51 protein-coding genes and 1 tRNA gene (1 of these 52 cut by a window edge) are annotated in these 56,473 nt (G+C 60.0%); 24 read left to right on the top strand and 28 right to left on the bottom strand.

The window, feature by feature from the left end; genetic code table 11:
- The 6 genes in view from AAF555_03280 to AAF555_03255 are tightly spaced (at most 16 nt apart) and all read right to left on the bottom strand, a layout consistent with a single transcriptional unit that may run on beyond the window.
- Positions 1-396, bottom strand: partial view of a BatD family protein gene (locus AAF555_03280; protein ID MEM6910583.1) — the 5' end (the start) only. It extends 1,239 nt beyond the left edge of the window; only the first 396 of its 1,635 coding nucleotides appear in the window; its start codon is at positions 394-396; its stop codon lies beyond the left edge, outside the window.
- A complete protein-coding gene (locus tag AAF555_03275) occupies positions 396-2,327 on the bottom strand; it encodes a VWA domain-containing protein (GenBank protein ID MEM6910582.1) in 1,932 nt (643 codons plus the stop codon). The genes AAF555_03280 and AAF555_03275 overlap by 1 nt, the downstream gene beginning before the upstream one ends.
- Positions 2,324-3,328, bottom strand: a complete 1,005-nt coding sequence (locus tag AAF555_03270) for a VWA domain-containing protein (protein MEM6910581.1) — start codon at positions 3,326-3,328, stop codon at positions 2,324-2,326. The genes AAF555_03275 and AAF555_03270 overlap by 4 nt, the downstream gene beginning before the upstream one ends.
- Positions 3,329-3,344: 16 nt before the next feature.
- Positions 3,345-3,839: a hypothetical protein gene (locus AAF555_03265; protein ID MEM6910580.1), complete on the bottom strand. Its 495-nt coding sequence runs from the start codon at positions 3,837-3,839 to the stop codon at positions 3,345-3,347.
- Positions 3,832-4,749 carry a DUF58 domain-containing protein gene (locus AAF555_03260; GenBank protein ID MEM6910579.1) on the bottom strand — a complete coding sequence of 306 codons (918 nt, stop codon included), beginning with the start codon at positions 4,747-4,749 and terminating at the stop codon, positions 3,832-3,834. The genes AAF555_03265 and AAF555_03260 overlap by 8 nt, the downstream gene beginning before the upstream one ends.
- 1 nt (position 4,750) lies before the next feature.
- Positions 4,751-5,734: a MoxR family ATPase gene (locus AAF555_03255; protein ID MEM6910578.1), complete on the bottom strand. Its 984-nt coding sequence runs from the start codon at positions 5,732-5,734 to the stop codon at positions 4,751-4,753.
- Between the two features lie 164 nt (positions 5,735-5,898).
- Here AAF555_03255 and AAF555_03250 point away from each other — a divergent pair, with 164 nt between their 5' ends.
- Positions 5,899-7,242, top strand: a complete 1,344-nt coding sequence (locus AAF555_03250; GenBank protein MEM6910577.1) for a sugar porter family MFS transporter — start codon at positions 5,899-5,901, stop codon at positions 7,240-7,242.
- Positions 7,243-7,511: 269 nt separating this feature from the next.
- Here AAF555_03250 and pheT read toward each other — a convergent pair whose 3' ends face one another.
- From pheT to rpmI, 4 genes are all read right to left on the bottom strand, one after another.
- Entirely contained in the window at positions 7,512-9,881 is a 2,370-nt protein-coding gene (gene pheT / locus AAF555_03245; GenBank protein ID MEM6910576.1) for a phenylalanine--tRNA ligase subunit beta, read from the bottom strand.
- Positions 9,882-10,041: 160 nt separating this feature from the next.
- A complete protein-coding gene (gene pheS / locus AAF555_03240) occupies positions 10,042-11,058 on the bottom strand; it encodes a phenylalanine--tRNA ligase subunit alpha (GenBank protein MEM6910575.1) in 1,017 nt (338 codons plus the stop codon).
- 108 nt (positions 11,059-11,166) lie between these two features.
- A complete protein-coding gene (gene rplT, locus AAF555_03235) occupies positions 11,167-11,547 on the bottom strand; it encodes a 50S ribosomal protein L20 (protein MEM6910574.1) in 381 nt (126 codons plus the stop codon).
- 131 nt (positions 11,548-11,678) lie between these two features.
- On the bottom strand, positions 11,679-11,888 hold the full coding sequence (gene rpmI / locus AAF555_03230; GenBank protein MEM6910573.1) for a 50S ribosomal protein L35: 210 nt from the start codon (positions 11,886-11,888) through the stop codon (positions 11,679-11,681).
- Positions 11,889-12,120: 232 nt separating this feature from the next.
- Between rpmI and AAF555_03225 the strand changes: the two genes are divergently transcribed.
- Positions 12,121-13,764 (top strand): ATP-binding protein, encoded by a 1,644-nt coding sequence (locus AAF555_03225; protein ID MEM6910572.1) that lies wholly within the window; start codon positions 12,121-12,123, stop codon positions 13,762-13,764.
- Here the strand turns inward: AAF555_03225 and AAF555_03220 are convergent.
- Positions 13,754-16,270, bottom strand: coding sequence for an AsmA-like C-terminal region-containing protein (locus tag AAF555_03220; protein MEM6910571.1), 2,517 nt, complete (start codon positions 16,268-16,270; stop codon positions 13,754-13,756). The two genes, AAF555_03225 and AAF555_03220, sit on opposite strands and share 11 nt — an antisense overlap.
- Positions 16,271-16,377: 107 nt before the next feature.
- Here AAF555_03220 and AAF555_03215 point away from each other — a divergent pair, with 107 nt between their 5' ends.
- The 4 genes from AAF555_03215 (at position 16,378) to rpsP (ending at position 20,184) form a co-directional block, all read left to right on the top strand.
- Positions 16,378-17,211 (top strand): MBL fold metallo-hydrolase, encoded by an 834-nt coding sequence (locus tag AAF555_03215; GenBank protein MEM6910570.1) that lies wholly within the window; start codon positions 16,378-16,380, stop codon positions 17,209-17,211.
- 16 nt (positions 17,212-17,227) lie between these two features.
- Positions 17,228-18,397, top strand: a complete 1,170-nt coding sequence (locus tag AAF555_03210; protein ID MEM6910569.1) for a polysaccharide deacetylase family protein — start codon at positions 17,228-17,230, stop codon at positions 18,395-18,397.
- 39 nt (positions 18,398-18,436) lie between these two features.
- Positions 18,437-19,816 carry a signal recognition particle protein gene (gene ffh / locus AAF555_03205; protein ID MEM6910568.1) on the top strand — a complete coding sequence of 460 codons (1,380 nt, stop codon included), beginning with the start codon at positions 18,437-18,439 and terminating at the stop codon, positions 19,814-19,816.
- Positions 19,817-19,911: 95 nt separating this feature from the next.
- The gene (rpsP, locus tag AAF555_03200; GenBank protein MEM6910567.1) at positions 19,912-20,184 is read left to right on the top strand and encodes a 30S ribosomal protein S16; all 273 of its coding nucleotides are present in this window, start codon (positions 19,912-19,914) and stop codon (positions 20,182-20,184) included.
- A 107-nt stretch (positions 20,185-20,291) separates the two neighbouring features.
- Here rpsP and thiS read toward each other — a convergent pair whose 3' ends face one another.
- Both thiS and thiH read right to left on the bottom strand, forming a co-directional pair.
- The gene (gene thiS / locus AAF555_03195; GenBank protein MEM6910566.1) at positions 20,292-20,492 is read right to left on the bottom strand and encodes a sulfur carrier protein ThiS; all 201 of its coding nucleotides are present in this window, start codon (positions 20,490-20,492) and stop codon (positions 20,292-20,294) included.
- Between the two features lie 3 nt (positions 20,493-20,495).
- Positions 20,496-21,638: a 2-iminoacetate synthase ThiH gene (gene thiH, locus AAF555_03190; protein ID MEM6910565.1), complete on the bottom strand. Its 1,143-nt coding sequence runs from the start codon at positions 21,636-21,638 to the stop codon at positions 20,496-20,498.
- A gap of 123 nt (positions 21,639-21,761) precedes the next feature.
- On the opposite strand from thiH, the gene AAF555_03185 reads away from it, so the two are divergent.
- The 10 genes from AAF555_03185 to AAF555_03140 all read left to right on the top strand — a co-directional run bounded on the left by AAF555_03185 (position 21,762) and on the right by AAF555_03140 (position 32,666).
- Positions 21,762-22,466: a hypothetical protein gene (locus AAF555_03185; protein MEM6910564.1), complete on the top strand. Its 705-nt coding sequence runs from the start codon at positions 21,762-21,764 to the stop codon at positions 22,464-22,466.
- A gap of 100 nt (positions 22,467-22,566) precedes the next feature.
- The gene (locus AAF555_03180; GenBank protein ID MEM6910563.1) at positions 22,567-22,815 is read left to right on the top strand and encodes an acyl carrier protein; all 249 of its coding nucleotides are present in this window, start codon (positions 22,567-22,569) and stop codon (positions 22,813-22,815) included.
- Positions 22,816-22,919: 104 nt separating this feature from the next.
- Positions 22,920-23,444 carry a hypothetical protein gene (locus AAF555_03175; protein MEM6910562.1) on the top strand — a complete coding sequence of 175 codons (525 nt, stop codon included), beginning with the start codon at positions 22,920-22,922 and terminating at the stop codon, positions 23,442-23,444.
- Positions 23,445-23,476: 32 nt separating this feature from the next.
- Positions 23,477-24,316: a LysM domain-containing protein gene (locus AAF555_03170; GenBank protein MEM6910561.1), complete on the top strand. Its 840-nt coding sequence runs from the start codon at positions 23,477-23,479 to the stop codon at positions 24,314-24,316.
- A gap of 38 nt (positions 24,317-24,354) precedes the next feature.
- The gene (locus tag AAF555_03165) at positions 24,355-25,311 is read left to right on the top strand and encodes an acetyl-CoA carboxylase carboxyltransferase subunit alpha (protein ID MEM6910560.1); all 957 of its coding nucleotides are present in this window, start codon (positions 24,355-24,357) and stop codon (positions 25,309-25,311) included.
- A 101-nt stretch (positions 25,312-25,412) separates the two neighbouring features.
- A complete protein-coding gene (gene hrpB, locus AAF555_03160) occupies positions 25,413-27,908 on the top strand; it encodes an ATP-dependent helicase HrpB (GenBank protein MEM6910559.1) in 2,496 nt (831 codons plus the stop codon).
- A 38-nt stretch (positions 27,909-27,946) separates the two neighbouring features.
- Complete coding sequence (locus AAF555_03155; GenBank protein ID MEM6910558.1) at positions 27,947-28,633, top strand: zinc metallopeptidase; 687 nt, start codon at positions 27,947-27,949, stop codon at positions 28,631-28,633.
- 64 nt (positions 28,634-28,697) lie between these two features.
- Positions 28,698-29,696 carry a calcium/sodium antiporter gene (locus AAF555_03150; GenBank protein ID MEM6910557.1) on the top strand — a complete coding sequence of 333 codons (999 nt, stop codon included), beginning with the start codon at positions 28,698-28,700 and terminating at the stop codon, positions 29,694-29,696.
- Positions 29,697-29,718: 22 nt separating this feature from the next.
- Entirely contained in the window at positions 29,719-30,720 is a 1,002-nt protein-coding gene (gene rfaD, locus AAF555_03145; GenBank protein MEM6910556.1) for an ADP-glyceromanno-heptose 6-epimerase, read from the top strand.
- Complete coding sequence (locus AAF555_03140) at positions 30,717-32,666, top strand: ATP-dependent DNA helicase RecQ (protein ID MEM6910555.1); 1,950 nt, start codon at positions 30,717-30,719, stop codon at positions 32,664-32,666. The genes rfaD and AAF555_03140 overlap by 4 nt, the downstream gene beginning before the upstream one ends.
- Positions 32,667-32,728: 62 nt before the next feature.
- On the opposite strand, the gene AAF555_03135 is transcribed toward AAF555_03140, so the two are convergent.
- The 9 genes from AAF555_03135 to AAF555_03095 form a co-directional block, all read right to left on the bottom strand.
- Positions 32,729-33,103 (bottom strand): type II secretion system protein, encoded by a 375-nt coding sequence (locus AAF555_03135; GenBank protein ID MEM6910554.1) that lies wholly within the window; start codon positions 33,101-33,103, stop codon positions 32,729-32,731.
- Between the two features lie 87 nt (positions 33,104-33,190).
- On the bottom strand, positions 33,191-33,535 hold the full coding sequence (locus AAF555_03130) for a histidine triad nucleotide-binding protein (GenBank protein MEM6910553.1): 345 nt from the start codon (positions 33,533-33,535) through the stop codon (positions 33,191-33,193).
- A 39-nt stretch (positions 33,536-33,574) separates the two neighbouring features.
- A complete protein-coding gene (locus AAF555_03125) occupies positions 33,575-35,536 on the bottom strand; it encodes a S9 family peptidase (protein MEM6910552.1) in 1,962 nt (653 codons plus the stop codon).
- Between the two features lie 111 nt (positions 35,537-35,647).
- Complete coding sequence (locus tag AAF555_03120) at positions 35,648-36,214, bottom strand: hypothetical protein (protein MEM6910551.1); 567 nt, start codon at positions 36,212-36,214, stop codon at positions 35,648-35,650.
- The gene (gene nrdR / locus AAF555_03115) at positions 36,211-36,729 is read right to left on the bottom strand and encodes a transcriptional regulator NrdR (protein MEM6910550.1); all 519 of its coding nucleotides are present in this window, start codon (positions 36,727-36,729) and stop codon (positions 36,211-36,213) included. Before nrdR ends, AAF555_03120 begins: the two co-directional genes overlap by 4 nt.
- Before the next feature lie 558 nt (positions 36,730-37,287).
- The gene (gene dnaB / locus AAF555_03110) at positions 37,288-38,751 is read right to left on the bottom strand and encodes a replicative DNA helicase (protein MEM6910549.1); all 1,464 of its coding nucleotides are present in this window, start codon (positions 38,749-38,751) and stop codon (positions 37,288-37,290) included.
- A 126-nt stretch (positions 38,752-38,877) separates the two neighbouring features.
- Complete coding sequence (gene rplI, locus AAF555_03105; protein ID MEM6910548.1) at positions 38,878-39,366, bottom strand: 50S ribosomal protein L9; 489 nt, start codon at positions 39,364-39,366, stop codon at positions 38,878-38,880.
- Positions 39,367-39,630: 264 nt separating this feature from the next.
- Positions 39,631-40,527 carry a histone deacetylase gene (locus tag AAF555_03100; GenBank protein MEM6910547.1) on the bottom strand — a complete coding sequence of 299 codons (897 nt, stop codon included), beginning with the start codon at positions 40,525-40,527 and terminating at the stop codon, positions 39,631-39,633.
- Positions 40,528-40,590: 63 nt separating this feature from the next.
- Positions 40,591-40,974, bottom strand: a complete 384-nt coding sequence (locus AAF555_03095; GenBank protein MEM6910546.1) for a hypothetical protein — start codon at positions 40,972-40,974, stop codon at positions 40,591-40,593.
- A gap of 100 nt (positions 40,975-41,074) precedes the next feature.
- Between AAF555_03095 and AAF555_03090 the strand changes: the two genes are divergently transcribed.
- Positions 41,075-42,211: a hemolysin family protein gene (locus tag AAF555_03090; GenBank protein ID MEM6910545.1), complete on the top strand. Its 1,137-nt coding sequence runs from the start codon at positions 41,075-41,077 to the stop codon at positions 42,209-42,211.
- A 201-nt stretch (positions 42,212-42,412) separates the two neighbouring features.
- Here the strand turns inward: AAF555_03090 and AAF555_03085 are convergent.
- Positions 42,413-42,500 (bottom strand) — tRNA-Ser (locus AAF555_03085).
- Between the two features lie 111 nt (positions 42,501-42,611).
- On the opposite strand from AAF555_03085, the gene AAF555_03080 reads away from it, so the two are divergent.
- The 3 genes from AAF555_03080 to AAF555_03070 are packed head-to-tail and all read left to right on the top strand — an operon-like array spanning position 42,612 to position 45,912.
- Positions 42,612-43,850, top strand: coding sequence for a serine protease (locus tag AAF555_03080; protein MEM6910544.1), 1,239 nt, complete (start codon positions 42,612-42,614; stop codon positions 43,848-43,850).
- Positions 43,822-44,970 (top strand): glycerate kinase, encoded by a 1,149-nt coding sequence (locus tag AAF555_03075; protein ID MEM6910543.1) that lies wholly within the window; start codon positions 43,822-43,824, stop codon positions 44,968-44,970. The genes AAF555_03080 and AAF555_03075 overlap by 29 nt, the downstream gene beginning before the upstream one ends.
- 9 nt (positions 44,971-44,979) lie before the next feature.
- Entirely contained in the window at positions 44,980-45,912 is a 933-nt protein-coding gene (locus AAF555_03070; GenBank protein MEM6910542.1) for an ACP S-malonyltransferase, read from the top strand.
- A 401-nt stretch (positions 45,913-46,313) separates the two neighbouring features.
- Here the strand turns inward: AAF555_03070 and pdxH are convergent, their stop codons facing one another.
- Positions 46,314-46,949, bottom strand: a complete 636-nt coding sequence (gene pdxH / locus AAF555_03065) for a pyridoxamine 5'-phosphate oxidase (protein MEM6910541.1) — start codon at positions 46,947-46,949, stop codon at positions 46,314-46,316.
- 1 nt (position 46,950) lies between these two features.
- Positions 46,951-47,244, bottom strand: a complete 294-nt coding sequence (locus AAF555_03060) for a Dabb family protein (protein ID MEM6910540.1) — start codon at positions 47,242-47,244, stop codon at positions 46,951-46,953.
- A gap of 84 nt (positions 47,245-47,328) precedes the next feature.
- Here AAF555_03060 and hpt point away from each other — a divergent pair, with 84 nt between their 5' ends.
- Complete coding sequence (gene hpt, locus AAF555_03055; protein MEM6910539.1) at positions 47,329-47,865, top strand: hypoxanthine phosphoribosyltransferase; 537 nt, start codon at positions 47,329-47,331, stop codon at positions 47,863-47,865.
- Between the two features lie 31 nt (positions 47,866-47,896).
- Here the strand turns inward: hpt and glgP are convergent, their stop codons facing one another.
- Positions 47,897-50,467, bottom strand: coding sequence for an alpha-glucan family phosphorylase (gene glgP, locus AAF555_03050; GenBank protein MEM6910538.1), 2,571 nt, complete (start codon positions 50,465-50,467; stop codon positions 47,897-47,899).
- 112 nt (positions 50,468-50,579) lie between these two features.
- Here glgP and AAF555_03045 point away from each other — a divergent pair, with 112 nt between their 5' ends.
- The 3 genes from AAF555_03045 to AAF555_03035 all read left to right on the top strand — a co-directional run bounded on the left by AAF555_03045 (position 50,580) and on the right by AAF555_03035 (position 54,606).
- Entirely contained in the window at positions 50,580-51,923 is a 1,344-nt protein-coding gene (locus tag AAF555_03045; protein ID MEM6910537.1) for a dipeptidase, read from the top strand.
- Positions 51,924-51,961: 38 nt separating this feature from the next.
- Positions 51,962-53,302, top strand: a complete 1,341-nt coding sequence (gene gdhA, locus AAF555_03040) for an NADP-specific glutamate dehydrogenase (GenBank protein ID MEM6910536.1) — start codon at positions 51,962-51,964, stop codon at positions 53,300-53,302.
- 173 nt (positions 53,303-53,475) lie between these two features.
- Entirely contained in the window at positions 53,476-54,606 is a 1,131-nt protein-coding gene (locus AAF555_03035) for an AI-2E family transporter (protein ID MEM6910535.1), read from the top strand.
- Between the two features lie 79 nt (positions 54,607-54,685).
- Here the strand turns inward: AAF555_03035 and purB are convergent, their stop codons facing one another.
- Entirely contained in the window at positions 54,686-56,104 is a 1,419-nt protein-coding gene (gene purB / locus AAF555_03030) for an adenylosuccinate lyase (protein MEM6910534.1), read from the bottom strand.
- 189 nt (positions 56,105-56,293) lie between these two features.
- Positions 56,294-56,473 (bottom strand): hypothetical protein (locus AAF555_03025; GenBank protein MEM6910533.1); only part of this gene is annotated, 180 nt, incomplete at its 5' end.

Genomic DNA, 56,473 nt, shown 5'->3' with positions numbered 1-56,473 from the left:
GACCGTTTCGCCGGTTTGCAGGGAAGCCCGGGGCACCCGCCGAGGGTCTTCCACCCAAAAGGAGAGGGGGCGAGTCTGGTAAAGGCCGCGACTGCTTTCCACTTCCAAGGAGGGCAACTCCCAGCGACCGGGCTTTTCTGCCACCATCTCGTAGGTGAAGCGCGTTTGGCTGACACCGTTGTAGTATTCCATTCGGCGACCATCGAAACGAAGCCGCAGCCCCTCGATTTCGGGAAGCTCAGGGGGTTGCCCGAGGCGGGCCTCGGTGGCCAAGATTTGTAGGGTGCCGGTCTGCCCCACAATCAAATGCTGAGGACTGGCCCGCACTTCGACTTCAGCGCGGGCCCACTGGCTCAGGAGGAGAACGAGAAACAGCTGGGAAAGGCTCTGTCTCATCACCAGTTTTTTTCTGGACGTTGGAAGCGTTGCATCCGCTGGGGCAGGATCACTCGATTGTCTTCATCGGCGTAGCGCTCCAGCATTTCCGCAATTTCCTCGAGTGACTTTCCTGCGAGCTTTTCTTGGAGGTTGCGGCGAGCTTGGAGGTCGCGCGGTTCCTGGCCCTGGGAGGAGTCACCGGAGGGTCCTGGGTCGGTGGCGCTGTCTTGGCTAGGCGATTCTTCTCCCGATGGCTGGGTGCGGTTTTCCTCTTCTTGGGTGCCGTCCGGGGAAGCTTCGGAGGCGCCTTCCTCTTCGGGTGGAGCGGAAGGAGCGTCGCCCGACTGGGTTTCCTGATTTTGATTCTCCTGAGAAGAGGTGTCCTGCCCTGGCTGCTCCGAGGGGCTCTCTTCGGAGGAGTCGTCTTGCGATTCCTTTTCTTCCGGGGATTCTTGCGAGGCCTGGCTGGGCTCTTCTGGTTGCTGTTTGAGCTGGTCGAGTTTGCGCTGCACGTAGTCGCGATTGAACTGAGCGTCTTCGTTCTCTGGGTCGAGGGCGAGGGCTTGGTCGTAGTGCGCGATGGCGTCTTCCCAGTCCCGGATGGTATCGCGCAGCTGGCCGGGACGGGGAGGGGTGCCGTCTTGGGCGGGGGCCAGCGTCCGCTGGCCGAGTTGGTAGAGCGTGTTCCCGAGGTTGTAGTGGGCGGTTTCCTGAATGGCGGGCCGCGGGGAGCGGAGGGCCTTGCCAAAGGCATTGAGGGCGCTGGCGTACTCGCTCACTCCATAGGCCGCGGCACCCAGGCCGAGCTGGCTGCGGTCTCCCTGGAGGGCGGTCTGGGGTAGGCTGGTCAGTTCTTCCCAAGCTTCTTCTGGCCTGCCTTCTCGTAGGTTTTCCCAGGCTTGGTCCTGACCAAGGAGGGGGAGGGAAATCCCCAAGAGGAGGAGCAGGCTGAGGCTCGGGCGGAGTCGCACGGGGACGAGGAGGGAACTCGCCAGAAGAAGCAGTCCCGCCAAGACGAAAGGCTGGAAAGACTCTTCTTTTCTCACGACCTCGCGCGTCCCAAAGCGTTCTTCTTCCACGAGCGAAATGGCCTCCATGATGGTTTGCTCCAGCGGGGTGTCCCCCAGGAGCGGTTGATATAAGCCATTGGGGGAAAGGCTGGCAAGCTGAACCAGGCTTTCGGTCTCCAGGCGGCTGAGCACGGGGTGGCCTCCTTGATCCCGGAGAAATTGGCCGCTCTGTGCGGGGTCGGGAACGATGCCTCCTTCGCGGGTGCCCACGCCGACCGTGATGATGACGAGTTCCTCTTGGCGGAGCCGCTCCGAGTAGTCGGTGATCTCGCCCTCGTGAGCCTCGCCATCGCTCAAGATAATAAGGATGTCTTGGCTGCGACTGGTTTTTTCAGCACTTTCGAGCGCGAGGTCCAAGAGCGCCCCGAAATGGGTGCCTCCTTGGGGGATGTTATCGGTTTCGATCTGATCGATGGTGGAGCGCACGGCCCGGTGGTCGATCGTGAAAGGAGCCTCCAGAAAAGCGGTTCCAGCAAAGGTGATCAAACCCACTCGATCCCCCGGGAGAGCATCCAGCAGGTCATTGGCTGCCAGCTTGGCCCGGACGAGGCGATTGGGAGAGAGGTCCTCCACCAGCATGCTGTTGGAACAATCAATGGCCAGGAGGACGTTGCGGCCTGCCTGATAGACGGTTTCGCGGGATTCCCCAAACTGCGGCCTGGCCAGGGCAATCAAGATCGAGGCCAGGCCAACTGCGACCAGGCTAGGAGCGAGCCAACGCCGGCCTGGAGAGAGGCGGAGCAGGCGATGGCGGAGGCGGGGGGCGACCACTCGATCGAGGGCCCGATGAGGGGGGCGGCGGCGGAGCTGCCCCCACAGCAGTGCCGGGAGCAAGAGCAAGAGCCAGAGTAGCTGGGGATGGGCAAAGGGCAGATTCATGGAAGGGTTTTTCGCAGAAGAGCGGGGAGCCCGTCTGTCAGTAGCCAGCACAAGAGGCCGGCCGCCAGGACCCACGGGAACCACTCCCGGGCTTCTTTCACGGTGCGAACCTGGAGCTCGGATTTTTCCAATTCATCGATATCGCGAAAGGTGCGGGCCAGGCTGTCTGTGCTGTCAGCCCGAAAATAGGTGCCGCCGGTGAGGTCGGCAATTTCTTGAAGGGTTTCTTCATCGAAGGATTCCATGCGTGCGGTCATGCCATTGGGCATGCGGAGAAGCTGCTCTCCGGGGCTGCCCACGCCGATGGTGTAGACGCGGATGCCGAGCTTGGCGGCCAGCCCGGCGGCCGTCAGCGGGCCCAATTCATCCACGGTGTTGCTGCCGTCGGTGATAAGGACCACGATTTTGCTTTTGGCAGTCTCCCGCTGGAGGCGATTGGCGGCCGAGGCGATGGCCAGTCCGATGGCGGTGCCGTCTTCCACCAACCCGATTTCGACCCGCCGGAGATTCCGCTTCAGCCAGTCGTGCTGCAAGGTAATGGGGCTGACCGGGTAGGGGCGACCGGCAAAGGCGATGAGGCCGATGCGGTCGTTCGGACGGAGGTCGAGAAAGTCCGCCGTGACGGCCTTGGCCGCGGTCAAGCGATCGACCAAGCGGCCGTAGAGCCGAAAGTCCCGCGCCGTCATAGAGCGGGAGACATCGAGCGCGATGGAGATTTCGATCCCGCTGGCTTCCGAAAAGCCGGTTTCCGAAATGGTTTGCGGTCGCGCCAAGGCCGCGATGAAACAGGCCAGCGCCACCAGGAGGCCGAGCCAGCGGGGGGAAAGCCAACGATTCCGGGTGGGCTGGGCGAGGCGACGCAAGAGAGCCAAGCTCGAGAACACGACGGCCTCGCTTTGGCCGGCCCGGCCTTTTAGCCAGAGCAAAAGGGGCAGGGCGAAGAGCAAGAGCAGCCAAGCGGGGTCGGCGAATTGGAAGTGGCTGGTGAAGGTGGTCTGCAGAGGCTACAAAAGAGGTTCAGGGTTCGGCTTGCAGGAGAGACTCGGCCGCGTCCAAGAGGGCCTGGGCCTCTTTGGGGCTTTGAGGGCGGTAGCGGAGTTGGCTGCACTGCTTCATCCATGTGGCCCAGGGCTCGCGGAGACTTTCTGGAAGGGAGGGGGAGGTCCGGGCGCGCTCTACAAATTCGTGAGGGGATTCGAAGAAGGCGGGGTCTTGGTATTGCTGGCTGAGAAATCGACGCACAATCCAGGAGGCCTGCCGGGCCACTTCGAGGGAGGACAATCCTTCGGCTTCCGCTGTCAAGAGGCCGAAGGCCGCCTTGGCCTGGCTGGCAGGGGTGGGCGTGGGGAGGCTCTGGCGAAGGCGATGGATCTGCCAGGCGAGGGCCGCGAGGCAGAGGAGGGCGAGGGCGATGCCAGAGCCGAGCCAGAGGGCGGTGTAATCGGGAGGGGGCTCCGGGAGGACGAGGGGCCGGAGTTCTTCGGGAGCCGGGGCGGTGGGGTCGTCAGTCATGACGGCGACGGCGAGTTCGGAAAAATTGATGCAAGGGGCCGAGGTAGTGGAGGCCCTGTTGGCGCTCGTTTTGATCGAGCGGGGCCCGCAGCACCAGGTGATCGACCCCGCTGCCTTGGAAGACGGAGGCGACGAGGGCTTCCCAGCGGCGGCGCTCTTGGAGGTAGGCTTGGCGCACGGCTGGATCGGAGGTGCGGACGCGGACTTGCTCGCCCGTTTCCGCATCCTCGAAGAGGACCGTTCCCACTTTCGGGAGGGCGGTTTCGGCTTCGTCTTCGAGGCGAAGGGCTACCACGTCGTGCTGGCGGGCGAGGGGCTTGAGCGCCTTGGAGAAGTCGGGCGCTTGGAAATCGCTCAAGAGGAAGACCAGGCTATGGCGACGAAGACTTCGGGAGAGGCTTTCCAGGGGGGGCGTGAGGTCGGTTCTTTGTCCCTTCGCTCGCGTCAAAAGCACTTCTCGCACGCAACGCAGGCAGTGGGAGTAGCCTTTTTTGGGAGGGAGGAAGAGTTCGGTTTGGTCGCTGAAGAGGAGGAGGCCGATTTTGTCCCCATTTTGCTGGGCACTGAAGGCCAGGAGAGCAGCAATCTCAGCAGCGAATTCCCGTCGGCTGATGAGGGTGCTGCCATACTCGCCTGAGCGGCTGATATCGACGGCCAAGAGGACGCTCAGCTCTCTCTCTTCCACGAATTGCCGGATGTGGGGTGTGTCCATGCGAGCGGTCACCCGCCAATCAATGGCCCGGACGTCATCGCCATGTTGGTATTCCCGAAAGTCTTCGAAATCGATCCCTTCGCCTTTAAAGGAGCTATGGTATTCTCCGCCCAGGCTTTCGCGCACGAGCCCACTGGTTCGCATTTCGATGCGGCGCACTCGTTTCAGGATCTCCTCCAGCTCTCCTTCCTCAGCCATGTCAGGGAACGGGCACCTTGGAGAGAAGGGTCTGAACGATTTCTTGGCTGTCCTTTTCCTCGGCCTGCGCTTCGTAGGTTAGGAGCACGCGGTGTCGAAGGACATCCACCGCCAGGTCTTTGATGTCTTCGGGGATGACGAACTCCCGCCCGGCGAGAAAGGCCTGGGCCCGAGCACTGAGCGCCAAAGCGAGGGTGCCCCGAGGCGAGGCGCCGCAGCGAATGAGAGGAGCCAACTCCGGGGCGAAACGGGAGGGATCCCGGGTGGTCTGGATCAGCTCCACGATGTAGTCCCGGAGGCTGCCATCGAGGTAGATCTGGTTTACGAGCGCGCGACTTTCCCGCAGCTTGGCCGGATCGAGACAGGCCGTGGTTTCGGGAGGCTTGGCCGAGGTCGCCATGAGATCGAGAATCTCCCGCTCTTCCTCCCGCTTGGGGTAATCGACGACCACTTTGACGAGAAAGCGGTCGAGCTGGGCTTCCGGCAAGGGGTAGGTGCCCTCTTGATCGATGGGGTTTTGGGTAGCCATGACCAGGAAAGGGTCAGGGAGCGCGTAGCTGGTTTCGCCGAGGGTGACCTGGCGCTCTTGCATGGCTTCGAGAAGGGCCGATTGCACCTTGGCCGGGGCGCGGTTGATTTCGTCCGCCAGGATGAGGTTCGAGAAAATCGGTCCTCGTTTGGTAGTGAACTCGGCCTGCTGGGGATTGTAGATCATGGTGCCGAGGAGGTCGGCGGGGAGAAGATCGGGAGTGAATTGGAGCCGCTGGAATTCGACGTCCAAGCAGCCGGCCAGGGCGCGGACCGAGAGGGTTTTGGCCAGACCGGGAACCCCCTCTAGGAGGACGTGACCATTGCTCAAGAGGGCGAGAAGCAAGCGATCCATGAGGGCCTCCTGCCCTACGAGAACCCGATGCATCTCCGTGCGAACTTCCGAGGTCCACTGGCTGGCTTGAGCGATCTTTTCTTGCAAGGCTGACGCTTCCATAAGGCGAGAAACGTGTGGAGGGCGTCGGTGGAGGTGTCAATTGTTTCGGGACTCTCCCGTGAGCGGCTGGCTCGGCGGGGTGGCCGTCTGGTGTGTCCTTTTGCTTTTGGCCCCGGGGCGTCTAAGGGTGGGTTTTTCGCTTCACCCCCTTTCCGCTCTCCCCTATGCATTCCCGACTTTTCTTTTGGTCGCTCACGTCGGCTCTTTCCGGCTTTCTCTTCGGCTTTGATATGGTGGTCATCTCGGGGGCGGAGCAGGCCATTCAGAAGCTGTGGGATCTGAGCGCGGGACAACATGGTTGGCTCATGAGTTCGGCGCTTTGGGGCACGGTGGTGGGAGGGCTGCTGGGAAGCTGGCCGGCGGATCGGTTTGGTCGCAGGAAGACGCTCTTGGCCATTGGGATCGCTTATTTCATTTCGGCTCTCGGATCGGCCATCGCGCCGGATCCCGTCACGCTCATGATGGCTCGCTTTCTCGGTGGAATCGGGATCGGGGTCTCCACGGTGGCGGCGCCTCTTTTCATCGCCGAGCTTTCCCCAGCCTCGCAACGGGGACGGCTCGCGGGGCTCTATCAGTTCAATATCGTCTTCGCCATTTTGGTGGCCTTCGCCTCGAACGCGCTCATCCGCATTCTCTTCACGGGCCTGGGGGAGGAGGCGTGGCGGGTCATGTTGGGCGTCGAGGCCCTGCCAGCGCTCCTCTACACCCTGCTCTGTCTGCGCCTGCCAGAAAGCCCGAGGTGGCTGGTGCTGTCCCGGGGAGACCGGGAGGGCGCGCGCGAGGTCTTGCGACAGGTCAATCCCGATCAATCCGAAGAGGAACTGGAGGAGAGGATCGCGGAGATTGCCCACTCGGCCGGGGAGAGCAAAGGGCGGGAGCGCCTTTTCCGCGCGACCTTGCTCAAGCCCCTTCTCTTGGTGTTCGCCCTTTCCGCGTTCAACCAACTTTCTGGCATCAATGCGGTCCTTTTCTACGCGCCCCGCATCTTCGAGATGGGGGGCTTTGAGGGGAACGCGGCCTTGCTCAATTCGATTGGCATCGGTGTCACCAATCTCGTCTTCACCTTTCTGGGCTTGTGGCTGATTGATCGAGTGGGAAGGCGAATGTTGATCCTGATGGGCGGGGTCGGCTATGTGGTCACCCTCAGCTTGATTGCCTGGTGTTTCGCGAGCGAGACCTTTGCGCTCATGCCTTATTTTGTCTTCGCGTTCATTGCAGCGCATGCCATCGGGCAGGGAACGGTCATTTGGGTTTACATTTCTGAAATCTTTCCGGCGAAACAGCGGGCGGCAGGGACTTCCTTCGGGGTTTCGGTTCACTGGATCTTCGCGGCCGTCATTGCGCAGGTCTTTCCCACGCTGATTGGCGGCGTGGAGACGGAGTGGGTTTTCGGAGCCTTCGCGGGCTTGATGGCGCTGGCCTTTTTCTGGGCCCTTTTCTTCATGGTGGAGAGCAAGGGGCGGTCCTTGGAGGAGATGGAGGAGGCTCTCGGGATCAAGACCTCGTGAAACAAAAAAACCCATCGCGAGCGAGTCGCGATGGGTTTGGGATTTCCCGCCTGTGCCGTCCTGTGACGCTGGGTCTCAATCCCTGACTTGGTCAGGTGGGGACCGCTCCAAGACCTTCGACTTCCAGTCAAGGCCTGACGGTAGCGTCAGAGCTTCTCGCCCCCGTTTCTGTAACATCGGGTGAGGCCCGTGTCGGCCACATGAGTAACGAGCACTGTAGGAAAAATTCGGTTTTGAGAAAGAGCTTGAGAGGAGGAGGAGAGATTAGTTCAGCGGATCTCAACGGGCAATTTGCTTTTGAGTTTTTCGAGGACGCGAGCGTGGGCGGCGTCGACCTCTTCGGAGGTGAGCGTTTTGCTCGCGTCTCGATACGTCAGCGAGTAAGCGACGGATTTGCGGTCGGGGGCGAGCTTCTCGCCACTGGGGTCGGTGAAGACGTCGAAAGGCTCGGCTGCCACCAGGAGAGGTTCGTGGAGGCCCTTGAAAAAGCCCGCCAAATCGCGGTTGGGGAGCTCGAAGGGAACTTCCATGGCGACATCCCGTGAGATGACCGGGAATTTAGGAGGCTCTTGGTAGGAGTGGTTTGGGCGGAGCGCGAGGGTCGTCCACTTGCTCAAGTCCACCTCGGCAAAACTGATTTCGCCTTGGTAGCCGAGGTCTCGGGCGAGAGCGGGGGGGAGGAGGCCGAGGCGGCCGAGCTTGTTCTTCCCGACCCGAATTTCCACCGCCAGGGCGGCCTGGGGCAGGTCGAGCGGGACCCATTTGAAGGCCGCCGCCGGCAGGAGAGATTCCAAGAGGCCTTTGAGATCGAAGACCTGGGAGTCTTCCGGTTTGGGATCGACCCAGGAGCGGCCGGTGCGTGGTCCCGCTAAGAGGAGGCCGAGGGTGCTCTGCTCGGCAGTGGTTTCGGCCCCTTGGCTGAAGGTGGTGCCCATTTCAAAGAAGGCCAGGGATTCGGCTCCAAAGCGGAGATTTCGCTCCAGAACTTCCAAGAGCCCGGGAACGAGGCTGCCGCGGAGTTGGGAGTAGTCTTCGCTCAAGGGGTTTTTGATCGAGACAGGGGAGAGGCTCGGCCAGGGGGCGCCCGCGTTGGCGGCGGGAGAGGTCAATTTGATGGTCCGGGCTTCCTGGTAGCCGCGTGCGGCCAAGGTGCTGCGGAGTCGATTGGCGTAGTCCCGAGCGAGGTCGGCGGGAGAGCTTTCCGCCGGAGCGCTCGTGGTGGTGGTGGGGACGTCATCGAGCCCCGCCACGCGGGCGATTTCCTCGACCAGGTCGATGTGCCGGGGAAGGTCCAAGCGCCAAGTGGGTGGTTGCCAGAGGTTGGGTTCGGTCTCGCTCAAGCCGAGTTTTCGAAGGATCTCCCTTCCGGAGCCTTCGGGGAGGTGGCCTCCGAGGTAGTGATGGGCTCGCTCGGGATGGAAGGGGACGGCGGGGGGAGCGGCGGGAAGTTGGCCTTGGCATGCGAGGGGCTCCTGGGCCTGCCCCCCGGCCAGTTCGAGAATCCATTTGGTGGCCAGTTCGCTGGCTCCCAGAATCTGTTGGGGATCGACTCCGCGTTCGAAGCGGTAGCTGGAGTCGCTATGGAGGTGATGCCGGTGGCTGGTGCGTCGCACGCGGGAGGGGGTGAAGTAGGCCGCTTCCAGGAGGAGGTCGGTCGTGGTGGCGGAAACGCCGCTTTCCAAGCCTCCCATGACGCCGGCTAGGGCGACTGGTTTTTGCGCGTCGGCGATGACCAAGTCGGCCTCGCTCAGGGCATAGGTTTCCCCATCGAGGGCCTGAAAGGGCTCGCCCGCGGTCGCGCCACGCACTTGGAGCGGGCCTGCCAGCTTCGCGAGGTCGAAGACGTGCAGCGGTTGCCCCATTTCCATGAGGACGAAGTTGGTGATATCGACCAAGTTGTTAATGGGGCGGAGCCCAATGGCGGTCAGCTTGTCTTGCAGCCAAGCTGGGCTTTCCTTGACCTGGACACCCCGAATGATGCGCGCGCTGTAGAAGGGGCAACCTGCGGGATCGTGGAGCGTGAGTTCGCTTTCCGAGCTGGTCTGCGCGGGGATCGCAGAAAGGGCGGGAGGCGATTTCAGTTCGCGCCCGGTGAGGGCAGCCAGCTCGCGTGCCAAGCCCAGATGGCTGAGGAGGTCGGGGCGGTTGGGCGTGATTTCGAGTTCCAGGATGGTGTCGGGAGGAACGATTTCCTGAAAAGGTTTTCCGAGGGGGAGGGCGGGATCGAGGAGGAGGAGCCCCGCGTGGTCGTCTCCCACGCCCAGTTCTTTTCCACTGCACAGCATGCCGTGGGAGCTGACGCCCCGGAGCTTGCTTTCTTTGATTTTGAAATCACCCGGGAGAACGGCCCCGATCAGGGCCAGGGGGACTTTGTCGCCCAGTTGATAGTTGGTGGCTCCGCAGACGATCTGGAGATCTTGGCCCGTTCCGGCATCGACTCGGCAAACCTTGAGGCGGTCGGCGTCGGGATGCGGTTCGGCGGCTTTGATCTGGGCGACCACGACTTGCTCGCTTTCGAGGCCGATCGTTTCCAAGCCCTCCACTTCGATACCGGCGAAGGTCAGTAAGCGATCGAGCTCTTCCAGACTCAGTCCTGTGAGGTCGAGGTGGTCTTGGAGCCAATTTAGGGAATACTTCATGTTTCGGAAAAGGGACGGGAGAGGAGGATTCTTGCGGGTTCTGATCAGTCGACGGTGCCTAGTTTTGCTCGGCTTGTTGGAAAGGCTCAGCGAGTGAGCGGCTAGGGTGGGGGGGCGGTTTCATCGACCGAGGAGCAAGCCGCTCGCAGGCTGTCTTCACTCAGGCAAACTGCTGCAAAAACCGCAAATCATTCTCGATGAAGGCGCGGATGTCGGGAACTCCCCAGCGGATCATGGCGAGACGCTCGATGCCCATACCGAAGGCGAATCCGGTCACCTTTTCGGGATGGTAAAGGGTGTCCCCGCGACTTTCGCAAAGCGCCTCAAAGACGGCCGGATCGACCAGGCCGCAGCCAGCGATTTCGATCCACTTGGCTTCTTTGCCTGTAGCTTGGAGCTTGATGTCGATCTCAAAACTGGGCTCGGTGAAGGGGAAAAAATGAGGGCGGAAGCGCAGCTCGGTTCGGGAGCCAAACATTTCACGGAAGAAGTATTCGAGAGTGCCTTTGAGGTCGGGGAGAGTGACGTCTTGATTGACGTAGAGGCCTTCCAACTGGGTGAAGGCACTCAGGTGAGTGGCGTCGATCTCATCGCGACGAAAGGCGCTCCCCGGGGCCATGACCCGGACGGGCGGAGGCTGGGCTTCCATGGTGCGAATTTGGACGCTGGAGGTGTGGGTCCGAAGGAGGCGCCCATCTCCAAAGTAGAAGGTATCCGATTCGTTGCGGGCAGGGTGGTCTTCAGGCGTGTTGAGCGCATCGAAGCAGTGCCACTCGCTTTCGATCTCCGGACCCTCGGCGAGGGCGAAGCCCAGGCGTCGAAGAACCGAGATCGCTTGGTTCTCGATTTGGGTCAGCGGATGATCATTTCCCTGGAAGAATTTCCGACCGGGCAGGGTCAGGTCGATCCCTGTGAAGGCCGTCGCATCCTGCTCGGCCACCAAGGCAGCCTTTTTCTCTTCCAGGGCGCTCGTGATGGCGCTGCGGGTGGTGTTGAGAAGAGCGCCCATTTTGGGCTTGTCTTCTTTGGCAAGATTCCGCAGGCCCGCGCTGGCGGCCGTCAGGCGCCCTTTTTTTCCGAGAAAAGCGATGCGGGCCTCGTCGAGAGCGGTTTCGCTGCGCGCCTCCGCGATGGCCGCGAGGGCTTCGTCCTGAATGGCTTGGATGTCAGATTCCATGGGCGGGAATGCCTAGTTTGCGTGCGGTCCGATTTCAAAAAGAAAACAGGCTGGTTCCGGGTAGGAGCCAGCCTGTGGATCAAAAGAGGAGGGAAAATCGATCAATCGTTAGGCGGCCGCTTCGGCTTGCTTCTTTTCGAGGGCCTCTTTGGCTTGTTCGACGAGGGCGGCAAAGCTTTCGGCGTCCTGAATCGCCATGTCCGAGAGGACCTTGCGGTCGAGCTCGATCCCGGCAGCGGCCAAACCTTCCATAAAGCGGCTGTAGCTGAGTCCCGCTTCGCGAGTCGCGGCATTGATGCGCTGAATCCAGAGATTGCGGAAGTTGCGTTTGCGCACTTTGCGGTCGCGCGTGGCCCAGGTTTGGGCCTTCATGACGGCGTCTTTGGCGTAGCGGAAGTTTTTCGAGCGGAATCCGCGGAATCCTTTGGCTTTCAGCAGCGTACGCTTGCGGCGCTTGCGGCTGGCGGGCGAGTTGGTGGCTCGTGGCATGACTTTTTCAGTGGCTGGAACGAATGGTTTCCTAGTGGTTCGGACTGGCCTGTCTCATTCGTTCGGGGAGTCACGGAAGGCGACTCCAGACGGTCAGTCGGTGGTCTCGTGGGAGACCGTTGGCGCTGCGATCAGGCGAATGGCATGTTCTCCTTCACATGAACGACGTGCGCTTCGCTCAAGACCCCGACCTTGCCGAGGTTGCGCTTGCGTTTGCGGTTCTTGTTCTGGAGCAGGTGCCTTCGGCCCGCCTTCCGATGCAGGACTTTGCCTGAACCGGTGACTTTGAATCGCTTGGACACGGCTTTCCGCGTCTTGGCTGCTCCTGCTTTTCCTGGCATAGGGCGCGGAGTCTAGCGATTTCCACGCTTCCAGCAAGGAGATTTTCGCAGTGATTTTGCTCTCTCAGACTCTCGTTCGGACCAATTTGCGACAGAATGAGGCCGATTCGTCATTTCTTAGTCGCAAATGAGCGAAAAAGTTGAGAAAGTCGTTTTCGATTCTCCCGAAGTAGCTTATTCTTTAAGCGATCTTAACTAACTTGCCTCCCGCCTTCTTCGACCTCTCTCCTCAGTGCCCGACTACGCAGAGCTCAAAGCCATCAATCAACACCTTCGTCTAGCAATCGATTTGGTGGGCGAAGGAGTGATCATTTTGGCCGCCCCGCCTTGGAGCGACTCGGGTCCCCGGATCGTCTTCGCCAACGAGGGCTTTCTCACCTTGAGTGGTCGCTCGCGAGAGGAGGTGGAGGGCCAAGGCTTGGCCGCGATTCTGGAAGCCGATGCGCTGCCTCGCTTTTTGGCCAAGCTTTCGACGAGCCAGCGGGATGGGCAGCAGACTCAGGCCGTTTTTGAGGTCATTTCGGGGGGAGGCGATTCCGTGCGATTGGAATGGAATGTCACTCCGGTCCACAACCCGCGCGGTGAGGTGGTCAATTTCACGGTGACCGTCCGCCCCTCCCGCAGGGAGTTGGCCGATCCGATGGACCGCTTGCGAGCCAGCAAGATGGATTCCCTGGCCTTGGTTTCGAGTGGCGTGGCCCACGATTTCAACAATATTCTGACGACCATCAGCGCCAATCTGACCCTCGCGTCGATGGAGGGGCAGTCGGCGGTCGACATTCGAGAGGCCCTTTCCCAGGCCAGTTTTGCCGTCGAGGGGGCCCAGCAGTTGACGCATCAGTTATTGAATTTCGCTCGCGGAGGAACGTCGCGGCGCAAGGTTTGCGCCTTCGATCAGCTTTTGGAAGAGGCCATCCGTCTCTCGACCTATGGTTCCAATATCCGCTGCGAGACCACTCTCCCGCGCGATCTCTGGGCGGTCGAGGTGGATAGCACCCAGGTGATCCAGGTTTTCAGCAATTTGGTGATCAATGCGCGGCAGGCCATGCAGTCGGGGGGGGTGGTCCAGATTGAAGCTTCCAATTTGCAGGTGCCCGAAAACGAGGAGGCCACGGTGGAGGCGGGAGACTACCTCGCCGTGGAGGTCCGGGATCGAGGCTGTGGGATTTCCGAAGAGGACCAGCGCAAAATCTTCAGCCCCTTTTTCACCACGAAAAAAGGAGGGAGCGGTCTCGGCTTGGCTACCGCCAGCACTATCATCCAGCGGCATGGAGGAACGATCGAGGTCAACTCCAAGCCGAATGCGGGAACGACTTTCCGGGTGCTCCTGCCGGCCCGCCCCCACAAGCGACCCGCTGTGCAACCGACCTTGGTTCATCGGGGCGAAGTGCCAAAAGGGCGAGGTCGCGTCCTGGTGGTGGACGATGATCCCAATATTCGTCAGGTCTCGGGATCTCTCTTGGCGAAGCTAGGCTACCAGGCGGAGCTTTTTGAGTGCGGCGAAGACGCGGTCCAGGAGTATGCGCAATCCGTTCGTGATCGGCGGGAGATCAGCGCGGTCCTGATGGATATGACTTTGCCAGGCGGGATGAGTGGGGACGAGGCGGCGGCCGAGATCCGGCGCTTGGATTCACGGGCCAAGCTGATTGCTTTCAGTGGCTACTTCAGCGGTAGCGGAGTGGATGAGGTGCTTCGCCGCGGGTATGCCGCCGCCATCCCCAAGCCCTTCAGCTTGGAAAAACTGGCCCAGGTTTTGCACGAGGTGATCCATCGAGCAGAGCTTTCGGCCACTCCTCCGCGGCGTTTGGCGCCCTTGGTAGCGGCTTCGGCTGGCCCGCAGCGGGTCGATGCCGAGGCGGAGCGGTTCACCGCTTAGCGGTGGGCGGCTTGAGGACGCGGGAGGGAAGGTTTTTGGTCCGTTCGCGGGAGGGTTCGGCACTCTCGCGACCAAACATGGGCCCGATGATGGGGAGCTTTTCGAGCGGTTCGAGGGCCAGGGGTCTCCATTGTTGGTTTTTGAGGGTGCCCTTTCCTCGATAACGAAGCAGTTCGCTTACGAGATAGGTGCCGGTGCCGATCATGCCGCGGGCGTTGGCGCGCATGTTGAAGTCAATTTCCTGGGTTTCCAGGTCGACGGTGCCTTCTCCCTCGATTTTCAGCATGTTGGTGAGTGCTCGAAAGTCCTGCGTGGCGAGGCGCCCTTTGGCGATGGTGAAGTCGCTGGTGGCTTCCCGGACCTCCGAATTCGCCATTTCTTCCAACGGGGGCAGCACGGTGCTGATGACGCGGGAGAGGGGACCCAGGAGCGGAATGGTGAAGAGATTGCCTCGGCGCACTGCCACCTGGCCTTGCCCGAGGAGACTGTCGAGGCTTTCGCCCCGAGTCCAGCGGAAGTTCCCATCGAGAGTGCCGCTGGTTTCTGCGCCGAATTCGTAGGTCCGGGCGATGTCTCCGTAGGCGGCTTGGCTCAAGCGAAAGTCGCCCTTTTGCTGGGAGCGCTCGTCGGGTCGGCCGGTCCGCTGGAAGCTCCCTCGAAGTTCCCCCTGAAAGATCTTGGCGGCCAACTTTTCCGCGCGCACGGCTTCCCCTTGGATCGTGATCCGGCCACGGGGCTCATCGAGAGGGAGTGTTTTGCCGAGGAATTGGTAGCGAAGAGTGGTCCGGGGGGCTTGGAAATCGATCTCGAGGGCGGTCTCGGAAGGAGACTGAGGGGCGATGGCACCCGAGAACTGGACTTGGGGCGGGGAATCGAAGGGAAAGTCTTCCAAGGCATCCAAGCCCTTGGTGTAGAAGGTGGTGACCAAGTGCTGCGGTTGCACCCGGCCCCGGGCGCCTCGGATGGTGGTTTTGGACGCTCGCGAGTCATATTCGATGGAGTCGGCGGTGAGAGACTGCCGAGGTTGGCTGCGGGTTTCTGTGTAGTCCAAGCTGACCTCCTCGAGGGTGAGGAGACGGTCGGCGTCGGTGAAGGAGGCGGTGAAGGAGTCGAGGGCTTTTTGATTGAAGCCAAAGTTCCGGAAGTCGATGGTGCCTTCCCGCAGCCAACTATCCGGGTGGAGACTCGGTCCGGTGGCCGAGAGGGTGAAATGGGCGGTGGAGGCGGGGTTGAATTCCCACCGGCGGATAAATCGCTTGGTGCTTTCGAGCCGGAAAAGGGGGAGGAAGCGATCGAGGGGGAGGGTGGATTCGGCTTGCAGGCGAAGCTGCTCGCCATCCCAGCGGGCCTTGCCCTGGAGGGAGCCCGCTGAGTCGATGAGGGAGAAATCGCTCACAAAAAATCGCTCGTCTGTCCGGGAAAAGGTGGTGCGGAGACTCTGAAAGTCTTGTTCATCCAAGCGAAACGCACCCAAGTGGACCTCGGCCGTGAGCTGCAGGGAGGGGTGGGGGCCCCAAACCTGGGTGCCATCGAGCGCGAGCTTGGGAACGTCCAGGAAGGCCAGGCGCTGGAGAGAGTCGGGCCAAGGGAGATCCAGGGCCTGGAAGAGTGTCACGAGGTCCGCGCTGCTGGAGCCAGTGTAGACGAGCCGTTTTTCCGGAAGATGATAGCGGCCCTGAAGGAGACATTGGCCCACCTGATCGGTGAAGCTGACTTCGGGAAGACGCAGAAGACCCGATTCCAGCCGGGCCAGGGCGCGGAGGGATTGGATCTCATGGCCCGCGAGGGTGAAAGGCCCACTTTGGAGGTCGGCTCGCGCTTGCCACTTTTCGGGCGAGCTGGGGTGGCCCCGAAGGACGAGGTGGAGTTGTGGTGGGCTGTCTTCGGGGAAGGAAGAGGAGGCCAGGGTGCTGTCCAAGGCCCGCAGGGCGTGCAGGAGGGAATCGGGGTCCTGCTGGTCTTGCTGATCGCTCGGGCGACCATCGACGGGGCGGGTGTCCAAACGACCTTCCACCAGCAGGTTGATTCCGCGATAGTTCCCGCGGAGGAAAGCGAGGTCGGCATGCTCCGCTTGCAGATGAACCCGTCCGGCGATGTCGGTGATTTTCAGGCGGGGAGTGGCCGGGGAAAGCGGCTCCTCGTTTTCCGAAGCGAGGGCCAGCGGGAAGGTGAGGGAGCCCTCTTCTAGCTCGAGGGTTTCCAACTGGAAGGTGCCAGAGAGGAGAGCCCCTAGGTCCACGGCCGCGAAGAGCGAGTCACAGCGGGCTACGAGCTGCTGGCGTTCGGGGCCACGGTAGATCCGGAGGTCCCGGAAGCGGACGCCACGCCGCCAGTCCAGTTCGAGGGAGCGCAAGGAAACATGAAGGCCCCGGTCTCCCAATTCCTGAACGAGGCGCGCCTTCCAATCGGCACTGCGACTGGAAGCGAAGCTGTAGAGCGCCAGCCAAGCGGCTCCCAGGAGCAGGAAGACGCCGGTGAAAATCACCAAAAGCCGGGCGATGCGCATGGTCACAGTGTATCTGTCGAATCCGCGACAACAATCATTCATCTACGGAATAGTTTGAGAAACTTAACCAAACCTTGCGCCCGGCCAGGAGCCGACTATCCTGTCGGATGCTGGAAGTGGCGGTGCTCGGAAGTGGAAGCCAGGGGAATGCTCTCCTGATCCGAGCGGGAGCGACGGTCGTCTTGGTGGATGCCGGGCTTTCTGCAAAACAGCTTTGCTTGCGGATGGCGGGCTTGGGGGTGGCGCCCGACTCGTTGGCCGGGATCCTTCTCACGCATGAGCACGGGGACCACACCCGAGGCTTGCGAGTTCTTTGTGGCAAACGGGATCTCCCCGTCTTTTGCAATCGCGAGACGAGAGAGGCGCTGGTGGAGGCGCGTTCGGATTGGCAGGCCCTGGATTGGCGACTTTTCGAGTCGGGGAACGCCTTTGTGCTGGGTGGTCTGGAGGTGCGAAGTTTTCTCATCCCGCACGACGCGGCCGAGCCACTTGGCTTTTGTCTGCGGAAAGGAGAGGCCCGCTTTGGGGTGTTGAGCGATGTGGGCCATGTGACGCATCTGGCCCGGGAGGGTCTCCGCGGCGCCCAGGGGCTTTTCTTGGAGGCCAATTACGATGAACAACTTTTGGAAGAGGACCTGAAGCGGCCGTGGTCGACCAAGCAGCGGATCGCCTCGCGCCACGGACACCTTTCCAATGAGCAGGCCACCGAACTGGTGGCGGAGCTTGCCGAGACCGGCTTGGAAACGGTGGTTTTTGGTCACTTGAGTCGCGATTGCAATCAAGCAGAGCGTCTTCTCCGCCGAGCGCGCGAGCGCTGTGGGGAGAAGGAGCCGCAGATGCACGTCGCGGAGCAAGAGCGGGCGCTCGGGTGGCTGAGAATCGGAAAGCCCCCGGTCAGAAGAGCGTTTCAGGCCGATTTGTTTGATAGGGCGGTCGCCTGAGAACGCTGCCAAGGGCATGAAGAGGTTCCTCTCGCGCTCCCTGCTCTTCCTGGCTTTGGCCAGTCCCTTGCGGGCGCAGGAGGCGCCAGAGGAGCGAGCAGTCATCGAGGTCAATCGAGACGCTGAGGTTTCCATTCTATGTTATCACGACTTCACGGATCAACTCCCCGCGACCGTCGAAAGAATCCGGACGGAGGTCCTGAGGGCTCAGTTGGAGACGCTCCGGGAGAAAGGGATCGCGGTGATTGCCTTGAGTGATTTCCTGGCTTGGCGGGCCGGGAAAAAGGTCATCCCCAGCCCGGCGGTGGTCATCACGATCGATGATGGCTGGCGGACGGTTTACACGGACGCCTTCCCGGTCTTCCGCGAGTTCGGGGTGCCTTTTTCGGTCTTTCTTTACACCAGCTTCGTGGACACCGGACGACGCTCGCTCACCCTGGGCATGATCCGTGAGCTTTTGCAGGGACAAGGGGAGATTGGCAGCCACAGCTATTCCCATCCTTACCCCAGCCAGATCAAAGCCTTTCGAGAGCGGGGCGAGGAGGCTTTTGCGAATTTCTTGGAGCGCGAGATGAAGAGTTCCAAGAAGTGGCTTGAGGACAACTTTGGCCAGCCGATCACGGCCTACGCCTATCCCGGAGGCATCCACAACGATGAGATCACGGCCTATGGCTTGGAGATTGGCTACCAGGCGCTCTTCACGGTGAATCCGGCGAGAACTCCTTGGGACCAGCAGCCTGGTCTGATCAATCGCTTCCAGATTTTCGGAAACGACCCGAGCACTTTTGAAAATGCCATCGGTTTTCGCAGCTTGCGGGTGAGCGAAAGGTCGCCGGAAGAGGAGAAGGCGCCGGAAGGGGTTCCCGATTTGCCCTCCCTTCTGAGCCCGGAGCCGGAGAGCGTCATCAGCAGTCGCCAACCTCTCCTGCAAGCCGACTTGAGCGCTTGCGCCAATCTCGATCCCGAGAGTCTCGTGATGCGGGTCAGTGGCTTGGGCAAGGTGCCGGTATCTTTTGACCCCTCCTCCCAGCTGGCTAGCTACCGGGTGGACCGCTGGCTCCGCCATCCTGACTACACCGTCTTCCTCTACTGGAAGCAGCGGGGAGCGGAGACCTGGGAAGAGCCGATTACTTGGGGCTTTTCGATTGACCGCCAGGCCCACTTTTCGCTCAAAAGCGAAAACTGAAAACTGACAAAGTCCCGCAACGCGGGATAGTGCAGGCCCATGTTTCAGCAACTCTCCGACAAGCTCGAAGGCACCTTCAAAACCCTGCGAGGCCAGGGCAGGCTCAATGAAAAGAACATCGCCGATGCCATGCGCGAGATCCGCATGGCGCTCCTGGAAGCGGACGTCGATTTCAAAGTGGCGCGGGAACTGATCGCCCGGGTCAAGGAGAAGGCTCTCGGCCAGGAAGTGCTCAAAAGCGTGAAGCCCGGCCAGCAGATCGTGAAGATCTTTCAGGATGAGCTGACTGCTCTTTTGGGGGGCGAGGCCGCCGAGCTGGATCTGACGGCCCCGGCCCGCATTCTGATGGTGGGTTTGAATGGTGCCGGCAAGACGACCACCTCAGGCAAGCTGGCCCATCTCTTAAAAAAGCAGGGCCGGAAACCGCTCCTGGTGGCCCTCGATCTCTTCCGGCCGGCGGCGGTCGAGCAGTTGGCGACCCTGGCAGAGGAGATCGGTGTCCCCGTCTTCAAGCCGGAACCCGGGGAGAAGCACCTGGTGCGCGTGGCTCGCGAGGCCCGCAAGTGGATTGAAAAGCAGGTGGGCGATGTCTGCATCTTCGATACGGCGGGTCGCCAGGAGATCGATGAGGAGCTGGTGTCAGAGCTGAAGGACTTGCAGGAATTTCTGGAGGCCAAGGAAGTCCTCCTGGTGGCCGATGCGGCGACCGGGCAGCAGGCAGTCCAGGTGGCGCGGACTTTTGACGAACAGATCGGGCTGACCGGCATTGTCTTGAGCAAACTGGACGGGGACGCGCGCGGCGGGGCGGCCTTAAGCATGCGAGAGGTGACGGGCAAACCCATCAAATTTGCCGGGCAAGGCGAGAAGCTGGATCAACTGGAAGCCTTCCTGCCCGATCGGATGGCGGGCCGCATCCTCGGGATGGGCGATGTGGTGGGCCTGGTAGAAAAGGCGGCCGAGGTGATCGAGCAGGAGGAGGCCGAAAGACTGGCCAAGAAGCTCAAAAAGAACAAATTCGATTTCAATGATTTTCTGGACCAGCTCAAGTTCATGCAAAAGCTTGGTCCTTTGGAAGGCTTGTTGGGCATGATGCCGGGCATCGGGAAACAACTGAAGAATTTGCCAATCGATGAGCGACGGATCAAACGGATCGAGGCCATGATTCTTTCAATGACTCCGCTGGAACGGAGCAAGCCGGACCTGCTCAAGGGGAGACGGCGTCAGCGCATCGCCAAAGGCAGCGGCAACAACCTGGTGCAGGTCAACCAATTCCTGAAGCAGTTCACCATGATGCGGAAAATGATGAAGAGTAAGGGCAAGATGAAGAACATGATGGACCAGCTGGGCGGGATGGAAGGTCTCGGTGGGATGGGCGGAGGGGGTAGCTTGCCGAAAATGCCCAAAGGGTTCAAATTTTAGAGGAAGAGTTGGCCCGAAAGCGCGGCCAAAAATTGTCTTGGCAAAAAGCCCTTTCACGCTACAGTCCAGGCTCCCGTGACCCGGGCTTCATTACTATGGCAGCAGTTATCCGACTTAGACGAGAAGGTTCGAAGGACAAGCCTCACTACAAGATCGTGGTGGCGGACAAGCGGGCCCGACGCGACGGACGCTACATCGAGCAGGTCGGCACCTACGACCCCATGCGCGAGGGGAAGAATTTCGACTTGGATCTCGCCAAGGCAGAGGACTGGCTCGGGAAGGGGGCCAAACCTTCGGAAACCGTCGCTAGCTTGATCAAAAAAAGCCGCTCGCTGGAGCGAGTGGCGGCCGATGCCGCTTCGGAGTGAGGGTCGCGGCGGCCCCGTCTGGCCGCCTTTTTTGAATCGTTCGAGTCGGCTCTCGGGGTGACGGTGGCTCGTTTCCCTTCTCGTCTTCCCTCGTGCGAGAGGGTTCTTTAGCCGCCAGCCACCACTCGCACGATTTCCAAGCGATCCCCATCCGCCAAGTGGGTCTGGGGGTAGTCACGCGGGAAGAGGGCTTCCCCGTTTCTTTCTACCAAGACCGGCACGCTCCCCAATTCCAGGTTGGTGAGAAGCTGCGTGACGGTCAGCTCGGCGGCTAGGTTTCGCTCTTCTCCGTTGAGGACGACTTGCATGGCTCAGGCTGGGTTGAGGATGGCTTCGTCCCAGTCTTTCCAAACGGGGTCGAAGCCCCGCGAGCGGAGCAACTCGGCGATTTCCTCCGGGCTGCGTTCGTCGTCGATTTTGAACTGCTCGGTCGCCTTGGCACAGGGGGAGCGTTGCTCGGACTCCAGCTCGACCCGTTTTCCCCGGACCGTCAGATGGAGATCATCGCTCCCGGTCCCGGTGTAGCCACCGGGCTCGGTGTGGGAGCCGGCGGACATGTGGGTCACCCCCAGCGGAAGGAGCGCGTCTCGCAGAGGGGCCGGCTCCCGCGTGCTCAGGACGATGCCGACCTGGGGGAAACAAGTGCGGAAGGCGCAGACCAGTTGGACGAGATCACGATCGCTCAGAGAGAGTGCCGGATCGGGCTGGTATTCATAGTTTCCGGCGTAGGGCCGCATCCTGGGGAAAGCCACGGTGAACTGGGCCTTCCAACAATGGCGATAGAGGTATTCCAAATGCTCGGCCAAGGCGAGCGCCTCTCGCCGCCAATCGGCCAGCCCGAAGAGGGCACCAATGCCGATGCGACGAAAGCCTCCCGCGTAGGCGCGTTCCGGGCATTCCAGGCGCCAATCGAAGCGCCGTTTCGGGCCGGCAGTGTGCAGCTGTTGGTAGGGCTCCCGTTGGTAAGTTTCCTGGTAGACGACCAGGCCCTCGCAGCCGGAGACGACCATCCGCCGGTATTCGTCCGCCTCCATCGGCCCCACTTCGAGCGCCACGGTGGGGATGAAATCCTTGATGGCCTCGATGCAGCGCTCCAGGTAGCCATTGGAGACGAACTTGGGGTGCTCGCCGGCCACCAGAAGGATGTTGCGGAATCCTAACTTGGCCAAGTGTTGCGCTTCCTGCTGGACTTGGGGGATCGCGAGCGTAACGCGCAAGATGGAGTTGTCCCGCGAGAAGCCGCAGTATCGGCAATTGTTCACGCACTCGTTTGAGAGATAGAGGGGAGCGAAGAGGCGCATGGTTCGCCCAAAATTTCTTTCAGTGATCCGCCGGGACTGTTGCGCGAGTGCTTCCAACTCGGCGTTCGGCAAAGGTTCGAGGAGCCGCTCGAAGCGATCCAGCAGGCGCGACTGGCCTCGCTGGGAGTCTCGGAACTGATCGGCAAAGGTCATGAAAGAAAGGCCATGGTAGCCAAAAAAAAAGGCTCCGCCAGTGCCGACGTGGGCGAATCCGATTGGGGTTGACCCCGAGAAGGCAGCGGGCTACCTAGCCGCCGTTTTCCTCTTTCTGAAACCATGGCCGATCTCCAGCGCATCGAAGCCCCCATCACCTCGTGGTATGCTCGCCGGATGCTTTTTTTGGGCGCCATTTGCCTGGGCCTGAGTGGGTGGTTCGCCTATGACGGATTCTTCGGCTATCCCAAGAAGAACGAGACCTACGAAGCCTTCAAGAAAATCTACGATGAGGCGGACCCGAAGTGGACCGACCAGTGGAATGCCTACAGCCGAGGCAGAGGAATCGAGGGCGCCAGCGCTTGGCGGGAAAAGCATTTGGACAAATTGAAACACTCGGCCAACCCGGAGGAGGGCGATCCGGGGCCCTTTTACGGTGAGGACAAGCTGCGCGAGCAAAAGGTCTTTTCGCTGGGCACCCTGGTGGCCGCCTTGGCGGTGCTGGTGGTGTGGCTGCTCAATCGCAAGAAGAGCATGGCGGTCGACGACGAGAGCTTTTACCCACCCAAGGGAGGACCGGTCGCTTTCGCTGACATCCAGCGGGTGGACAAGCGGAAGTGGGAGTCGCAGGGACTGGCTTTCTTGACCCATGGCGGCGGGCGCACGCGAGTGGACGGCCTCAAGTATGGAGGTTTCAAAAATGCAGACCCTCCCTTGCCGGAGCTGATTCTAGAGAGGATTTTGGCGAAATTTTCCGGGGAAATCGTGGAGTTGGTCGAGGAGGAGGAGCCGGCCGAGCCGAGCGAGAAAGAAGCCGCCAAGGAGTGATCGTTTGACGAGCCCAATTCCCTGAATTTATTCCCTTGCCAAGAAGAACGGGTCAGCCTAAGGCACTGCCCACCTCAATTTCTCTACTCAACAAGCAATCATGGCGGACGACAAAAGCATCGAAGACAAGGTCAAAGACATCATCGTGGAACAGCTCGGTGTGAATCCAGAGCAGGTGACGCCCGAAGCGAAATTCATCGAGGATTTGGGTGCCGACTCTCTCGATACCGTCGAGCTTGTCATGGCCTTCGAGGAGGAATTCTCGGTCGAAGTGCCCGACGAAGATGCCGAAAAGCTGCAATCAGTGGGCGATGTCGTGACCTACGTGAAGGACAAGGCGGATTCCTGAAGTCCAGCCTTCAGCCAGCGAATTTCCAAAGGCAGAGGACGAACTCCTCTGCCTTTTTTGCATCCCAGGGGTCGGCGGGAACGCTCCTCATCGTATAGCCAAGCATGTATTCCGAGGACGATATCCACTATGCGCTCGATCAAACCCGGGTCATCCACGAGCCAGACCGGCGGATCGATACCTTTGGGAACACGCAATTTCGTTTCCAGCTCATCAGCGAGCTGATGGACTCGGTGGGAGTGACCCGCATTCGGGATGGACGCATCGAAGCGGTCCGGCCCCGCATCATCACGCCCCAGCAGATGCAAGATCTCTCTTTGGATGGCTTTGGCGAAAATGGCGAGCAATTTGCGGATTGGCTTCGCAATCAGCAGGGCTTTGCCGGTCTCTTGCAATATGGCTTCCAGTTCAAGCGCTCGGACTTGACGGAGGAATTGATCCATCAGCCGGCCGATGAGGTGCGAGATCGCCTGGTGGGAGAGGTCGTCTCCTCGGGCGATCCCATGACGGCCGTCTTGGAAGCGGTGGATGAGACTTGGGAGATTTCCCTTCTCAAGTTCACGATCGAGATGATCCAGAAGTCCCAGGGCATCAATCTCTTCGACTTCAAACGGCGAGGCCTTCTGTAAGGCCGAAAGCCTAGCTAGCGTTTTTTTGCGCGATGAAAGCCCTTTTGCTAAGCCTCGTTCTGCTGGTGGTAGCCGGGGCGGCTCTGGGGGTCTACTTCTTTTACAAGGAGTTTTGGGAAAAGGGCGAAATCCAAAAAGAGATCCTTTCTGAACTGAGGGAAGAGGTCTTCGTGATTCCCGAACCCGTCGATGAGGGGGCACTCATTTTCGAGGCGGTCGAGCCGCAACTCCGAGAGGGGCTCTTGGAGGAGGCGCGCGTGCAGTTGGAAGCGGTCATTCGCCTGTATCCCGATTCGGCCCGGACCCCGGAGGCCAAACGCATCATTGGCGGCTTGAACCTCGATCGTCTCTTCTCGCGCGACCCCCATGAGAGCAAGCGCACCGTGCTGGTCCGGTCGGGGGACTCGCTCTTGAAGATCGCTCGCCAGGAAGACTGCACCTATCACTTCCTTTTGAAAGCCAATGGCCTGACCCATCCCCAGAATCTCCATCCGGGAGAGGAATTGGTGGTGGCGGATTTGGATTTCGAGCTGGAAGTCGATTTGGAGAAAGGTCGCGTGACCCTTCTGCGGGCCGGGGCGTTTTTCTGCGATTACCCGATCCTGGGGAGCAAGATTCCTGGTCGGGTTCGGTTGCCCTTCCGCTCGAAGGTGGTGGACAAGATCGCTTTCGTGGAGGGCGAGCGAATTCTTTTGAGTGACGAGCGCTATCCCTCTGCCAGCTTGCGCATTCGCATCGGCGAACAAGGCATGGATCTCCGTCCCCTCCCCGAGGCGGAGCAGGAGGTCTTCGGCGGTGTCTTTCTTTCGGCGGCCGACCTGGATGAATTGAACGCCTTGCTCCGTTTGGGCACCCCGGCCATGGTGTATTGACGGACGGGCAATCTTATCCGAGTGCTTAAGAAACTCTTATGATCAAGCCACTCGATTTCGAGAAGCCCATCGTCGATTTGGAGGAGGAAATGGATTCCCTCCGAAAGAAGTCCGAGAAGAGCCAGGTGGACTTGCGCGGAGAAATCGAAGTCATTGAGTCCAAGCTCAAGTCCCTCCGAGAAAAAATCTACACCGGTCTTAGCTCGTGGCAGCGGGTCCAGATCGCCCGTCACACCCAGCGGCCTTACATGCTGGACTACTTGCAGGCCTGTTTCACCGACTTTGTCGAGCTGCATGGAGATCGACACATCGGGGATGATGAGTCGATGCCGGGAGGCTTTGCCACCTTGGACGGCCAGCGCTGCGTGGTGATGGGTCACCAAAAAGGACGGGACACCAAGGAAAATCTCCGCCGCAATTTCGGCAGCGCCCACCCGGAAGGCTATCGCAAGGCGCTCCGCTTGATGAAGCTGGCGGAGAAATTTGAATTGCCTGTCATTGCCCTCATCGACACCCCCGGGGCCTTTCCGGGAATCGGAGCGGAGGAGCGAAACATCGCGGAAGCGATCGCCTTCAACCTGCGGGAAATGATGATCCTCCGCACGCCGATCATCGCAATCGTTTTGGGAGAGGGGGGATCCGGAGGAGCGCTTGGGATTGGGGTGGCCGACCGGGTGCTGATGCTGGAAAACGCTTACTACTCGGTCATCAGCCCGGAGGGTTGCGCGGCCATTCTCTGGAAGCACCGGAAGCATGCGCCGGAAGCGGCCGAGGCCATGAAGATTTCCGCGGTCGATTTGGAGCCACTGGGGTTGATCGATGGCGTGATCACGGAGTCGCTCGGTGGAGCGCATCGCGATCCCCAGGAGACAGCCGCCAATCTGAAAGCGGCCATCCTCGGCAGCCTCGCTGAAATGCGCCACCTCAGCACAGAAGAGCTTTTGGACGCTCGTTATGAAAAGTTCCGCAAGTTTGGGGAATTCGCGGAGGCTTGAGCAAGTTACCAGACTGATTTGGAAAAGCGAGGCGCGCGGAAGACGACTCTCCAGACCCGCTCTTTTCTTGCGGTGCCCACTGAAAGATCCTAAGGACGGCCATGCTGCCGGTGGGGGAGATCGAGGACGAGTTCGTGGGAGCGGTCAGGGCGGGGGAGAAGCGCTTTGTGCTGGAAGCGCCGACCGGGTCCGGGAAGTCGACCTTGGTGCCGCAGTTTTTGTTGCAGGCCCTGGCGCCTGGCGAGGGCGAGATCCTGGTCCTCCAGCCTCGCAGGATGGCGGCGCGTTTCTTGGCGCGGACGGTCGCCCGCATGCGTGGGGGGGAGCCGGGGGGAGAGATTGGGTATCGAGTTCGCTTTGAGAACGCGACCAGTCGAGAGACGCGGGTTTGTTTTGTGACCGAGGGCGTCTTGGTGCGCGATTTGGTAAACGATCCCGAGATCCGGGAGGTAGCGGCGGTGGTGTTTGACGAGTTCCACGAGCGGCATATTTGGAGTGATCTTTCCCTGGCTCTTTTGAAGCGCTTGCAGGAGACGGCACGACCGGATTTGCGCTTGGTGGTGATGTCGGCGACCCTGGAGACCGAGCGCTTGCAGGGCTTCTTAGAGGGCGCACGGCATTTTCGAACGGAGGGGCGGACCTTTCCGGTGGAAATCGATTTCTATCCACCCAAGCAGGCGGAGCGGGGGAGGATTTGGGAAAGCGCCGTGCGGGCCTGCCAATTCGCCGCCCGGCAAGTGGAAGGGCCAGGGCATTTGCTGGTCTTCTTGCCTGGTCAATATGAGATCAACAAGACGCTCGGGCTGTTGGAGCGATCCTCTTGGGCTGCCAAGTGGGAGTTGTTTCCCCTCCACGGTTCCTTGCCGCCGGCGAGACAGGATGGGGCGGTGCTATCGGATGCCGCGAACAAAATCATTGTGGCGACCAATATTGCCGAGACCTCGTTGACGATCGAAGGGGTGCGCTGGGTCATTGATAGCGGCTTGGCGCGGGTGGCGGATTTTGATCCTCGTCGTGGGATCCATACCCTGACGATTGACCCCATCAGCCGCGCTTCGGCCGATCAGAGGGCAGGGCGAGCTGGCCGGACCGGTCCGGGCTTTGCCCTGCGGCTGTGGGGACCCCGGGAGCACGAGGGCAGGCGCTCGCATTTTCCAGCTGAGATTCATCGCTTGGATCTGAGCGAGACTTTGCTTTCGCTCCACGCGCTCGGGGTCACTGACGCCAGGAATTTCCCTTGGTTTGAATCACCCGAGCCCGCGATGTTGGAGCGAGGCGAGCGCTTGCTGCGGGATTTGGACGCGGTGGATTCGGCCGGAGCCCTCACGGAAACGGGTCGGGCCATGGCGCGTTTTCCGGCTCATCCTCGGCACAGCCGTCTCTTGGTCGAGGGCCAGCGAACGGGCCAAGTGGAGGCGGCGGCCCGGATCGTGGGGGCCCTCCAAGGGCGCAATCTTTTCACCCAAAAGGCAAACAAGCTGGCTCTGCCGGGGGAAGACTCCGATTTCTTGCTCATTTTGCGTGCCCTGGAAATGGCGGAGTCCGGGGCGTTTCGACGCGATGTCTGCGCGCGGGTTGGCATCCATGGGCAAGCGGCCAAGGAAGCTTGGAAAGCGGCGCGGCAGTTGGCGCGGATTGCCGAGCGGGAGGAGGGGCCGGAAAAGAGGCCGAAGAGGTCGCTCGCCCGGCTTTTGTTGGCTGCCTTTCCCGACCAGGTGGCGGTCCGCTTGAGTGAAGGCACTCATGCCTGTCGGCTGAGTGAGGGGCGCAAGGGAAAGTTGGCCGAGGACACGGTCGTCACTGGCAGCGGCCTCCTGGTGGCGGCAGAGGTGTCCGAGGTGGAGGGTCGTGAGCTGGTGGTCCATCTGCGTTGGAACACCGCCATCAGCCAGGAGGACTTGGCGCAGGTTTTTGGCCCGGATTCAATTCGGGAAGACCATCAAGTGCTCTGGGACCCTGCCCAAAGGCGAGTCATCAACCGCCAAGTCTGGAGCTTTCGAGGCTTGGAGTTGGAGTCGCGCGAGAGGGGAGAGCCCGACCAGGAAGAGGCGGCCGCCATTCTGGCCGAGAGGGTGTTGGCAGGGGAGCTGGTTCTGAAAAAATGGGACCGAAAGGTCGAGACCTGGATCTGCCGGGTGAATTGGCTGGCTGAAGCGCGTCCCGACTGGGAGCTGCCCCCGCTCGGCCAGGAGGACAAAGCCTTTCTCATCCGGGAGATTTGTTCGGGTGCACGGAGTTACCGGGAGCTAAAGGAGCGGGAAGTCTGGCCGGTTTTGGATTCCTGGCTCTCGCCCATGCAAAAGCAGCTTCTTAAAGAGCACGCTCCGGAGCGGATGGCTTTGCCGCGCAATCGCTCGGCCAAAATTCGCTATCAGGAAGGGAAGGAGCCGACCGCGGGGGCCACGGTCCAGCATCTTTACGATTTGCAGGAGAGCCCCATGATTGCGGGCGGAAGCCGACCAGTGGTAATCGAAGTGTGGGCGCCCAGTCAGCGGCCGGTCCAGGTCACGAGTGATTTGCGGTCTTTCTGGGCCAATAGCTACCCGGCGGTCCGGAAGGAGCTGAAGGGCAGGTATCCCAAACATGAGTGGCGGTAGGGGTTTGCGGGCTTCCGGTTTTTCGTGTTGGCTTCCTTGTGTTGGGATTTGGCTTGGTTCTGATCGGGATCGCGCTGGCGTTTGCCTTGTGGTCTCGTCGGCAGTGGCAGGAGGCGACCGAGCTGGCCCGCCAAGAGACGGAGAGTGACCTCACGGCTGGGCAATACGCCGAGTGGCTTTTGGCGCATGTGGAGGCGAGCGGGGTGGAAGTCCGCGCCCGCAAGGGGGCGCACTCCAGCGGGTATGATCCCAAGCGGAAGCTGCTTCTTTTGGAGGAGGGCATCTATGAGGGGCGCTCGGTCGGCGACTTCGCTTCTGCGGTCCATGAGGTGGGGCACGCTCTCCAGGATCAGCGGGATCTCTCCGCGCTTGATTCCCGACAGACCGTGGTCCGCTGGTTGCAGTTGGGGCCGATCTTCTTTCTGTTCGCTGCCTTGGCGGCCAAGGTTTTTCTCAAGCTCCCGATCGGTCTGACAGCGGTCTTTTTTGGTCTGGCTTGGTTGGGCTGCCTCTTGGTTCATCTGCTAACTGTGACGGTGGAATGGGACGCTTCTCGACGAGGGCTCAAGGCTGCTCAAGAGTACGCCAACCATCGTTTTCCCTTTGGTCGGGAGGAGGAGCAGCTTGCCCGGAAGGTGCTGAAAGCGGCCCGTTGGCGAGATCCGCTGGGGATTCTCGCTTCGGGGCGATTTTTGATTTCTCGGCTGCTGGGTTGGGGTAAGTAGAAGCCCACGGGCCCCCGGGAAACTGCTGACTTGAAACTTCCTCTTCCCCTCGGACAATCGCTCCATGCCGACTCCCTATCTCATCGGACTGTTGGGCGACTGGCCCGTTCTGATTTTGGGCTTTGTGCTGCTCTATTTTGGGGCGGAGTGGCTGGTGGGAGCCAGCTCGGAGCTGGCGCTCAAGCTGGGCATCAGCACGCTTATCATCGGCCTGACGGTGGTGGCCTTTGGCACGAGTTCTCCCGAGCTTCTGGTCTCCCTGCAAGCGGCCCTCCAGGGCAAAGGGGATATGGCCTTGGGCAATGTGGTGGGTTCGAATATCTGCAATCTGGCTCTCATGCTGGGGATTGCCGCTCTCATCACGCCCATCAAGGTGGGGACGCAGGTGGTCAAACGCGAGCTGCCTATCATGCTGCTGGTCACGGGGGTGTTTTTGGCGATTCTTTGGGATCGACAAGTGGAGCGATGGGAAGCCGCGGTCCTCTTCGGAGGAATCATTCTCTACCTGCTGCGCTCTTTTCTGATGGCCAAAAGCGGCCGGGAAGCCCCTGAGATCCTCAAGGATTTCCAAGGGGAGGTCGATGCCAAGTCGCAGACGAGGCGGCCGGTCCCCTTTTTGCTTTTCCTCGTGGGGCTGGGGGTGGGCTTGATGGCCTTGGGAGCGGACTTTATGGTGGCGAGCGGTTCCAATCTGGCCCGGAGTTTTGGGGTGTCCGAAGCGGTCATCGGCTTGACGCTTTTCGCTCTCGGGACCTCGCTCCCCGAGTTGGCCACCACCATTGTGGCCGCCATCAAGAAAGAGGTCGATATCATCACGGGCAATTTGGTGGGCTCAAACATTTTCAACATGCTGGTGGTGATCGGCATCACCGGGATGGTCATCCCCCTGAGCGGCGGTCAAATCATGTGGGCGGATTTAGGGATGATGGCAGGCGTTTCCCTGCTTTTGGCCCCCCTCATGGCGAGCGGCCTGCGGATCAGCCGAGCGGAGGGCTTGTTCTTGGTTTTGTCCTACGTCGGCTACATTTTCTGGGTCTTTTTGGGCCCTGGCTTGACCAAGTGACTGGCTTTCACGAGGGTGCCCCATGGCATTGAATCGTGAGGGATGGATTGTGGTGACTGGCGGGGCCGGTCTCATCGGGAGCGCGCTGGTCTGGGCGCTCAACCAGAAGGGGCACGAGCGGATTCTGGTGGTCGACCAGCTGGGGAGCGACGAGAAATGGAAGAATCTCGTGCCGCTGCGCTTTGGCGATTACTTGGAGGGCGAGGAATTGCGCGCGGTTCTCGCGGACGATCCCGATGCCCTGGGCGAGATCGATACCGTTTTCCACCTCGGTGCCTGCTCGGCCACCACGGAGAAGGACGCGGGTTACCTCATGGACAACAATTATGCTTTCACGAGGGATTTGGCCCACTGGGCTCTCGAAGTCGGGGCCAAGTTTGTTTACGCCTCCTCCGCGGCCACCTATGGAGACGGGTCGCTCGGGATGGACGATCAGACGGAGGCATTGAGCCGACTCCGTCCGCTCAATGCCTACGGGTATTCCAAGCACCTCTTCGATTGCTACGCCCAGCGCGCCGGACTCCTGGAGCAGCTTATCGGATTGAAGTATTTCAATGTCTACGGGCCCAACGAACATCACAAAGGGGAGATGCGCAGTGTGGTGCATAAGGCCTATCACCAGATTCAGGAGACCGGGCGGGTCGGCCTTTTCAAGAGTTACCACCCCGACTACCAAGACGGCTGCCAGATGCGTGATTTCCTTTATGTGAAGGACGCGGTCGAGATGACGATTCACTTGGCGACTGCCCCGAGTGCGGGCGGGCTTTACAACATTGGCTCGGGCGAGGCCTCGACCTGGCTGCGGCTGGCGCAGGCGATCTTTGCCGCTTTAGGAAAGGACCCTCAGATTGATTTTGTCGAGATGCCAGAGCAGCTGCGTGGTAAATACCAATACTACACTTGCGCCGGGGTGGAGAAGTTGACGGCTTCCGGTTGGTCGCAGGGAGCGATCGCCTTGGAAGAGGCGGTCAAAGACTATGTGGGGGAATACCTCGTGCCGGGAAGGTTTTTGGGCGACGAGTGAAGGTGGGGTCGCCGGAGAGGACGCCGGATCCCCGGAGGGCGCTCCAAGAGCATTTCGGCTTTTCCGCCTTTCGCGAGGGCCAGCAAGAAGTGGTTTCCCTGCTTTTGGAGGGCCACTCCGTGCTGGCCATTCTCCCGACCGGTGGTGGCAAGAGTCTCTGCTACCAGTTGCCAGCACTCCTGCTGCCGGGGCTGACCGTAGTGGTTTCTCCCCTTTTGGCCCTCATGAAGGATCAAGTGGATGGCTTGCAAGCCCGAGGGATTCCCGCTGCCCGTCTAGATTCCTCCCTCTCTCCGGAGGAGGTGATGGCCGTTTGGCAGGCTTTGGAGGAGGGGGGTCTCCGCTTGCTGTATGTGGCCCCCGAGCGGCTGGGCAACGCGAGCTTTCGAGAGCGTCTTGCGGGGAAGCACGTCTCGCTTTTGGCGATTGACGAAGCGCACTGTGTTTCAGAGTGGGGGCACAATTTCCGGCCGGATTACCTCAAGCTTGGTCGCTGGGCCAAGCGTGGGAAGGTCGACCGAGTTCTCGCGCTGACCGCCACCGCCACGCCGTCCGTGGCGAGAGAGGTGCGCAAGGCCTTTGGCATTCGCAAGGCGGAGCAGGTGCAAACTTCCTTCCGGCAAGCCAATCTTTCCTTTGGAGTGACTCCTTGCGAGACGGGCGAGCGGCTGGAACGCCTAGCGGAGCGGCTCGAGCGCCTCGAGGGGCCGGCGGTGGTCTACGTGACCTTGCAGCGGACGGCGGAGGAGGTGGCTCACCAGTTGCGAGCCAAGCAGTTCAAGGCACGCGCCTACCATGCCGGCATGCGGGCAGAGGATCGGGCAGAGTTGCAGGAGGCGTTTTTGGGCAACGAGGTGCGGATTATGGTGGCCACGATTGCTTTTGGCATGGGGATCGACAAGCCAGATATCCGAGCGGTCTTTCATTACAATCTTCCCAAGACCCTGGAGAATTATGTCCAGGAGTGTGGTCGGGCCGGACGCGATGGAGAGATGGCTCGCTGTGAGTTGTTTGCTTGTGGCGATGACCGGCGAGTGTTGGAAAACTTCATTCACGCTGATACCCCCAGTCCCAAGGCTTTGGAGCAACTCCTGAGGACCCTTTTGCGATCGGAGAAGTGGTTTCATATTTCGCTTTATGAGTTGTCCCATTCCCTCGATCTGCGTCCCACCGTGATCGAGACGGTCATTGCTTATTTGGAGAGGCGAGGGCTTCTTGAGAGCAAGGGCTCTTTTTGGAAGGAGTATCGACTGCGCCCCCTGTCTTCGGTCGAAAAGATGGTGGCGGGCCGCAGTGGGCAGGAAGCCCGTTTGGTGAGACGGCTCTTCGAATTGGGAGAGACCGCGCGGACCTGGACCACGATCGAGGTCGAGGAGGTGGCCTCGGGGCTCAACCTTTCCCCTTCTCGTCTGCGGGCTCTGGTGACTTCTTTGCAGGAGTCGGGCGAGGTGGCCTGGCAGCAGAGGGGCTTTCGCAAAGAGTTCTTGCGGCGGGGAGAGGTGGAGAATTGGGGCCACTTGCTGACGGATTTCCGAGAGCGATTCTCCCAAAGAGAAGAGCGGGAGGAGAGCCGATTCCAGAGGGTGGTGGACTATGCCGAATCGCGGGCCTGTCTCGTGAAGCAATTGCTGGCTTACTTTGGCGAGCGCGGGGCCAAGGCCTGCGGGACTTGCTCGTCTTGCCTGGGTGAGCGGAAGGGCCCCCGTCGCCTTCCCACCTCCCCAACCCAAGAGATCTCCCAGGACCTCCGCCGAAGAATGACAGCCTTAGTGGAGGAAAATCTGGCTCCTCTGCGGACGGGGAGACAGCTGGCGAGATTTCTGGCAGGGATCAGCAGTCCGGCTACCACCCGAACCCGGTTGAGTCATCACGACCTCTTTGGGTCTTTGAGTGAACTAGGTTTCCGGGAAATCCTCGCGGAAGCCGAGGGCCTGGTGGGGAGCTAAACCGCGATCCCGTGAGCCTAAATTCACGCGGCCATTTTACCAGCTCATTCGGCAGCTTGGTGTTAGCGGGCCGCATCATACTCCAACTGGCCGCCGATAAAAGCGAGATACTGCTTGGCTTTCTCGGCTTCTTCGGGAGCGAGCGAAACCTTGAAGTAAATGTCAGAGAAAAGGTCACTCCCATAGAAGCCAGCCAGCAGCCGAGCGACCGCTTGCTCTTCGTTTTCGGCGTCGATCAGCTCTTGGCAACCCGCGGCGATGGCATTGGAGGATACGGAGGCGATTTGCTGGGCGTTCCGCTTGGCGGACTGCTCACGGGCTTGGTCGAAACTTCCGCCTAGCCGGGCGGTCGCGATGGCTGTCAAAAACCCAAGAATTGCGAGAGCGACCAAGAGCTCGGTCAGCGTGAAACCAGACTTTTTAGAGAGAGCAGTCATATCATCACTATTGTAACGAAGTGATTTCTCATGCTCAAGATAAAATTGATAAAAACCGTATTTTAGCTTCTCATTTGTGAGAAGAGGTCATCCAGGTGGCCAGCCCAGTTTTCGTCCCGCGAGCAGATGAATATGGAGGTGGGGAACGGCTTCGCCGCCGTTTTCCCCGTGATTGATGACGAGGCGAAATCCCTGATCTTCTTCCTGAAAGCCGAGTCGGGCCGCGAGGTCCCTCGCGATCAACAGGAGGTGCCCGAGGAGGGCTTGATCGTCCTCTGTCGCGCGGCCGACTCGGGGAATGGGTTTTTTGGGAACGAGGAGGAGATGGGTGGGAGCTTGGGGGGCGATGTCATGAAAGACGAGGCAAAGCTCATCCTCGTATTCGATCTGCGCAGGGATTTCCCGGGCGATGATTTTCTGGAAAAGGGTCATCGGGGATCTGATTTTGATCTGGATGGCGTCCGATCTCGTCTACTCGGCGAGGGAGAGTTCGACGGGGGTTTCCCGGAGCGCTTCCAAGTCGGCCTGATTGCCCGTTTCAATGCGTCCGCCGAGATGGCGGGCGAGGAACTTTTCCATAGCGGCGTAGAAGTCGAAGCGATTTTCTTCGTTGGCGAAGCCGTGGCCTTCGTTGTCTTTCACCATGTAGGGGACTTCCACGCCGTTGGCCCGCATGGCGGCGACCATTTGATCGCTCTCGTTTTTGACGACCCGGGGGTCATTGGCCCCTTGGGCGATGAAGAGCGGCGCTCGGATTTGATCGACGTGAAAGACGGGCGAAGCCGCCCGCAACATTTCCGTCTCGGTTTCAGGATGGCCGACCATTTCATACATCATTTCGAGATAGGGCTCCCAGTAGGGGGGAATGCTGTCCATGAAGGTGAGGAGATTGGCCACTCCCACATAATCGACACCGCAGGCGTAGAGATCGGGCGTGAAGGCCAAGCCCGCCAAGGTGGCGTAACCGCCGTAAGAAGCGCCGTAAATCCCGATGCGCTCGGGATCGGCGAGGCCCTTTTCAATGAGCCACTGGGCTCCGTCTGTCACGTCGTCCTGCATGGCGCGGCCCCATTCCTTGAAGCTGGCCTCCCAAAAGGCGCGACCGTATCCCGTCGATCCCCGGAAATTCATTTGCAGCACAGCGTAGCCTCGGTTGGCCAAAAACTGGACTGCGGGATCGTAGCCCCAGGTGTCCCGAGCCCAGGGACCGCCGTGCACATTCAAGATCACGGGCAGATTTTTGGCTTCGATTCCCACGGGCACCGTGAGGTAGCCGTGAATGGTGAGCCCGTCCCGAGAGGGGTAGCTCACGGGCTTCATGGGTGCGAGGTGGGCGGAGTCCAGCCAGGGACCGATTTCGTGCAGAGGGCGCACTTCTTTGGTCTCCCAATCGAGGAAATGGTAAGCGCCGAGGGAGCGATCGCTGTAGGTGCGGAGAAGGAATTTGGTCTCGTCCTCACTCACGTCTGTCAGGCCCACTTCCATTTCCGGGAAGCGGGCTTCGATGAAGTCTTGAATCGCTTGGCGTTCCTGGTCGAGGAAGTGGTATTCCCGTTTGTCAGTGGTGTAGGTGATGGCGGTGAGGACCTGGCGTTGGCGAGAGTAGATCAAGTTGCTGACGTCCACTTCCGGGTGCTCGAAGAGAAGCTGAGTTTCCTGGCCCGTAGCGGGATCGAACTGGACGATGGCGCTCTTATCGCGCCCGAGGTTCGAGCTGGCGTAGAGCTGCTGGTTGTCGAAGGTGAAGAAGAGGGGCGAGAGGCTTTCCTTGAAGTTGGTCTCCAGAATTTTGGCGAACTCGTCGTCTTCAGAAGCGCGATAGAAGAGACTGGTGTTGACCCCATCGGTGGCGGTGGCGACCCGCAGCTTGCCTGCGTGGTCGGTCAAGTATCCCGAGAAGTTTCCGGGATTTTCCACCAGCATTTCCATCTCGCCGGTGCCGATGTGGATGCGGTAGGCATCAAAGATTCGTTTGTCCCGATGGTTGTGCCCGATGATCATGTGATCGGGGTCGTTCTCCAGGTCATCAATGACTCGCACTCGAATTTCTTCGAAGGGTGTCAAAAGAAGCGGGTTCGAGCCATCCCGATCCACGGCAAAGAGCCGAAAGTTTTCGTCGCCACCGGTGTCGCGGAGATAGATCAAGCGATCGTCGCTAGCCCAGAAGTAGGAGCGAATGTCCCGTTCCTTGGCCTCGGTGAGACGAGTCACTTGCTCGCTCCCGATTTCCTGGACGTGAATGTTCAATCGCCCTTCCCAAGGCTGCAGAAAGGAGAGGTGGGTTCCGTCGGGAGACAACTGGAAGCCGGTTTTTTCCGGGTTGCGGAAAAAGTCCCGCATGGGGACGAGGGGAGGAAGGGCAGCGTGCGCGGAAGTCATGAGGAAGAGAGTGCCGAGGAGGCGGGCGAAGGCGGATGGCGGGAGGAGGGACATGGTTTCAAGAGAAGAAGTGAGTGAGTGGGGCGAGGCCGTTTTGTCCGGTCGAGGTTTTCGAGCGACACGGAATCGCGGCCCCGGGAAGCGATGGCGAGAGCCCGCTTTGCTTCAAGCAATTACGAGAGAGCGGTCCGGAAGGCGGCAGGCGGGCAGGGGGGTTCGGTGCAGGAGGTGGGCGCGGATTTCTCCTTCGAGTTGGCGACAGCGCTTACACCAATACTTTCTCCCAGTGAGGTAGAAGACAGCTCCCCGCAAATTCCGGAAACTGACGCCTTCCACACCACACTCATGGAGGGCTTGCAGCTCTTCGGTGAGGGCCTCGAAGAAGAGCATCTCGAAGCCGGAGGAAGCCTGCTTCTGGGCCAGGGCAAGGAGATCCACTTCGAGACGAGGAGCGCTGAGGCGAAGTCGCTGCGCGATCTCTTGGAACCCCAGGGCGTGAAGGCTTTTTTCGACCCGTTCATGCAGTTCCGCGAGATCGATGCAGGTCGAGCTATAATGATTCCGCAGGTAAAGGGCCACGCCTTTGCTGATATCTTGGGCCAGCCACCAGTCTGGATGGCCGGCAGAGTGGGCCGCGGCTTCGATCCGCCGAATGAGCCATTGCGAGTCAAAGTGGAGAACCTGTCCATCCGAAAAGCGAACGACGGGAAGATGAGAATGGAGAGCGATCATTTCTTGCGAGAGGCGCGCGGGTTGGGGATGCGAAACAATTCGGGTTGCTCTCGGCTGGAGTAGGGTCGCTGACCGAGCGTTTGGATTTCTTCCAAGAACTCGCCCACATCCTCGAACTGGCGGTAGACCGAGGCGTAGCGGACGTAAGCCACGGGGTCGATGCGGGAGAGACGCTCCATGACCTTGAGGCCGATGGAGGAGGAGGGAACTTCCCGGTGGTTTTCGGCGTGCAGCTCGTTGATGAGGTCATCGACCGCTTCTTCCAGGACTTCGGTCGGGATGGGGCGTTTTTCACAGGCTCGCATGAGGCCTTTGAAAAGCTTGTCCTTGCTGAAGGATTCCCGCCGACCGTCCATTTTGGCCACCACGAGATCGGAACGTTCGATGTGCTCGTAGGTGGTGTAGCGATAATTGCAGGCGAGGCACATGCGACGGCGACGGATGGAGTTGCCGTCTTTGGAAAGTCGGGAATCGATCACCTTGTCGTTGGTCGAGCCACACTTCAGACAACGCATACCGCAATATATGGTAGGCTAGGGACAATTAGCAATACAAAATGATGTTGTCAGGTCCACGGGGATTCTTTTTTCTCCTGCGAATACGGGAAAATCGCTCTGTGAATAAATCTTGCGAAGTCGCTTCGTTTTTGGGGTTCAGGCGAGGATAAGAGGTGGAGAGGAGTGGCCAGAGAGGAGGTTTGATCTTACGATCCCTTCGCTCTGGGAGGGAATCGAAGAGCTTGTTCGATTGGCGGATTTGGTGGTTTTTAGGTGATTCGAGCTGCTAGGTCTACAATTAGTAATTTTACATAACACGTTGTTTTAAAATGAGTTAAAAAGTTAATTGCGGGTTGCTTATAAAAAATCATAAGGGGGAGGAGACCTCAAAGCCTCTTGCTTGAGAATGGGCTTCGGCTGCCAGCTTGTGGTGAATTGCCGAACTTGGTTGTGGAACGCTGCCGCCTTGGAAGAACAAGGACCACTTTGCTGACAGGCCTGTGAATAACTTGTGAGTTTCTCCCGATGGAACTTACGGGGAACGCTTTTTTGGCGGGAGAGAGGCGCGAAAATTTGTCAACCTTCCTCGTCGTCTTCCGCCGCGCGATCGCCAAATCGCATGAACTTTTCGAGGAAGGTGAGTTTCACTTCGCCGGTCGGCCCGTTTCGTTGCTTCGCGATGATGAGTTCGGCCTTGCCGGCTTCGGCCTCCTTGGCTTCGTCGTCTTCGGCGTAGTATTTATTCCGAATGAGCAGGCCGACCACGTCCGCGTCTTGCTCGATGGAGCCGGATTCCCGGAGGTCGCTCAAGCGGGGCTTGCCGCCTGTCCGCTGCTCGGGGTTCCGATTGAGCTGTGCCAGCACGATGATGGGGATGTTCAGTTCTTTTGAGAGGGCTTTGATGCCGGCGGAAATCTCGGCAATTTCGATTTGCCGGTTGTCGCGGGCCTTGGAGGAATTGGATTTGAGAAGCTGGAGGTAATCGATGGCAATCAATTGGATGCCGTGGCGGTTGTGAAGGCGACGCGCCTTGGCGCGCAGTTCCATGATGCTGAGACCGGGGCTATCATCGATGAAGATGGGGCTGCGGGCGAGATCGCCAGAAGCGGCCATCAGTTTTTTGAAGTCGGGGGTGCCCAGCATCCCCCCGCGAATGCTGGCCATATCGACCGCGGCCCGCGCACAGAGGAGACGCATGACGAGGCTTTCGGTGCTCATTTCCAAGCTGAAGACGGCCACGGGCTGGTTTTGGGTCACGCCGACGTGTTCCACGATGTTCATGGCGAGGGAGGTCTTGCCCATAGAAGGGCGGGCCGCGATGATGAACATTTCCCCACCGTGGAGGCCATTGGTCATGCGATCGAGCCCTTGGAAGCCGGAGCCCAAGCCGGTCAGGCTATGGGGATCGGAGCTGATTTCCTCGATCTTTTTGATCGCGTCCATGACCTCGTCCTTCATGGAGCGCATGACATTTCGTTCCCCTTCTTCGCGGACGCGGAGAACCTCCTGTTCCACGGTGTCGAGCAGCTCCTCGATGTCTTCTTGCCGCTCGTAGGCCTTGCTGATGGAAAGGGTGCAGGTCCGGATGATGTCCCGCAGAGTCCGCTTTTCTTTCAGGATCCCGAGGTAGTGGGAGAAGTGAGCGGTGTCGGGCTCGAAGGTGGCCAGTTCCGTGACACGATCGGCCCCGCCTGCCTCAGCCAGCTTTTGCCGATCCATGAGCGTCTGGGTCACGGAGAGGAGATCGACCGGCTTGCTGTCATTGTAGTGCTCGGTCAAGATCTGATAGACCGTCCGGTGAGCGGGTTGGTAGAAGTGCTCTTCGGAAATGTTTTCGATCGCCTCGCCGCAGCAGCGCTGGGGATCGCGGAAGAGGCAGCTCAAGACGCCTTTCTCGGCCTCTTCGCTCGAAGGCATGACCCGCTGGCCTTCGACGATTCCCCGCAGAACGGAATGGTGATCGACCCGGTCCGCCTCCGATTTGCGTGCCTGGGGACGTTCGGCTTCGAACAAAAAGGAGGAAGTCAGCTCATCTGGCATGGGAGCGAATCCTCAGGGCAAAAGAGGCGAGGGGGAAGAAAGAGTTGCTCTTTCTTATTCACAGAGTGCCCACAAAAAAGCCGCTGTCGGAAACTCCGACAGCGGCCAGGACGAATGTCTTTCAGGTCACTGGGAGCCGTTGGCGGTCGCTTCCTCGGCTTCTTCTGGTGTGGTGACCTTGAGCTTGATGAGACCGAGGACGTCGGCGTGCAGCTTGACTTCGATGTCGAAACTCCCCGTGCCTTTGATCGGCTTGTCCAATTGAATGAGGTGGCGATCCAGCTCGATGCCTTTTTCGGCCAGGGCCTTGGCAAGGTCCTGGGTGGTGATCGATCCGAAGGCCTTGCCGCCTTGGCCGGTGGCCAGCTCGAGGGAGAGCTTGGTTTTGGAAAGTTTTTGTGCGGTCTGCTCGGCGGACTGCAGTTCGGCGGCTTCCCGGGCAGCGCGTTTGGCTTGCAGGGCTTCGGTGTGGCGGAGGTTGGCCTTGGTGGCTTCGTAGGCCTTGCCTTGGGGCACCAGGAAATTGCGGGCGAAGCCGGCTTTGACGTTCACGATATCGGCTTCGGCGCCGAGGCCGTCGATCTTGTCGGCGAGGATGACTTTGGTGGTGGCCATAGGGAGATTTTCCGGGTTCTGCGGAAAGGGCAGCGTGCTTACATGAGGCCGGGGGCCCTGTCAAGCACTTGCCGCGAGCGTAATACCAAGCTCCAGAATTCACTGGTAAAATTGAGGGAAGGTGTTGTGGGGAAGAGGCGCTGAAGCGCGGGGAAGGAAGAGCCGGTGTCTTTCGAGCCAGCCCAGCGTTGCTTCTCGGTTACGGTGCCTGCACCGCGCCCTCGTCGCGCCTTGGTGGTCTGGCCCGAAATCCACTCGGCCATTCTACCAGCCAATTCTGCAGCTTGATATAAGCCGCCTGGGAAGGGCCGTTTGGCCGAGGGCGACTTTTTTGGCGGCCGCGATGGTGTTGCGGTGCAGCCGGGCGGTGTGGCCGTAGGTCCGCTGGTAGCCCCCTCCATAGAGCACGGCGAGGGGGACGCGGTGAATTTCTCGAACGAGGTGAAGGACGTGGGCGTCCCGCCACATCATTTCTCGCACGGTCAGCCGCATTTGACCAAAACGATCGTCTCGGTGGTTGTCGGCGCCCGAGTTCCAGAGGACCAAGTCCGGTTCGGGAAACTCGCGGAAGGCACGATCCAACGAGGCGCGGAGGAGGGCGAGATAACGGGGGCCATCAATGTAACGGATCGTCGGGACGTCGAGGTCCCCCGCCACTTTGGCCGAGGGAAAATTGCGCCCTACGTGGAGGGAGTAGGTGTAGACCCGGGGATCGCTCTGCAAGATGAAATGGGTGGCATCGCCTTGGTGGGCATCGGTATCCAGGACCAGGATCCGGAGGGCAGGGTGGGCGCGGTGGAGATCGCGAACGGCCACCGCCACGTCATTCAAGACGCAGAATCCCGAGCCCGCGTGGGGAAAGGCATGATGAGTGCCGCCGGCCAAATTGCAGGCCAAGCCTTCTTCCAAGGCGGCCCAGGCTGCGAGACGAGTGGCTTCGGTTTCGCGAGCGCTCCGTTGGAGGAGTTCTCTGCCCAGGGGGAGGCCGATGCGGAGGCGCCCTCTTTCTTCGAGATCGCCACGGGCTACGCCCTCGAGGTAGTCGGCTTCATGAACCCGCAGAAGAGACTCGGTGCAAGCGGGGGGAACGGGGTGGACCTCTTTTTCGGAAAGGACCCCACCGCGCAGAAGGAGCGCGTGACTCTGCGGGAACTTTTCCATGGGAAAAGGATGGCCCGGAGGGAGGGGAAAGTAATAGGCCGGCGAGTAGAAACAGCGCATGGATTAGGCCAAGCTGGCTTTTCCGATGAGGTCAAAGACGAGCAGAAAGCCGCCTTGGATCAAGATGGCCAAGCCGAGGCCCGCCACGCGACGGGTCTTTCGAGTGAGGAGAAGGAGCCCGACCACGAGATAGCCGAGATCCAGCCAGAGATTGAGTGAAAGGATGGACTGCACTTCCTCAAGGGTGCGGGGAGGGGAGGGGAGTCCGGCGGCTACGATCAAGATGTTGAGGCAGGCCCAGAGACCATTCATCAGCCAAAAGCCTGACCAGAACTCGGCCCGATCCCCTTCGCCCTTCCCGAGCCAAAGGCGCCAAATCGCCAACCCAGCCGAGAGGGCAGACCAGGATAGCAGCACCGGGAGGAACCAGGCGGGAAAGGCGCTCATGGTGATCCGATACGATGCGGGGGGGGAGAGAAGTGGCTGGGAAAGGCTTGGCTGCAAAAGGCTTTGACGGCGGTGGCATCGATCCGAGACTGCGCCCGCAATGATCGATGGGATGTTGGCAGCGATGGGCGGGGGCAGTGTGGAAGCTGGTTCCGGCTCGTGGACCCTTTTGATCACCTACTTCGTGGTCGCCATCGGGGTGTCCTTTTTCTGTTCGGTTTGGGAGGCGGTCCTGCTGTCTGTGACCCGCCCTTACATCGCCAGCCTCAAGGAAAAAAATGGCAAGTCCGGTCAGCGCTTGGAGCAGATGAAGAACAACATCAACCGGCCGCTGACCTCCATCCTAACGCTGAACACCATCGCCCACACGATGGGTGCGATTATGGTGGGGGTGCAAGTGGCGGGCCTTACGGGAGGTGGCATTTGGGACCAGGTGGCGGGGATTGTCATGACCTTGGCCATCTTGGTCTTATCCGAAATCATTCCCAAGAATTTGGGAGCACGTCATTGGAGGGCTTGGGGGCCGTGGGTGGGAGCCAGCTTGAGTGTTTTGACCAAGATCATGACTCCGGTCATCTACGTGGTGGAGTTGTTTGGTCGAGGAGGGCATGGCGGCGAGTCTTTCAGCCGAGAGGAGCTGAAGGTCATGGCCGAGATGGGACGCCGGGAGGGGAAGTTGGAGGAGAAGGAGTCGCGCATTCTGAAGAATCTTTTACAGTTCGGCGAGTCCAGCGTGCGGGATGTCATGACTCCGAGGGTGGTGGTGTTTTCGGTCTCCCAGGACTTGGAAGTGGGCGATTTCGCGGACCAGCATGGGGAAGTGCCCTTCTCCCGCGTGCCTCTCTATGGCGAAGACCGAGATGATGTGAAGGGCTTTGTCCTCAAGAGCGATGTGCTTTTAGCGGCGGCACGAGGGGAGCGACATCGGACAGTGGGCGAGATGCGCCGGGACATCATGCGACTCTTCGCTGCGACGCGCTTGAGCGATGCTTTTGAGCAATTGATTGCCAATCGCAGTCATGCCGCTGTGGTGGTGGATGAGTTTGGTGGGATGGCCGGTTTGGTGACGATGGAAGACGTGGTCGAGACTCTTTTGGGCTTGGAAATTGTGGATGAGGCGGACAAGCGGGTGGATATGCAGGAATTCGCGCGGTCGATGTGGAAACGTCGGGCCGAGAGGATGGGGATTTCTTTGGAGGCCTTGGAGGAAAATGCTCTCGGCAAGGAGGGTTCTTGAGGGACGCTTGAGGAGGGGGTGGGATGTTCCTCGCCTCCGGCGAGGGTTGGTGCGGATTGGGGAACTCCTCCTGCGGAGTTCCCTTTTGTAGGTTACTTGCTTCGCAAGAGGGCACTCGAACCCGGTTGGGCTCTTGCCCAAGGGGCTCTCGGCCCACTCCCGATACGCCAGAAGCCAGAGCCCCTGCGGGACCCTGGCTTCTGGCGGAGGGGGTGGGATTCGAACCCACGGAGACTTTCGCCTCGGCGGTTTTCAAGACCGCTGCATTCGACCACTCTGCCACCCCTCCATTTCAGAATCGCCGTAAGCCGTTGCCCTATGGCAGATTTGCTGCTCTGGCAATGGAGAGCTGGTTTTCATTTCGGTTTTTTGGCCGCTTTGCTGCTTGCTTGCTTTCCCCATGATGTGGATTTCTTTCCGATCGATGAGAGCGATTTTCTGCGCTGTGTTTCTCTTGAGCTTTTCGGAGAGCCCTACCTTCGGTGAAACCGCCCAGCAGCGCGAGGATCGGCAACTTCGCGAGATCGATGAACTGAACCAGCGGCATCGAAAAGAGCGGGAGGCGCTCTACGAACGACATACCAAAGAAAGGAACGGAACCCTTTCGCCGCCAACCGGTGCCGTCGAGAGTGATGTCGATCAAACGAGCGAGGGAGACGAGGAGAGCCAAGGACCGGTGGTCGATTTCTCCCAATATGACTACTCTTTCTCCGATTATGCCCAGTCCGTTTTTGTGGTGAAGGGCGACCAAGGGGTGGGGAGTGGCTTTTTTGTGACCGTGAGCGGGAACGTGCGGGCGGTGAGCAATATTCATGTGCTGGCCGGTAATGAGAGCTTTCGGATTATGGCGAGTGGTAACCAGCCCGGGGATGTGGGCGCCATCATGCTGGCCCATGATCATGATGTGGCCGTGCTCGAGGTGAAGAAGCCCGGGCGCGGTCTAGAGCTTCACCCGGCCATTGATGAAGAGGTAGCGGTAGGGGATGACGTGATCGTGATCGGCAATAGCTTGGGGAGTGGCGTTTCCACCCAGTTGCCCGGGAGAGTGAAGGGGGTGGGGAATGAATTGATCGAGATCGATGCCAAGTTCGTGGAGGGCAATAGCGGGAGCCCTATCATTCATTTGAAGTCGGGCAAAGTGATTGGGGTGGCCAGTTTCGCCCGGATTTTCGATGTCAATGCTTTGAGCAAGGATTCGCCTTTTACGGCTGGGGTGCGTCGATTCGCTTATCGAATTGATTCCGTTCAAAAATGGGAGCGGGCCAACTGGAATGATTTCAAGCAGCAGGCAAAGTTGGTGGAAGAGGTGGATGAGAAGACGGATATGTTAATCGCTCTGGCGAGGGAGATCGCGCAAGAGGGGCGGCCTCCTTTCAATTATTTCCGAGGACGCAATGACTCGCTCTCCCATCTCGTGATGGATTTGCAGGGATACTATCAGGCGGCCATCCCGTCCTCCGATGATCGGGAAGCGGTCGCGCGTTTCACTTATTGGATTCAGCATGAGTGTTTCTCTGATTTCCGGGCCCTTCAGCCCGAGAGCTACTATGATTACTTTCGCGACGAGCTGTCGACCCAGAGAAGTCATCGCGAATCGCTCAAACCCTTCTTTGACAGAATTGGGCGCTCAATGCGATAGCCAGTCCATGCGGGTTCTGGTGGCCATGGACAAGTTCAAGGGGTCGATGTCGGCTCTGGAAGCTTGTGAGAGCGTCAGTCGGGCTTTCCCGGAGTGCGAGTGTGATTCCTTTCCGATCGCCGATGGAGGGGAGGGCACGGTGGAGGCCTTGGTCAATTGTCTTGGTGGGAGGATTCAGTCGGCCGAGGTTTCCGATGCGCTCGGCCAGCCGATCGAGGCCATTTGGGGCTTGGCGGAGCGGAAAGGAGCCCAGGTGGGCATCATTGAGATGTGTGCGGCTTCCGGATTGGCGATTTTAGGGAGTGACCCAAAAGATCCCCAAGCGGCCAGCACCTTCGGGACCGGGCAGTTGATGCAGGAGGCACTCTCTCAAGGCTGTCGCAAGATCGTGGTGGGCATTGGCGGGAGCGCCACCAATGATGGCGGCACGGGGATGGCGCGGGCGCTCGGCTACCGTTTTTTGGATGCAGCGGGTCTCGAAATCATCGACTTGCCGGCCGGGCTGGACCGGCTGCACGCGATTGCGCCCCCTGCGAACTTTCCCGAGGTGGAGGTGATCGCCGCCTGCGATGTGGAGAACCCTCTTTTGGGATCTGCGGGCGCCACCCGCGTTTATGGGCCGCAGAAAGGGGTCGAGGATTTTGACTGGTTTGAGAGTCGCTTGGAACGGTTAGCGAACGTGGTCAGCCAGTGGAAAGGCGAGGACTTGCGAGAGGTGCCGGGGGCAGGCGCGGCCGGTGGCTTGGGGTTTGGGTTGCTGGTTTTTTGTGGGGCCCGCTTGACTCCTGGCTTTGAGATGTTGGCCAATCTGGGGAATTTGGAAAGGCGCGTCCAGGAGGCGGACGTGGTGCTGACGGGAGAGGGGTCGATCGATGCCCAGACGCTTTTTGGCAAGGGACCGGCGGGGGTGGCCCGGATGGCGAGAGGTTCCGGCGTGCGAGTGATCGGCTTTGGCGGTCGGGTGGTTTCCGCGCCTGGCTTACATGAGTTGTTCGACCACTTGGTGACGGTGGCTCCTCCGGAACTCAGTTTGGCCGAATGCATCCTTCGAGGACCCGAGTTGCTAGAGAAGAGCGCGCGCGCGCACAAGCACTTGCTCGAACCGGGCACTCCGGTCTAAGGAGACAGGATGGCTACCCCCGTTCTCCTGTTGTTTTCTGGTCAAGGTGCTCAAGCCGTGGGCATGGCCCGAGAGTTGTTCGATGATTTCGGCGTGGCCCGAGAGCTGGCGGAGGGTGCGGACGAGGCTTTGGATTTCTCGCTGACGCAGACTATGTTTGCGGGGCCGATCGAGGAGTTGACCCGGACCTCGCGCTGCCAACCGGCGCTCTATCTCCACGGGCTCATGGCCTTGGCGGCTTTGCGACAAAAGGCACCTGATTTGCAAGTGGTGGGGGCGGCCGGGCTTTCGCTGGGCGAGTTTACCGCTCACGCGGCTGCCGCGACCTTTGATTTCGAGACTGGGCTGCGGGTGGTGGCGCAACGGGGGCTTTTTATGGAAGAGGCCTGTGAGGCGACCGATGGCTCGATGGCGGCCATGATTGGCGGTAATGAGGCTGCGGTCCGTGAATTGGCGCACGAGGCAGGGGTGGATGTCGCCAATCTGAATGCTCCCGGCCAGATTGTCCTCTCGGGCTCCCAGGAAGGGATTGCCAAGGCGGTGGCGGGAGCCAAGGGCAAGGGCATCAAGCTGGCCAAGGAGCTGACGGTGGCCGGGGCCTACCATTCCCGGCTGATGGCCTCTGCGCAGAGCCAGTTGGCGAGCGAGTTGTCTACCGTCAGCCTGTCGGCTCCCCAGTTTCCGGTGTATTGCAACGTGGAGGCCAGCGAGGTGGCGGAGGAAGGGGAGATTCGCGATACGCTCACTCGCCAAGTGACGGGTTCGGTCCGCTGGGGGGAGTCGGTGGCGGCTCTCCTCGATCGCTTTCCTGGAGCCATCTGCCTCGAGATGGGGCCGGGGAAGACGCTCGCGGGACTCCTAGCACGGATTCGCAAAGGGGCCCCGGTCTATGGCTGCGGGACCACCGAAGGAATTGAAAGGGCGCTTGATGCCTGTGCTTAATACCAAGCTCCAGAATTCACTGTTAGAATGGAGGGGAGGTGTTGTGGGGAAGAGGCGCTGAAGCGCGGGGAAGGGAGAGCCGGTGTCTTTCGAGCCAGCCCAGCGTTGCTCCTCGGTGACGGTGCCTGCACCGCGCCCTTGTCGCGCCTTGGTCTGGCCCGAAATCCACTCGGCCATTCTACCAGCCAATTCTGCAGCTTGGTATAAGAGATTCTTCGGTGCAGAGGTAGCGGTAGAGAGAGGGGGCCGTGAGCGGTAGGCGCTTTTTGGGGGAGACGGGTTGGGGGGGAAGGAGTCACTCGGTAGGCCGCGGGAGGTGCGGTGCCACTGTGGATCCTCTTTTATGAATCATGGAAGAGGTGATTCTTTCAGCCTTCGGTCCTCGGCGGCCCGCTGGGCCTCTACGGGGAGAGCCGTTCGATGAGCCACTCGTCTTCTTTTCGGGTGTAAAGGAAGCGGTCATGCAGACGGCCCGAGCCTCCTTGCCAGAACTCGATCGAGGTGGGGCGCACTCGGTAGCCTCCCCAAAAGGGAGGAAGGGGCACGGCTAGACCGGCGAATTTACTTTTGATTTCCGCGAGCTTGGTCTCGAGATGGGCGCGGTTTTCGATGACGCTGCTTTGCTGCGAGACCCAAGCCCCCAGCTGGCTTTCACGAGGTCGGCTGAGGAAGTAGCGGAGAGATTTGTCGGGCGAGATTTTTTCCACCCTGCCCTGGATGATGACCTGCCGCTCCAGCCCGATCCACGGAAAGAGGAGGGAGACTTGGGGATTGGGGGCGATTTCCCGGGCCTTTCGGCTTTCATAGTTGCTGTAGAAGACGAAGCCCCTTTCATCGAAGGTTTTGAGGAGAACCGTTCGTTGGGAGGGCTGCCCTGCTGACGAGGTGGTCGAGAGCACCATGGCATTGGGTTCCACCATGCCAGAGTCAGTGGCTTGCTCAAACCAGGTTTCGAATTGGGCGACCGGGCTTTCACAAAGGTCGGCGCGCCGGATGGCTCCTTGGAGGTAGTCTCGCCGATAGTCTGCTAGGTCCATATTATGCGAGATCCATTACGAGCACTTTTGACCAGCGGGCGTTTTGGCTTTCCACGAACTCTTCATGGAGCGGGTCCACTTGGTAGGCGTCGTGCGCGGCGACACTTTCAAAGCGCAGCGACAAACCGTAGTCCCAACTTCGATCGATCACGGGGCGCTCCGGGGTGGCGGCCGGACGTCCCCAGGTGCCGGAAGAGACTGATTCGATAGCTAAGAGCTTCTCCAAAGCGGCTTCGAAGAGCGTGGAGTGAGATTGCCCTTCTTCGTTCAGCCAAAAGTAGACGTGGTGTTCCATGGGGCAGCCTAGCCAGGGGCTGGGTGCGGCGCAAATGAGCATGCGATTCGCTTGCCCGCCGGGGGAGGCAGGCTAGGGAGAAGGATGCGTGATGATTTGGAGAGCGTGCTTTTTCCAGAGGAGCAAATCGCCGATCGGGTGAAGGAGCTTGGCTTGCAGTTGAGCCAAGATTTTGCCGGCAGGGACTTGTCTGTCCTGATCCTCCTGCACGGGGGGATGATGTTCGCCGCGGATCTCATCCGGCACATCAGTCTCCCGCTCACGGTGGAGACCCTGGCGGTGGCCAGCTACAAGGGCGAGCAGAGCAGTGGGCAGTTGGAGTGGCCGAAGGAACTGCGCTTTGGGGATCTCCAAGGGCGGGACCTTCTCATCGTGGATGATATCCTCGACACCGGTACCACTCTTTCGGGGGTGAGAGAGCGCATGGGGGAGGAGTTCCACCCGGAGAGCATCCAGGTTTGCGTGCTTTTGGACAAACTCCGCCCACGGATACGCCACGTCGAGCCGGACTATGTGGGCTTCGAAGTCGAGGACGTTTTTGTGGTGGGGTATGGCCTCGACTACAACGCCCGTTACCGCAATCTGCCTTATATCGGGGTGCTGAAAGAGGAGTGCATTTGACTGCGGGGGGCCTTGGATTTCACGGCCGGGCTTAGCCCCAGGAGATGAGGCGCATTTCGTGGGCTTGGGTTAGGTCGCGGGAGTTGGGGATGACTCGGATGTTGAGGCCGTAGGCACCGCTTTCAGCGGGCTGAATTTCGCCCGTGAAGAGGGCGGTGCCGTCTGGGCGGACTTCCTGGCGCTGCAAGATGGTGATGACCGGATCGAGGATGCCTTCATCGGTGATTTCGCCGACTTCTCCGCTGTAGGCTTGGACTTCGAGACAATCGGGATCGACCTGCCCCATGTGGACGACGGCTTGCACCGGGATGCGGTCGCCCACGGGGATGCCATGAATGTCTTCCAGGCCCAGCTTGGCATCGAGCAGCTTCACCTGTGGCCAATCCTGACGGATCTGATGTTTCCAGGCCGCCAATTCCTTCGCTCGGGCACAGTTGTCCGCAGCCAATTCCCGGTAAGCAGTCGCCGCCGGTTCGTAGAAGTGTTCGTTGTATTCGGTGACCATGCGGCTGGTGTTGTAGACGGGTGTCACTGTTCGCATGGATTCCCGCATGATGTGGATCCACGCTTGAGGGAGTTTGCCATCGGGGCGGGCGTAGTAGAGCGGCACGATGCGCTGCTCGATCACTTCGTAGAGGCTGGCGGCATCGACATCATTTTGGAATTCGGTGGTGCCTTCGGTGATTTCTTCGCCGATAGCCCAGCCATTGTCCCCATTGTAACTCTCGCACCACCAGCCATCCAAGACGCTGAGATTGATCCCTCCATTGGGGGGGAGTTTCATGCCGCTGGTGCCACTGGCTTCGAGCGGGCGGAGGGGATTGTTCAGCCAGAGGTCGACTCCTTCATAGAGGCGGCGGCCAATGTGCGCGTCGTAATCCTCGATGAATGCGATCCGGTGGGCGAAGCCTGCTTGGCGCGTGTATTCGATGACTTTTTGGATGAAAGCCTTGCCTCCGTCGTCGGCCGGGTGGGCCTTGCCCGCGAAGAGAAATTGCACTGGGCGTTCCGGGTGATTGAGGATTGCCTTGAGCCGCTCGGGATCGCTGAAGAGGAGGGTGGCTCGTTTGTAGGTGGCAAAGCGCCGGGCGAAGCCGATCGTGAGGATTTCGGGATCGAGGATGTTTTTGACTCCGCGGATGGTGGCGGGGGTTTCCCGATTGCGCTCGTACTGGGCTGTCAGCTTCTCCCGGGTGAAATCAACCAAGCGTGCCTTGAGCTTGCCATGGGTTTCCCAGAGTTCTTCGGCCGGGATGTCAATGACCCGCCGCCAGAAGTCGATGTCGGTGAGTGATTCTTCCCAATCGTCTCCCAGGTAGCGGTCATAGAGATCCCGCACTTCATCCGCCAGCCAAGTCTTGGTGTGGATGCCATTGGTGACGGAGCCGATGGGCACTTCGTCTTCTGGTATTCCCTTCCAGACATTCTTCCACATGCCGCGGCTGACTTCGCCGTGAAGAGCGCTCACGCCATTGGCATGACGGCTGGTGCGGAGGGCCAGGATGGTCATGCTGAAGTCCTGCTGCACGGCTTGGTCTTCTTGCCCGAAGTGCATGAAGTAGTCGAAATCGATTCCGACCTTTCCGCAGTAGCTCTCAAAATAGTGCCGCATGAGGTGGGCGGAGAAGGCGTCGTTCCCGGCGGCCACCGGGGTGTGGGTGGTGAAGACGTTCGAGGCGGCCACCGCTTGGCGGGCCGAGTCGAAGTCGAGTCCATACTGCTCCATGTGGCGATCAATCCGCTCCAGTGAAAGGAAGGCGCTGTGGCCTTCATTCATATGCCAGACGCTCGGTGAGATTCCCATGGCCTCAATGGCCCGAGCCCCCCCCATCCCGAGGACCACTTCCTGCCGGATGCGCACTTCCTTGTCCCCTCCGTAGAGCTGAGCGGTGATTTCGCGATCCTCTTCGTGATTGATGGCGTGATCCGCGTCCAGCAAATAGAGGGTGATGCGGCCAACGGCCATTTTCCAAACTTTGAGGTGCACTTCGCGACCGAGAAGATGGACCGAAGTCATGAGAGGCTGGCCATCGGAGGCGAGCACCGGTTGAATCGGCAAGTGATAGAAGTTCTGGTCCAGTTCCTTCGCCTGCTGCCAACCTGCGCGATCGATCTGTTGTTTGAAGTAGCCGTGGCGGTAGAGCAGGGTGACGCCGAGGAAGTCGAGACCCAGGTCACTGGCGGCTTTGCAATGGTCCCCGGAGAGGATCCCGAGACCACCGGAGTAGATCGGAATGGATTCGTGAAATCCAAATTCTGCCGAGAAGTAGGCGATGGTTCCAGAGTCGGGCCGGGCTTGGCGACGGCTCGCTCCGTAGGTGTTGTCGCGAGCGAGGTAGGCGCGAAAGCGCTCGTGGATGCCTCGCAGGCGGGTTAAAAATTCCTCGTCTTCCGCGAGTTGTTCCAAGCGCGACTGGTGGACCAACTGCAAGACCCGGACAGGACTGTGATTGGTCCGATTCCACAGGCCCACGTCCATGCTGCGAAAGAGAGCGCGGGCCTTGGGCTCCCAACTCCACCAAATGTTGTAAGCCAACTCCCGCAGGGGCTCGAGGGCGGTCGGGATACGGGGGGAGACTTCAAATTCGATTTTTGGCTGCATGTTAGAAAGAGAGGTGGTGAACGGGGTGGAGGGTGCAAGCAGGTAGAAGGAGCTGGGAGAGATTGCAAACGAATGAATTGCAGCGGGTCTGGCCTGCGCTTTGGTTTCTCCCATGCCCGCGATGACCCCGGATCTGGAATGCCTTTTTTCGTTTTTGCGTTTTGCCAGCGTTTCCACCGATCCGGGACAAGCGGGCGAGGTACAGGCCTGCGCCCACTGGTTGGTGGAGCTTCTTCAAGGGCAAGGATTGCTGGCCGAGACGGTCGCGACCTCCGGGCACCCCTTGGTGCTGGCCCGCAATGGGCACCGGGCCGGGCGACGTTCGGTCTTGATCTACGGGCACTACGATGTGCAGCCGGTCGATCCGCTGGAGTTGTGGGAGACTTCGCCTTTTGAGCCGGTTTTGAAGGGCGGGAAAATCTTCGCTCGCGGCGCCACGGACAACAAAGGCCAAATGATGGCCCACGTCTTGGGGGTCGGGAAGTTGCTGGCGGCGGAGCCCGATCTACCGCTCAATCTCACGCTGCTCTTCGAGGGCGAGGAGGAGGTTGGCAGCCAGAGCTTGCATCAGTATCTGAAGGAAAAGAAGGAGGAGCTGGCGTGCGATGTGGTGGTGGTCTCCGACACCGGGATGATCGCTCCCGGGGTGCCTACCATGGGGTATGGCTTGCGGGGGATCACTGCGCTCGAGGGACGAGTCCGAGGGCCGGCCCGCGATGTCCATTCGGGAGTCTACGGCGGAGCCATTGCCAATCCGGCCACGGTGGCAGCCCGTTTGCTGGCTTCTCTCCATGATAAGGAGGGGCGAGTAGCGGTCGATGGTTTTTACGACGAGGTCCAGCCTCTCCACGATTGGGAGAGAGCGCTTTGGGACCAGCTGCCAGATGGGGACCAGGAGGTCCGAGAGGCGACCGGGGTGAGCGAACTTTTCGGTGAAAGCGGCTTTAGCAGCTACGAGCGGCTTTGGGCGCGACCGACTTTGGAAGTCAATGGGCTGGGTGGTGGCTACCAAGGGCCTGGCTCCAAGACGATCGTCCCGGCCGAAGCCTTTTTTAAGTTGTCGGCCCGGCTGGTTCCGAATCAATCGCCGGACGAGATTTTCGGCAAAATCCAGAAACACCTGGAGGCCAATTGCCCGGGGGGGGTGGACTTGCACTTGGAACAGGGTCATGGCGGGCAACCCTACTTGGGCGACCCGCAGAGCGAGTATGGAAAAGCGGCCCAAGAGGCGCTTGGCCGCGTTTTCGGGAAGGAGCCCATGCTGATCCGCGAGGGGGGGAGCATCCCGATTATCCAAGCGTTCCAAGAGGAGTTGGGTGCGGATTCCCTCATGTTGGGCTTGGCCTTACCCGACGCGCAGATTCATTCTCCCAACGAGAGTTTCCACCTCGAGAATTTCGAAAAAGGCATGCAACTTAGTCAGGAAGTGCTGCGAGGATTGGCCGCGCTTCCTTAATCGATTCAAGCGCACCCCCCCCGACTTTTTGCCCCCCCATGACAAGCGAACTGGAGTCCTTCATGCGCGGCCTAGAGCGCCGCAACCCCTACGAAACGGAGTTTCACCAAGCAGTGCACGAGGTGGCTGAGTCCGTCTTGCCCTTTTTGCGCGATCACCAGAGATATCGTGATGAGCAGATTCTGGAGCGCATGACGGAACCGGATCGCATCATCTCCTTCCGAGTGAGCTGGGAGGATGATGAAGGCCATGTCCGAGTCAATCGGGCCTGGCGGGTCCAGTTCAACAGCGCCATTGGCCCCTACAAGGGCGGCATGCGCTTTCATCCCACCGTGAACCAGAGCATTCTCAAGTTTCTCGGCTTCGAGCAGATTTTCAAAAACAGCCTCACCGGTCTGCCGATGGGAGGCGCCAAGGGAGGAGCCAATTTCAATCCGCGCGGCAAGAGCGATCGGGAGGTCATGCGATTTTGCCAGAGCCTCATGGTCGAACTGGCCAAGCACATTGGCGAGGATACGGATGTGCCGGCGGGGGACATCGGCGTGGGGGCGCGGGAGATCGGTTACCTTTTCGGCAATTACAAGCGACTGGAAAACCGCTTCGTCGGCGCCATGACCGGCAAGGGCTTGGCCTACGGGGGAAGCCTCGTGCGAAAAGAAGCCACTGGCTACGGTGCGGTCTATTTCATGCAGGAAATGCTGGAAGTCCGAGGCGAGGACTTAGCGGGCAAGGTTTGCCTGGTCTCGGGTTCTGGGAACGTGGCCCTCTATGCCATTGAGAAGCTTTTGGAAAACCAAGCACGAGTGGTGACGGCTTCCGATTCGTCGGGGACGGTCTACGACCCGGAAGGCTTCACGCCGGAAAAGTTGGCTTGGCTGAAGGACCTGAAGGAAGTCCGCCGAGGGCGGATCGGCGAATATGCCGAGCACTTTGGCCTCGAGTTTCGCCGAGACGCCCCGCCTTGGGAAATCGCCGCCGATCTGGCCTTTCCCTGCGCCACCCAGAACGAACTGGAGGGCAAGCACGCTCAGAGGCTCCTCGGAAGGGGTCTCCAAGGGCTTTCGGAAGGGGCCAACATGCCTTGCACACCGGAGGCCATGAAGAGTTTCGTCGAGGCGGGGGTGGCTTTTGGCCCGGCGAAGGCGGCGAATGCGGGCGGGGTGGCGGTCTCGGGCTTGGAGCAAAGCCAGAACTCCCTCAGAATTAGTTGGTCGCGAGCCGAGGTGGATGTGAAACTCCAGACGATCATGAAGGAGATCCACGCCAAGTGTGCTCGCTACGGTCGGGGAGCGGACGGCAAGATCAACTATGTGAGGGGCGCCAACATCGGCGGCTTCGTCAAGGTGGCCGATGCCATGCTGGACTTCGGTGTGATCTGAGGTCGACCTCCCCCATGCTCTCTTAGATCGGAGGGAGGAAAGGAGCCCGCAGGGCGCGGGGAGCGCAAGGCCGGTCAGTTTGGTAGCAGGGAGGCCTTCGCGGGCAATCGATTCCTCAATTTCGAGATACCGTTTGAGAAAGCGCCCTTCGTAACGATGGTAACTCTTCGCTAATGGCTAACTTCACTCGCGGTTTTCAGGTTCTGCTGATTCTGGCTTCTCTGGTTGTTCTCTTGACCGGGTTGAAGCTGGCGACCGACCTCTTAACGCAGTTCATGCTGGCCTTCTTCTTGGCCGTCTTGGGCTATCCGGTGGTGAGTTTTTTGCGTAATCGACGTTTTCCCAAGTGGTTAGCTGTCCTTTTGACGGTCGTGATGATGCTGTCAGTGCTGGTGGGATTGGTTTTTGTGGGAAGTGGTTTGGCGACCGATTTCCAGGACAAAATCGACGACTATGCCCTGCGCTTGCAGGTCACCGTTTCCAATCAAATCGATGGCATGACCCGTTGGGTGCAGGGAGTCTTTGGAGAAGAGCCTGCGGCGGCTTTTCGGCGAGGGGCGGCCGCTTTCGTGAATGAACGGGTCATCCAGCAGTGGGTGGGCTCGCTCGATTTCGTGTCGGTCTTCAACCGGATCGCAAGCGTCCTGAAAACGACCTTCTTTGTCATCTTGCTGGTGGTTTTCATGTTGGCGGAGGGGGGAGGATTTGGTCGGAAAATGGCCAAGATCCGTCGCCTGCGCGGTCCCAACTTTTCCAAGGTGATGGCGGCGGCCAGCGACATTCAGAAATATCTCGGAATCAAAACCATCGTGAGTGCCATTACCGGGGTTTTGGCCGGATTGCTATGCTACGGAGCCAACCTCGATTTTCCGCTTCTGTGGGCCATGGTGGCCTTTGGCCTCAATTACATTCCTGCGATTGGTTCCGTCATCGCGTCTCTCCCGCCGATTTTCATCGCACTCGTTTTGTTCGGCTTGCCCCAGGCGATCGTCGTTCTGGTGGGATACCTCATCATCAACATCACCCTCGGAAATTTCGTGGAGCCCATGCTGTTGGGTCGCCGTTTTGGAATTTCCACCTTGGTCGTGATCGTTTCGGTGATTTTCTGGGGTTGGATCTGGGGCTGGGTGGGAATGTTTCTGGCGGTCCCGCTCACCATGTTGCTGAAAGTGCTTCTGGACGACTCCGATGAGTTTGCCTGGCTCGGGGTCTTGATTGGCAAAGAGCCTCCGCGGGCGGCCGCCATTCTCTTAGGAGAAGCGCCAGCGGTCGGGAGTGGTGAAGAGGAGCGCGTTTCCGGCTAAGTGCAGCCCTGGTGCGGGACGCTTCTTCAGGCCGCAGCATGCCGTTTTCTGCGGGAGGGCTGGATTGGTTTGCGTCCAGCTAGAGAATCTGCCCGACACGATATTCGGCTGCCCCGGGGGTGCGGGCAGCCGCTTCTCTCGCGCGAGCGATGAAGTGCTCGGCTTGCGGGAGAGCGTTTCCGAGGGTGCTGCGTCCATTGGCCTCGATCCCGAGGAGAGCGTTGCGATCGAGCGGCAGCCTTTCGTCCGAAGCCAATCGATCGAAAAAGTCATTTCTGGCCACGCGGCCCTCGCGAAGATCGCGCACCGTTTGAAGGGCATGCTCCTTGATGACTTGATGAGCTTCTTCCCGACCGGCCCCTGCCTTGACGGCTTCCATGAGCACGGTCGTCGTGAGAAGGAAGGGCAGATAGCGGTCGACTTCAGATTCCACCACGGCGGGGTAGGCTTCCATCTGGCCGAGAATGGTGAGGAAGGTCTCGAGCAGCCCGTCATAGGCAAAAAAGGCATCCGGTAAAACGATTCTTCGCACGACGGAGCAAGACACATCTCCCTCGTTCCATTGATCGCCTGCCAGCCCGCTGGCCATGGTCAGGTGTCCCTTGAGAATGGTATGGAAGCCATTGACCCGCTCGCAGGAGCGGCTGTTCATCTTATGCGGCATGGCAGAGGAGCCCACCTGGCCAGGGAGAAAGCCCTCGCTTGCCAATTCGTGCCCGGCCATCAATCGCAGAGTTTTCGCGAGTGAGGAAGGCCCGGAGGCTAGTTGACAGAGCAAGCTGACTGTTTCCAAATCGAGGCTGCGTGGATAAACCTGCCCGACGTTGGTGAAGGCCGAGGCCATTCCGAGATGCTCCACGATGCGGCTCTCCAGCTCAGCCACTCTCTTGGAATCTCCTTCGAAGAGCGTCAATTGGTCAAGCTGCGTTCCGACTGCTCCCTTGAGGCCACGGGCGGCATAGGTTTCCACGAACCGCTCGAGGGAGGCAAAGCCAGCCAAAAGTTCCTCTCCGAACATGGCGATTCGCTTGCCAAAGGTCGTCAACTGGGCCGCCACATTGTGAGTCCGTCCCGTGAGAGGGAGGGACTTGTACTCGTCCGCACGCTTCGCCAGAAGCAGCAGGCTGGAAGCCGTTTTCGTGCGAACCAACTCAAGAGAGCGGAAGACTTGTAGTTGTTCGACATTTTCGGTGAGATCGCGGCTCGTCATGCCCTTGTGGACTTGCTGATGGCCGGCCAGGGCACAAAACTCATCAATGCGCGCTTTGACATCATGACGCGTGAGCCGTTCTCGATCTGCGATGGAAGCCAAGTTCACCTGCGCCTTGACCGACTCGTAGGCTTCGATGGCCTCTTCCGGTAGGTCCAGCCCAAGCGCCTGCTGTCCTCGCATGACCGCGATCCAATACTCTCGCTCCAGAATGACCCGTCCCTCTGCAGACCAGATATCCCGCATGGCAGGGGAGGCATAGCGCTCGGCAAGGACGTTGGGAATCATGAGAGTGCCTGTGTAGCGGTGACGGGGGAAAGGCGCAAGTTGATGTCACCGGTCTCGGAGAGCGGCCAGAACCAGAAGAAGGTGAGAAGCACCTGTGGATGTCTTCTCAGGGGCAGAGAAAAGGAACATCGACCTCCACCAAGGCCTTGCGAGATGGAAGGTAGGATCGATTCGGGAAAGAAACTCCACTTATACCAAGCTCCAGAATTCACTGGAAGAATGGAGGGAAGGTGTTGTGGGGAAGAGGCGCTGAAGCGCGGGGAAGGGAGAGCCGGAGTCTTTCGAGCCAGCCCAGCGTTGCTCCTCGGTTACGGTGCCTGCACCGCGCCCTCGTGGCGCCTTGGTCTGGCCCGAAATCCACTCGGCCAT

It is taken from the genome of Verrucomicrobiota bacterium (assembly GCA_039027815.1).
In the GTDB taxonomy this organism is placed as follows: Bacteria; Verrucomicrobiota; Verrucomicrobiia; order Verrucomicrobiales; family JBCCJK01; genus JBCCJK01.
The sequence above is the reverse complement of the archived record's forward strand: the minus strand, read 5'-3'. Positions and strand labels throughout refer to the sequence as shown.

Excerpts from the sequence above, each read along its gene's own strand:
- rpmI (MEM6910573.1), bottom strand. The coding sequence starts at position 11,888 with ATGCCAGGAAAAGCAGGAGCAGCCAAGACGCGGAAAGCCGTGTCCAAG.
- thiS (MEM6910566.1), bottom strand. The coding sequence starts at position 20,492 with ATGCAAGTCGTCCTCAACGGAGAAGAGCGAAACCTAGCCGCCGAGCTG.
- AAF555_03070 (MEM6910542.1), top strand. The coding sequence starts at position 44,980 with ATGGCTACCCCCGTTCTCCTGTTGTTTTCTGGTCAAGGTGCTCAAGCC.
- rplT (MEM6910574.1), bottom strand. The coding sequence starts at position 11,547 with ATGCCACGAGCCACCAACTCGCCCGCCAGCCGCAAGCGCCGCAAGCGT.
- gdhA (MEM6910536.1), top strand. The coding sequence starts at position 51,962 with ATGACAAGCGAACTGGAGTCCTTCATGCGCGGCCTAGAGCGCCGCAAC.
- hrpB (MEM6910559.1), top strand. The coding sequence starts at position 25,413 with ATGCTGCCGGTGGGGGAGATCGAGGACGAGTTCGTGGGAGCGGTCAGG.
- pheT (MEM6910576.1), bottom strand. The coding sequence starts at position 9,881 with ATGAAGTATTCCCTAAATTGGCTCCAAGACCACCTCGACCTCACAGGA.
- pdxH (MEM6910541.1), bottom strand. The coding sequence starts at position 46,949 with ATGGACCTAGCAGACTATCGGCGAGACTACCTCCAAGGAGCCATCCGG.
- AAF555_03210 (MEM6910569.1), top strand. The coding sequence starts at position 17,228 with ATGAAGAGGTTCCTCTCGCGCTCCCTGCTCTTCCTGGCTTTGGCCAGT.
- AAF555_03095 (MEM6910546.1), bottom strand. The coding sequence starts at position 40,974 with ATGAGCGCCTTTCCCGCCTGGTTCCTCCCGGTGCTGCTATCCTGGTCT.
- thiH (MEM6910565.1), bottom strand. The coding sequence starts at position 21,638 with ATGACCTTTGCCGATCAGTTCCGAGACTCCCAGCGAGGCCAGTCGCGC.
- AAF555_03255 (MEM6910578.1), bottom strand. The coding sequence starts at position 5,734 with ATGGAAGCGTCAGCCTTGCAAGAAAAGATCGCTCAAGCCAGCCAGTGG.
- dnaB (MEM6910549.1), bottom strand. The coding sequence starts at position 38,751 with ATGCCAGATGAGCTGACTTCCTCCTTTTTGTTCGAAGCCGAACGTCCC.
- rplI (MEM6910548.1), bottom strand. The coding sequence starts at position 39,366 with ATGGCCACCACCAAAGTCATCCTCGCCGACAAGATCGACGGCCTCGGC.
- AAF555_03080 (MEM6910544.1), top strand. The coding sequence starts at position 42,612 with ATGATGTGGATTTCTTTCCGATCGATGAGAGCGATTTTCTGCGCTGTG.
- AAF555_03150 (MEM6910557.1), top strand. The coding sequence starts at position 28,698 with ATGCCGACTCCCTATCTCATCGGACTGTTGGGCGACTGGCCCGTTCTG.
- AAF555_03260 (MEM6910579.1), bottom strand. The coding sequence starts at position 4,749 with ATGGCTGAGGAAGGAGAGCTGGAGGAGATCCTGAAACGAGTGCGCCGC.
- AAF555_03170 (MEM6910561.1), top strand. The coding sequence starts at position 23,477 with ATGAAAGCCCTTTTGCTAAGCCTCGTTCTGCTGGTGGTAGCCGGGGCG.
- AAF555_03120 (MEM6910551.1), bottom strand. The coding sequence starts at position 36,214 with ATGATCGCTCTCCATTCTCATCTTCCCGTCGTTCGCTTTTCGGATGGA.
- AAF555_03125 (MEM6910552.1), bottom strand. The coding sequence starts at position 35,536 with ATGTCCCTCCTCCCGCCATCCGCCTTCGCCCGCCTCCTCGGCACTCTC.
- AAF555_03185 (MEM6910564.1), top strand. The coding sequence starts at position 21,762 with ATGGCCGATCTCCAGCGCATCGAAGCCCCCATCACCTCGTGGTATGCT.
- nrdR (MEM6910550.1), bottom strand. The coding sequence starts at position 36,729 with ATGCGTTGTCTGAAGTGTGGCTCGACCAACGACAAGGTGATCGATTCC.
- AAF555_03250 (MEM6910577.1), top strand. The coding sequence starts at position 5,899 with ATGCATTCCCGACTTTTCTTTTGGTCGCTCACGTCGGCTCTTTCCGGC.
- ffh (MEM6910568.1), top strand. The coding sequence starts at position 18,437 with ATGTTTCAGCAACTCTCCGACAAGCTCGAAGGCACCTTCAAAACCCTG.
- AAF555_03275 (MEM6910582.1), bottom strand. The coding sequence starts at position 2,327 with ATGAATCTGCCCTTTGCCCATCCCCAGCTACTCTGGCTCTTGCTCTTG.
- AAF555_03180 (MEM6910563.1), top strand. The coding sequence starts at position 22,567 with ATGGCGGACGACAAAAGCATCGAAGACAAGGTCAAAGACATCATCGTG.
- AAF555_03165 (MEM6910560.1), top strand. The coding sequence starts at position 24,355 with ATGATCAAGCCACTCGATTTCGAGAAGCCCATCGTCGATTTGGAGGAG.
- AAF555_03265 (MEM6910580.1), bottom strand. The coding sequence starts at position 3,839 with ATGACTGACGACCCCACCGCCCCGGCTCCCGAAGAACTCCGGCCCCTC.
- AAF555_03135 (MEM6910554.1), bottom strand. The coding sequence starts at position 33,103 with ATGACTGCTCTCTCTAAAAAGTCTGGTTTCACGCTGACCGAGCTCTTG.
- AAF555_03100 (MEM6910547.1), bottom strand. The coding sequence starts at position 40,527 with ATGGAAAAGTTCCCGCAGAGTCACGCGCTCCTTCTGCGCGGTGGGGTC.
- hpt (MEM6910539.1), top strand. The coding sequence starts at position 47,329 with ATGCGTGATGATTTGGAGAGCGTGCTTTTTCCAGAGGAGCAAATCGCC.
- AAF555_03045 (MEM6910537.1), top strand. The coding sequence starts at position 50,580 with ATGCCCGCGATGACCCCGGATCTGGAATGCCTTTTTTCGTTTTTGCGT.
- AAF555_03130 (MEM6910553.1), bottom strand. The coding sequence starts at position 33,535 with ATGACCCTTTTCCAGAAAATCATCGCCCGGGAAATCCCTGCGCAGATC.
- purB (MEM6910534.1), bottom strand. The coding sequence starts at position 56,104 with ATGATTCCCAACGTCCTTGCCGAGCGCTATGCCTCCCCTGCCATGCGG.
- AAF555_03035 (MEM6910535.1), top strand. The coding sequence starts at position 53,476 with ATGGCTAACTTCACTCGCGGTTTTCAGGTTCTGCTGATTCTGGCTTCT.
- glgP (MEM6910538.1), bottom strand. The coding sequence starts at position 50,467 with ATGCAGCCAAAAATCGAATTTGAAGTCTCCCCCCGTATCCCGACCGCC.
- AAF555_03215 (MEM6910570.1), top strand. The coding sequence starts at position 16,378 with ATGCTGGAAGTGGCGGTGCTCGGAAGTGGAAGCCAGGGGAATGCTCTC.
- rfaD (MEM6910556.1), top strand. The coding sequence starts at position 29,719 with ATGGCATTGAATCGTGAGGGATGGATTGTGGTGACTGGCGGGGCCGGT.
- AAF555_03220 (MEM6910571.1), bottom strand. The coding sequence starts at position 16,270 with ATGCGCATCGCCCGGCTTTTGGTGATTTTCACCGGCGTCTTCCTGCTC.
- AAF555_03090 (MEM6910545.1), top strand. The coding sequence starts at position 41,075 with ATGATCGATGGGATGTTGGCAGCGATGGGCGGGGGCAGTGTGGAAGCT.
- AAF555_03060 (MEM6910540.1), bottom strand. The coding sequence starts at position 47,244 with ATGGAACACCACGTCTACTTTTGGCTGAACGAAGAAGGGCAATCTCAC.
- rpsP (MEM6910567.1), top strand. The coding sequence starts at position 19,912 with ATGGCAGCAGTTATCCGACTTAGACGAGAAGGTTCGAAGGACAAGCCT.
- AAF555_03175 (MEM6910562.1), top strand. The coding sequence starts at position 22,920 with ATGTATTCCGAGGACGATATCCACTATGCGCTCGATCAAACCCGGGTC.
- pheS (MEM6910575.1), bottom strand. The coding sequence starts at position 11,058 with ATGGAATCTGACATCCAAGCCATTCAGGACGAAGCCCTCGCGGCCATC.